Origin of the sequence: Microcoleus sp. B4-D4 (genome assembly GCF_036705185.1) — a bacterium.
Classification (GTDB): domain Bacteria; phylum Cyanobacteriota; class Cyanobacteriia; order Cyanobacteriales; family Microcoleaceae; genus Microcoleus.
Window position 1 is genome coordinate 1 of sequence record NZ_JAUBTX010000004.1, and the last position, 57,671, is coordinate 57,671.

General features: G+C 46.6%; 39 protein-coding genes and 1 pseudogene (1 of these 40 running past the window's edge). 12 read left to right on the plus strand and 28 right to left on the minus strand.

Translation table 11 applies throughout. The features are described from left to right. The first annotated feature begins 85 nt into the window (after positions 1-85). On the plus strand, positions 86-604 hold the full coding sequence (gene pgsA / locus QUB13_RS04650) for a CDP-diacylglycerol--glycerol-3-phosphate 3-phosphatidyltransferase (protein WP_333379672.1): 519 nt from the start codon (positions 86-88) through the stop codon (positions 602-604). Positions 605-702: 98 nt separating this feature from the next. Here pgsA and QUB13_RS04655 read toward each other — a convergent pair whose 3' ends face one another. From QUB13_RS04655 to QUB13_RS04670, 4 genes are all read right to left on the minus strand, one after another. Next, on the minus strand, positions 703-2,448 hold the full coding sequence (locus QUB13_RS04655; RefSeq protein ID WP_333379385.1) for a diflavin flavoprotein: 1,746 nt from the start codon (positions 2,446-2,448) through the stop codon (positions 703-705). Next, positions 2,441-3,070: a hypothetical protein gene (locus tag QUB13_RS04660; protein WP_333379387.1), complete on the minus strand. Its 630-nt coding sequence runs from the start codon at positions 3,068-3,070 to the stop codon at positions 2,441-2,443. The genes QUB13_RS04655 and QUB13_RS04660 overlap by 8 nt, the downstream gene beginning before the upstream one ends. 358 nt (positions 3,071-3,428) lie before the next feature. After that, entirely contained in the window at positions 3,429-5,156 is a 1,728-nt protein-coding gene (locus tag QUB13_RS04665) for a diflavin flavoprotein (protein ID WP_333379389.1), read from the minus strand. Between the two features lie 430 nt (positions 5,157-5,586). Next, positions 5,587-7,674: a GAF domain-containing sensor histidine kinase gene (locus QUB13_RS04670; RefSeq protein ID WP_333379391.1), complete on the minus strand. Its 2,088-nt coding sequence runs from the start codon at positions 7,672-7,674 to the stop codon at positions 5,587-5,589. Between the two features lie 736 nt (positions 7,675-8,410). On the opposite strand from QUB13_RS04670, the gene QUB13_RS04675 reads away from it, so the two are divergent. Beyond that, the gene (locus QUB13_RS04675) at positions 8,411-9,307 is read left to right on the plus strand and encodes a pantothenate kinase (RefSeq protein ID WP_333379393.1); all 897 of its coding nucleotides are present in this window, start codon (positions 8,411-8,413) and stop codon (positions 9,305-9,307) included. 232 nt (positions 9,308-9,539) lie between these two features. On the opposite strand, the gene QUB13_RS04680 is transcribed toward QUB13_RS04675, so the two are convergent. The 4 genes and pseudogenes from QUB13_RS04680 to QUB13_RS04700 form a co-directional block, all read right to left on the minus strand. Beyond that, positions 9,540-10,346, minus strand: coding sequence for an alpha/beta fold hydrolase (locus QUB13_RS04680; protein WP_333379395.1), 807 nt, complete (start codon positions 10,344-10,346; stop codon positions 9,540-9,542). Positions 10,347-10,749: 403 nt separating this feature from the next. Beyond that, on the minus strand, positions 10,750-11,205 hold the full coding sequence (locus QUB13_RS04685) for an NUDIX domain-containing protein (RefSeq protein WP_194010783.1): 456 nt from the start codon (positions 11,203-11,205) through the stop codon (positions 10,750-10,752). Positions 11,206-11,282: 77 nt separating this feature from the next. Next, positions 11,283-11,753 (minus strand): annotated as a pseudogene (gene bcp / locus QUB13_RS30385) (thioredoxin-dependent thiol peroxidase). Between the two features lie 12 nt (positions 11,754-11,765). After that, complete coding sequence (locus QUB13_RS04700; RefSeq protein ID WP_255515822.1) at positions 11,766-11,891, minus strand: hypothetical protein; 126 nt, start codon at positions 11,889-11,891, stop codon at positions 11,766-11,768. A gap of 622 nt (positions 11,892-12,513) precedes the next feature. Between QUB13_RS04700 and QUB13_RS04705 the strand changes: the two genes are divergently transcribed. Continuing rightward, a complete protein-coding gene (locus QUB13_RS04705; RefSeq protein ID WP_194010773.1) occupies positions 12,514-12,708 on the plus strand; it encodes a hypothetical protein in 195 nt (64 codons plus the stop codon). Between the two features lie 100 nt (positions 12,709-12,808). Here the strand turns inward: QUB13_RS04705 and argH are convergent, their stop codons facing one another. The 7 genes from argH to QUB13_RS04740 form a co-directional block, all read right to left on the minus strand. Then, on the minus strand, positions 12,809-14,194 hold the full coding sequence (gene argH, locus QUB13_RS04710; RefSeq protein ID WP_333379403.1) for an argininosuccinate lyase: 1,386 nt from the start codon (positions 14,192-14,194) through the stop codon (positions 12,809-12,811). A 518-nt stretch (positions 14,195-14,712) separates the two neighbouring features. Continuing rightward, a complete protein-coding gene (locus QUB13_RS04715; protein WP_194066727.1) occupies positions 14,713-14,949 on the minus strand; it encodes a hypothetical protein in 237 nt (78 codons plus the stop codon). After that, on the minus strand, positions 14,939-16,426 hold the full coding sequence (locus QUB13_RS04720) for a PP2C family protein-serine/threonine phosphatase (RefSeq protein WP_333379405.1): 1,488 nt from the start codon (positions 16,424-16,426) through the stop codon (positions 14,939-14,941). The genes QUB13_RS04715 and QUB13_RS04720 overlap by 11 nt, the downstream gene beginning before the upstream one ends. 274 nt (positions 16,427-16,700) lie before the next feature. Next, entirely contained in the window at positions 16,701-18,422 is a 1,722-nt protein-coding gene (gene ftsY, locus QUB13_RS04725) for a signal recognition particle-docking protein FtsY (protein ID WP_333379407.1), read from the minus strand. Between the two features lie 116 nt (positions 18,423-18,538). Next, complete coding sequence (gene nusB, locus QUB13_RS04730) at positions 18,539-19,171, minus strand: transcription antitermination factor NusB (protein WP_194010778.1); 633 nt, start codon at positions 19,169-19,171, stop codon at positions 18,539-18,541. 282 nt (positions 19,172-19,453) lie between these two features. Continuing rightward, the gene (locus tag QUB13_RS04735) at positions 19,454-20,179 is read right to left on the minus strand and encodes a DUF502 domain-containing protein (RefSeq protein WP_333379409.1); all 726 of its coding nucleotides are present in this window, start codon (positions 20,177-20,179) and stop codon (positions 19,454-19,456) included. A 265-nt stretch (positions 20,180-20,444) separates the two neighbouring features. Beyond that, positions 20,445-20,618 carry a hypothetical protein gene (locus QUB13_RS04740; RefSeq protein ID WP_333379411.1) on the minus strand — a complete coding sequence of 58 codons (174 nt, stop codon included), beginning with the start codon at positions 20,616-20,618 and terminating at the stop codon, positions 20,445-20,447. A 287-nt stretch (positions 20,619-20,905) separates the two neighbouring features. Between QUB13_RS04740 and QUB13_RS04745 the strand changes: the two genes are divergently transcribed. Then, positions 20,906-23,662 (plus strand): Vgb family protein, encoded by a 2,757-nt coding sequence (locus QUB13_RS04745; RefSeq protein ID WP_333379413.1) that lies wholly within the window; start codon positions 20,906-20,908, stop codon positions 23,660-23,662. Positions 23,663-24,322: 660 nt separating this feature from the next. Continuing rightward, positions 24,323-27,127 (plus strand): PAS domain S-box protein, encoded by a 2,805-nt coding sequence (locus tag QUB13_RS04750; protein WP_333379415.1) that lies wholly within the window; start codon positions 24,323-24,325, stop codon positions 27,125-27,127. Positions 27,128-27,552: 425 nt separating this feature from the next. Here the strand turns inward: QUB13_RS04750 and dcm are convergent, their stop codons facing one another. Both dcm and pyrE read right to left on the minus strand, forming a co-directional pair. Then, complete coding sequence (gene dcm / locus QUB13_RS04755) at positions 27,553-28,839, minus strand: DNA (cytosine-5-)-methyltransferase (RefSeq protein ID WP_333379417.1); 1,287 nt, start codon at positions 28,837-28,839, stop codon at positions 27,553-27,555. Between the two features lie 148 nt (positions 28,840-28,987). After that, a complete protein-coding gene (gene pyrE, locus QUB13_RS04760) occupies positions 28,988-29,563 on the minus strand; it encodes an orotate phosphoribosyltransferase (RefSeq protein ID WP_333379419.1) in 576 nt (191 codons plus the stop codon). Between the two features lie 86 nt (positions 29,564-29,649). Between pyrE and QUB13_RS04765 the strand changes: the two genes are divergently transcribed. Continuing rightward, complete coding sequence (locus QUB13_RS04765; protein ID WP_333379421.1) at positions 29,650-30,177, plus strand: hypothetical protein; 528 nt, start codon at positions 29,650-29,652, stop codon at positions 30,175-30,177. A gap of 53 nt (positions 30,178-30,230) precedes the next feature. Here QUB13_RS04765 and QUB13_RS04770 read toward each other — a convergent pair whose 3' ends face one another. Further along, the gene (locus QUB13_RS04770; RefSeq protein ID WP_333379424.1) at positions 30,231-30,980 is read right to left on the minus strand and encodes a pentapeptide repeat-containing protein; all 750 of its coding nucleotides are present in this window, start codon (positions 30,978-30,980) and stop codon (positions 30,231-30,233) included. A 20-nt stretch (positions 30,981-31,000) separates the two neighbouring features. Next, positions 31,001-31,645, minus strand: a complete 645-nt coding sequence (locus QUB13_RS04775; RefSeq protein WP_194010953.1) for a hypothetical protein — start codon at positions 31,643-31,645, stop codon at positions 31,001-31,003. A gap of 324 nt (positions 31,646-31,969) precedes the next feature. Here QUB13_RS04775 and QUB13_RS04780 point away from each other — a divergent pair, with 324 nt between their 5' ends. Then, positions 31,970-32,353: a WGxxGxxG family protein gene (locus QUB13_RS04780; RefSeq protein WP_333379427.1), complete on the plus strand. Its 384-nt coding sequence runs from the start codon at positions 31,970-31,972 to the stop codon at positions 32,351-32,353. A 564-nt stretch (positions 32,354-32,917) separates the two neighbouring features. Here QUB13_RS04780 and QUB13_RS04785 read toward each other — a convergent pair. The 3 genes from QUB13_RS04785 to QUB13_RS04795 all read right to left on the minus strand — a co-directional run bounded on the left by QUB13_RS04785 (position 32,918) and on the right by QUB13_RS04795 (position 40,244). Then, positions 32,918-37,846, minus strand: a complete 4,929-nt coding sequence (locus QUB13_RS04785; protein ID WP_333379429.1) for a PAS domain S-box protein — start codon at positions 37,844-37,846, stop codon at positions 32,918-32,920. A 641-nt stretch (positions 37,847-38,487) separates the two neighbouring features. Next, positions 38,488-39,093 carry a DUF4276 family protein gene (locus QUB13_RS04790; protein ID WP_333379432.1) on the minus strand — a complete coding sequence of 202 codons (606 nt, stop codon included), beginning with the start codon at positions 39,091-39,093 and terminating at the stop codon, positions 38,488-38,490. After that, positions 39,090-40,244 carry an AAA family ATPase gene (locus QUB13_RS04795; protein ID WP_333379434.1) on the minus strand — a complete coding sequence of 385 codons (1,155 nt, stop codon included), beginning with the start codon at positions 40,242-40,244 and terminating at the stop codon, positions 39,090-39,092. The genes QUB13_RS04790 and QUB13_RS04795 overlap by 4 nt, the downstream gene beginning before the upstream one ends. Before the next feature lie 201 nt (positions 40,245-40,445). Between QUB13_RS04795 and QUB13_RS04800 the strand changes: the two genes are divergently transcribed. Then, the gene (locus QUB13_RS04800; RefSeq protein WP_333379437.1) at positions 40,446-41,201 is read left to right on the plus strand and encodes a DUF561 domain-containing protein; all 756 of its coding nucleotides are present in this window, start codon (positions 40,446-40,448) and stop codon (positions 41,199-41,201) included. Positions 41,202-41,332: 131 nt separating this feature from the next. On the opposite strand, the gene QUB13_RS04805 is transcribed toward QUB13_RS04800, so the two are convergent. Beyond that, positions 41,333-41,995 carry a hypothetical protein gene (locus QUB13_RS04805; RefSeq protein WP_333379439.1) on the minus strand — a complete coding sequence of 221 codons (663 nt, stop codon included), beginning with the start codon at positions 41,993-41,995 and terminating at the stop codon, positions 41,333-41,335. A gap of 84 nt (positions 41,996-42,079) precedes the next feature. On the opposite strand from QUB13_RS04805, the gene QUB13_RS04810 reads away from it, so the two are divergent. The 3 genes from QUB13_RS04810 (at position 42,080) to dprA (ending at position 44,903) form a co-directional block, all read left to right on the plus strand. After that, a complete protein-coding gene (locus QUB13_RS04810) occupies positions 42,080-42,730 on the plus strand; it encodes a DUF2301 domain-containing membrane protein (protein ID WP_333379442.1) in 651 nt (216 codons plus the stop codon). A gap of 229 nt (positions 42,731-42,959) precedes the next feature. Beyond that, a complete protein-coding gene (locus QUB13_RS04815; protein ID WP_333379444.1) occupies positions 42,960-43,628 on the plus strand; it encodes a YdcF family protein in 669 nt (222 codons plus the stop codon). Between the two features lie 123 nt (positions 43,629-43,751). Beyond that, a complete protein-coding gene (gene dprA / locus QUB13_RS04820) occupies positions 43,752-44,903 on the plus strand; it encodes a DNA-processing protein DprA (RefSeq protein ID WP_333379446.1) in 1,152 nt (383 codons plus the stop codon). A 398-nt stretch (positions 44,904-45,301) separates the two neighbouring features. Here dprA and QUB13_RS04825 read toward each other — a convergent pair whose 3' ends face one another. From QUB13_RS04825 to QUB13_RS04845, 5 genes are all read right to left on the minus strand, one after another. After that, positions 45,302-52,906, minus strand: coding sequence for a DUF4347 domain-containing protein (locus QUB13_RS04825; protein ID WP_333379449.1), 7,605 nt, complete (start codon positions 52,904-52,906; stop codon positions 45,302-45,304). Between the two features lie 679 nt (positions 52,907-53,585). Continuing rightward, the gene (locus tag QUB13_RS04830; protein WP_106148975.1) at positions 53,586-53,783 is read right to left on the minus strand and encodes a hypothetical protein; all 198 of its coding nucleotides are present in this window, start codon (positions 53,781-53,783) and stop codon (positions 53,586-53,588) included. A gap of 53 nt (positions 53,784-53,836) precedes the next feature. Then, a complete protein-coding gene (locus QUB13_RS04835) occupies positions 53,837-54,709 on the minus strand; it encodes a 3'(2'),5'-bisphosphate nucleotidase CysQ family protein (protein ID WP_333379452.1) in 873 nt (290 codons plus the stop codon). A 269-nt stretch (positions 54,710-54,978) separates the two neighbouring features. After that, positions 54,979-56,109 (minus strand): cupin-like domain-containing protein, encoded by a 1,131-nt coding sequence (locus tag QUB13_RS04840; RefSeq protein ID WP_333088806.1) that lies wholly within the window; start codon positions 56,107-56,109, stop codon positions 54,979-54,981. Between the two features lie 224 nt (positions 56,110-56,333). Next, a complete protein-coding gene (locus tag QUB13_RS04845; protein WP_333379455.1) occupies positions 56,334-57,197 on the minus strand; it encodes a sugar kinase in 864 nt (287 codons plus the stop codon). A gap of 50 nt (positions 57,198-57,247) precedes the next feature. Between QUB13_RS04845 and rsmI the strand changes: the two genes are divergently transcribed. Then, a protein-coding gene (rsmI, locus tag QUB13_RS04850; RefSeq protein WP_333379457.1) for a 16S rRNA (cytidine(1402)-2'-O)-methyltransferase crosses the window boundary here: on the plus strand, positions 57,248-57,671 show its 5' end (the start). The gene runs 440 nt beyond the window's last position; only the first 424 of its 864 coding nucleotides appear in the window; the start codon lies at positions 57,248-57,250; its stop codon lies off the right edge, out of view.

The window sequence follows — 57,671 nt, forward strand, 5'->3', positions numbered from 1 at the left end:
CCAATTCCCAATTCCCAATTCCCAATTCCCAATTCCCAATTCCCAATTCCCAATTCCCAATTCCCAATTCCCCATGACTTCTATGATGAATTTACCTAATTTGATTACTTTTTCCCGCTTGCTGGGAGTGCCTTTTCTGCTCTACGGTTTGTACGATCCAAGCGCCCAAAGTCGCTGGATTTGCACCGCAATTTTTGTGGTAGCTGCGGCTACTGATTGGCTGGACGGCTATTTGGCTAGGAAGCTGAATCAAATTACCGATTTGGGAAAGTTTCTCGATCCTTTGGTGGATAAATTGTTGGTGTTAGCGCCGCTTTTAGTGTTGATTGAGTTGGGTAAAGTGCCGGCTTGGGCAGTGTTTTTAATTTTGGGGCGGGAGTTGACAATTGCGGGGTGGCGTGTTAATAAAACTACGATTTCTGGAGCTAATATTTGGGGCAAGTTGAAGACGGTGAGTCAGATTGTGGCGATCGCACTTTTAATCGCTCCTCTATCCGAGGCGTGGAACGTTCCGGCCTTAGTTGCGTTTTGGATTTCTGTAGCTTTAACTTTGATTTCTGGCGCTATTTATCTGTGGCCGGAAAAGACTGCTGAGGACAAGTAAATCGGTTTTTGGTAACAGCAGATTGACGCGGATTAACCCAGGTAAAAACTTCGATCTATTTGTAGGGACACGGCGCTGTGCCGTGTCCTAGCCGTAGCTTAATAATGAGTCCCAGATTTCCGGTAGTGTACCGCTGTCACCCCGTCATTTTTCAGCAAATGACCGTTTTCAACCGCTGCATAAACTACCCAGTGATCGCCGCATTCCATCCGACTTATTACTTCGCATTCGAGATAAGCTAAAGCTTCAGTCAAAACCGGACAGCCGTTGCTAGCTTCCACGGTTTCGACTCCGGCAAATCTGTCTTCTCCCGGAGCAAAGTTTTTCATGAAATACTTCCGCAACTGTCGCCCTTCTGCTAAGATATTGAGCACAAATTTATCCCCGGCGTACATCAAAGCTTCAATCGATCGATCTTTAGCCACCGAAATCGTCACGCCAGGGGGATTAAACGTGGCTTGCGATACCCACGAAGCCAGCATCGCACTCGTAAGATCTCCGCGCTTCGCCGAGACTACGCACAGCGAACCTACTAATCTTCCCACTGCTTGTTCCGTGCGATCGCTCCCACCGGTCAACTGTGGTTTCGGTGCCCGCAATTTTTGCGATCGCACCAAAGCTTGAGCAAAATCTGTTCCCGCCTCTTTGCACTCGTAAATCGTCGCCGCCGTCGGCTTAAATTTGGCTCTAATCGGCTCAAATCCAATGCGGTAGCCAGCATCTTTCAGCTTGTTTTCTACTAAGTCGATCGCCTCTCCACTCCAGCCAAAGGAACCGAAAACCCCCGCTAATTTGCTTTTAGCCGCTGTAGAGAGCACAATTCCCAAAGCAGTTTGAATTTGCGTCGGCGCGTGTCCTGCTAGCGTCGGAGTTCCGATGATAAATCCCGCGCATTTCTCGATCGCCTCTTTAATTTCTCCCGGTTCGGCAAATTCGCAGTTGATCGTTTCTACAGCAACGCCTGCTTTCGTAATGCCTTTCGCGATCGCCTGCGCCAAAGTAGCAGTATTTCCGTAAGCCGAAGCATAAAGTAGAGCAACTGTCAAGTCTTTTGAATTTTGTTGCTGGCTCCATTCCCGATACAAATTGCTCAGTTCGTGGAGGCCGTAACGGACGATTGGGCCGTGGCCTGGAGCATAAAATGCTGTTGGTAAATCGGCTAATTTATCCATTGCCGTCAGCACTTGTTTAGCCTGAGATGCGTGCAGAGAATCGTAATAATAGCGTCGGTCTTCGCTATATACGCTCCACCCTTCATCGAATACTTGGTCGCCGCAAACGTGAGCCCCAAAAAATTTGTCCGTGAACACAATTCGAGTTTGCGGATCGTAGGTGCAAAGTTCGTCAGGCCAGCGGGGAGTCGGAGTCGCGATGAATTTTAATTTGTGACCTTTTCCTAAATCGAGAGTTTCTTCTCCCCGCACAATCATAATGTTTAATTCTTGTTCGGGAAAAGCGCCTCGCAAACCAATCGCCGCTGGATTCGTACAAACAAAAGCTAGTTGCGGAGCCAATTCTAACAAAGCTGTAATTGTGACAGCTCTGTTAGCGTTGAAATGCCCCAAAATCACATAATCTAGCTTTGTCAAGTCCACCCGTTGCTGCAAAGAATCCAGATAATTTTGGGTGAAAGATTCCCCCGGCGGGTCAAACAAAGCTGTTTTGTCGGCTTGAATGATATAGCTGTTTGCTGTCGTCCCCTTTTGCAGGGAATATTCTACTTCAAATTTTAGTCTATCCCAAGTGCGCGATCGTACTGTTACCGTATCTGCCGCAATTGGGACAAACTGCACGTCGCGCGGTTTGGCATCAGATGCGGTTCGGGAAACTAGAGCGTTAGTCATTTATTGCACCTATGAGAAACTGAACAACAGAACTTCTTTTAATTTCGTGCCAAAATTTGGCATCTACAATATCAAATTTTGCACCTTGAACCTGTAAATTGGTATCCAGATCAATTAGAAATTTCTGGGTTTTCAAATCGTCCCCAATTTGGATAAAGCTCACACCAATTTCTTCATCTTTATCTATTTTATTAGCCGCACTTACAAGAATTTCGGCGATAGCAGCACCATTTTCTGGTTTTTCATCTAGCACTACAACAATTATTGCTCCTTGTTTACCAGCAGCCTTTGTTTTGAGCTGAAAATAATCGCTAAAAGCTGTGGTTAGAGGTTCTGCCAAATTAATTGCAGTCGGTTTTGCTGCATCCGGTTCCGTATTTTGTCGCTGCAAAATTTCAGCCAACCGAGCAACATTTGATTTTTTATACTTCCACATAGGAGTAGAAGCTTCATAGACGGTAATGCCGTCGCTGTCAAATTCTTGACATTTTTTTGCCAAGTCGATCAGAGATGCCTGTGCTTCTACCCATTCTTCGTAAAAAGGATGTTGGGGGTCTCGGCTGCCATCGCTTCTGGCAATAATAATTGTGTAGTTTCTGTCTTCTAAAAGATTGGCGGGCATTAGCAATTCCCCTAGTTAAAATGGAGTCTAAATGACAACGGTTTGCCCGGTTTGCTGCTTGGGGCGCACCCAACACCGAGAACCTGGTAAGGTGCGCCACAAGCACAAAGTTGAGAGTTTTGGCTTAGCCAGTTGCGTCCTAGACTTTAATTGTAGGGTGTGTCAGTAGATAGTCGATGATGAAGTCGAATAAAACATCGGCTGACGCACCTTACTAATAAGTTTGGCCTGTGTTGACTCAGACAGTCGATCGATATATCGTTTAATTTCCCCCTTGCTCCTGACAACAGTTAACAGTCAACAGTCAACAGTCAACAGTCAACAGTCAACAGTTAACAGTCAACTGTTAACTCACTTCCTAATAGTGATTGCCGACTTTGCGGTGGTGAACTGCCGGCAGTGCCTCGGGGTTGGATACGCGACCGCTATCGACCGTAGCATATACGATATGATGATCCGAAAGTTCCATCCGGCTGACTACTTCGCATTCCATGTAAGCCAAAGCATCTGTCAAAATTGGAGAACCGTTGCTGGCTGGTTGAGTTTTAACTCCGGCAAATCGATCGGCACCAGGAGCAAAACGCTTCAAAAAGTGCCTCATCAAGGTTTGATAGTTGCCTTCTTCGAGCACGTTGAGCACAAATTTATCGCCCGCGTGCATCATCGATTCGATCGCCCGATCCTTCGCAACTGCTATAGTTAAACCCAGCGGTTTAAAACTCGCTTGCGTCACCCAAGAAGCTAACATCGCACTGCTAACCGCGCCTTTTTGAGCGGTAATAATGTACAGTCCGCCGCTGATCCGTCCCAAAGCTTTATCCAAGTCGCTATCGAGGGATTTCATCTGTTTGACAGCCTTGTCCCGCGTCAGCCATTGTCCCAAGTCGGTGCCGGCTTCGTCGCAAAGTTGATAAATCGCTTCCGTCGGCGCTTCTTTAATCAAAATGTTGGGAAATGCTTCTTTCAAACCCAATTCTTTGAACTTGTTTCGCAGCGGGTAAATAGATGCGTCATCGCCGCCGCCGGATTCGCACAAACCGAAGGATTGTTTGTTGTTAGCTGCAACTAAAATTGTGTTGATAGCTGCTTCGGCATTTTCTGCAGCAGCGCCATTACTAGGCGGCGAACAAATTACGATTCCCGCAGCAGTACCTACAAGTTCGCGGACTTCTTGCAAGTCGGCGATTTTCAAGTCCATCATTTCTACGGCGACACCGGTTTTGGTGATTCCGTGGGCGATCGCCTGGCTGAGTCGATCGCTAAATCCGTAGTCAGAAGTGTAAAATACCGCTACCGTGGTTTCTGCCTTAGCTTGGGCTTGGCTCCACTTTTTGTAACGTCCAGTAAGTTCAACTACATTGTACCTGAGCAGCGGCCCGTGACCGGTCGCCACCGTACCGATTTCTCCCAATTCTGCCATCCGCTTCATGGCGCTGAGTACCGATCGAGCATTGGGAGCCATCAAACACTCATAATAAAAGTGATAATCTTCCTCAACCGCTGCCAAATCGTCATCGTAGGTACTGTCGGAACAATAGTGCATCCCGAAAGCATCGCAGGTAAAGATCACTTGAGTTTTGCTGTCGTAGCTGAAAATAGTATCAGGCCAGTGCAGGTTCGGCGCAGATACAAATTCGATAACGTGGCCGTTTCCTAAATCTAATTTATCGCCATTTTTGACTACAAGCCGCTCAAAAGGCTGGTGTACGAGATTTTCTAAAAATTGAATTGCTACTTTCGCCCCCACGACAATTGCTTGGGGTGCCAAAGCCAACACATCTTTAACTAAACCGCTGTGGTCGGGTTCGGTGTGACTGATAATTAGATAATCAATTTGTTTCGGGTCAATTTCCCCCGCCAGAGTCTCCATATATTGCTGGCGAAACTTCTCGTGGGAGGTATCGACGAGGGCGGTTTTTTCGCCGCGAATGATGAATGAGTTGTAAGTTGTACCGTTTTGGAGTCCGAATTCAATGTCAAAGCGGTCTCTATCCCAGTCAAGGCATCGAATTGCCGTTGTATCAGGGGCAATTTCGACTTTTTCCACTGTCAATCTGCGTTGGACTCGTTCAGTCAGGGCTACCATACTGTGCCTCCTTGTCTGTTATCCATTACCTTATTGTTTCCATTCTGACACGTTTCTTTTGTAAATCTTCATAAAATTTCTTATGAAGGTGTTAAGTAACTTGAAAGTTATTAATGTATGGATGGGGCGATCGTCTACGGGATAGCTTCGTTTCGCGGGAATTTTGTAAAAAATCTACAAATTAGGTATTGACAAAATGATAATTTTGCCGATCGACCTTTCAAATAAACTGAACCCACCCGCTACTTGAGAAACGGGGTTTCTTCATATATTTCTCATTTCTCAACGAAAAACTCGTAGAAACCTGGTTTTTCGCCCTCCTGCGGGCGCTCTGAAACTCCCTGAAGTGTTGTTACGTACAAACAGTCAGATAATACCAATTTGATGCTAGGAGTTCTCGGAGGACAAAATATGACCGATTTTATGCCCTCTAATTGGTCAACGGCAATTCAACAATCAACTCAGTTCCTCCGCCAACCTCACTGACGCACCGAATCCGGCCGCCGTGGGCTTGCACAATTACTTGATAGCACACAGAAAGTCCCAAACCAGTACCTTTCCCGACAGGTTTAGTAGTAAAAAATGGGTCAAAAATCTTATCCTGAATTTCCGCAGGAATACCATTTCCGGTATCGCGGACAGAAATTGCTACCCAGTCCGGCTCGCTTTGCCAACTGCGGATTGTTAATTCCCCCGGTTTGTCTGCAGAGTCGATCGCATCTAAAGCATTGTCAATCAAATTATAAAATACTTGATTTATTTGGCCTGCATGACAGTTAACTCGTGGCAAACTTCCGTATTCTTTGTCAATTTTAATATTTGTTTTTAGCTTATTTTGCAGCATCAATAAACTGCTGTCCAAACCTTCATGCAAATCCACCGCTTTAAATTCCGCCTCGTCTAATCGAGAAAAACTTCGTAGCGTTGTCACGATAGAGCGAATCCTACCGCTGCCTTCTCGCATGGAATTGAGCAGTTTGCCAAAGTCTTCTCGAACATAATCTAGTTCTAGTTCTTCATTAATTTTGACAAGTGCTTCCGCGGCTTCCGGGCAGGCTTTTCCGCAGAATTCAATAGCTTCGTTTAAGATTTTAAAATATTCTTTAGCATGAAACAAATTTGCGTGGATAAAATTGTTGGCGTTGTTGATTTCGTGAGCAATTCCCGCTACCATTTGCCCCAAACCCGACATTTTTTCGGTTTGAATTAATTGCTGCTGTGCCGATCGCAATTCTTGCAGCGCTGCTTGCAGTTGCTGGGTTTGAGCTTGAGATTTGACTGCTGCTTCTCGGACTTGGCTGTAAAGTCCTGCTTGCTGAATCGCGATCGCCATTTGGTCGGCTAGCTGCGACAGCAACTCCATTTCTTGTCGCTGCCAGTTGCGAGTATCCCGGCACTCGTGAGCGATCAGCAAACCCCACAGCCTACCGGGTTTTAAATTAGAAATTTCGGCTGGAGACTGTGAAGTTTCTTCGCTTCTAGATGTAATAATCGGTACGATCAGATTAGCTTTTACCTGCAAGCGGTCTAAAAAATCAACGTGACAAGGCTCTAAACCCGAATTAAAAATATCATTAATTGCTTTGACTCGCCCTTGCTGGTAAAGAGTGGCGTAATCTCCTCTGAAACACTTATCTGCCCCCATATCTCCTAAAATTGAAGGCCAAGGAACTGTCATGTCTTCAACGACAACTTTGCCCTGCCAGTTATCTTCAAACTGGTAGATAATTACTCGATCGCACTGCAACAGTTGGCGCACTTCTCTCACCGCTGTTTGCAGGATAGTTCCCAGATCCAAGGTACTGCGAATTTGGTTGCCGATCAGCCGCAGCAGCGATTCTTGTTCGGCTTGGCGGCGCGTTTTTCTGTAGAGTTTGGCTTGATTGAGCGCGATCGCCAATTGGGAAGCTACCCCTTCTACAAGTTGCCTTTCCCAATCTGTCCATTCCCGTTCGCGATCGCACTGATGCAAGCCAATTATGCCATTGACTTCACCTTGATAGCGAGTAGCTACTGCCAGCATTGACTTAATTTCCAAAGCTTCGGCAATTTTTTTGGTTTCTGGGTTCAACCCCGGAAAATCAAGAAACTTCGTCACTGCTAGCGACTCCTGCTGAGATATAACTTCTTCCAAGTGCGGGTTGTCAGCAATCGGTACTTTCATGCCCAGTTGGATCGGATAATCCCCCGCGTTGTACTCTCCCCGCGTGACTAAAATATTTCCTGTACTTGATTCTTTGACTAAAATACTCGCGCGGCTCGACTGCAGCACCTGCCCCAGCAATCGGCAGGCAGATGTCAAAATTTCTTCTATGTCAAGTGTGCTGCGAATTTCGTTATTAATTTGGTTGAGCAGGTTTGATAGCTGAACTTGCTGCTGCATCTGCACAATTAGGGCTTTTTGTTCGTCTATTTGCGGCTGCAAAAGACCTTCTTCCTGCCTCCAATTTTCAGCTTCCGGCAATTGCGAAGTGAAGATCGTGCAATGGTTTTCTTGTTGTTGTATTTTTAGAGACATATTTACTCTGCCGTTGTACTGTATTTCGATAGATCCTGGTTCTTTACAGATTTGCTTACCCTGCCAAGAGCGCGATCGCCACTACTAGGAATGTTGGAAGATATTAAAACATTATAAAGGATGCACCCCGACCCTTGCAATTATTTGCTTTACAAATATTTATAAATATAAATTAAGCGTTCTGTCCACATTCTGCACCCTCAACTGTCACAATCGGTTTTTACTTACTTTTATTGAATAATTAAGCTCTAGATTATACTTTATTATCGTATATATAGCCTTTCAATCTCTCATAAGAGGTACTATCCAGGATAGGGCATAAACCTCTGTGGGTATAGGGTATACCTCACTTTTTTGAAAACCGCTATAGACGGAAAAAAGTTTTTTTAGAGGCATAATTTATCACTTTAAAAATCGATTGCTCTGAGTAATTGTACTCTGTGACAGTGGAAGGTGCAGAATGTGGGTTATGTAGCCGAAAATACAAATTAAGCGCGCGCCATTGAAATTCCTTAGCTATCGGTCGATTTGAGATTTTCCATTTTTCGCTTTGAGATTTACTTCACAGATCGGTTAGCAGGAACAAAATTCTAAAACTTTGGAAGCATCCACAACAATTGTCGGGGGCGCGATACCTGTTTTTTGCAGGTAAATTAGACTTACTTGCTAGATTAATCGAATCAAATTAATCTAAAATCTATCTTTAGTTCAATGTTGGCGATCGCGCTCGATAAACATGAAAAACTCAATTGTCGATAATTTTCGCCCGCTAGTTGGTACAAGCAACCTGACACCTCAATTCACAGGTAAAGACGAGGTTAAAATAGCTTTGGCGATCGGCAATTCGCGACTCCACTGGGGATTATTTGCTGGGAAAACCCTAGAAAAAACATGGAATACAGAGCATCTGAAAGCTGATGCTGTTTCCAGGCTCTGTGAGACAGAAAAAGCCGAATATTTGGTAAAAACAGTCATGAGTTCGATCGGGCAAATATCAGATATAAATCTCCCTTTTATTCATGATACTCCCGCCGTTTCTAATTCTCACGCACTTTCTTTCATCGCGCCACCTCTGGTTTTGGCATCAGTAGTTCCCCAGCAAACAGCAATCTGGCAGAGTTATCCTAATGTCCGAATTATTACTTTAGACCAGTTGCCGATCGGGGGACTCTATCCTACTCTAGGAATTGACAGAGCTTTGGCTTTACTGGGTGCTGGCAACCAATTGGGTTGGCCAATTTTAGTTATAGACGCTGGTACAGCTCTAACATTTACTGGGGCAGATGTCAATAGGTATTTAGTTGGGGGCGCTATCTTGCCCGGTTTGGGTTTGCAATTGTCGTCGCTAGGGAAACAAACCGCTGCATTGCCCTCAGTTAGCTTACCAGAAAATCTGCCACACCGCTGGGCAAAAAATACTGCTGGGGCCATTCACAGCGGAGTGGTGTATGCGACGCTGGCAGGAGTTAGGGATTTTATTGAAGATTGGCAGAGGTTGTTTCCCAATAGCAAAATTGCACTCACCGGGGGCGATCGAACTTTGTTATTGCAATACCTCACCGCGGCCTTTCCCGAGACGGCTTCCTGCATAATTGACGCGCCAGAAGCCATTTTTTGGGGAATTAGTTATTAGTCAGTTGGCAGTTGGCAGTTGGCAGTTGGCAGTTGGCAGTTGGCAGTTGGCAGTAGTTATTAGTTATTGGTTGTTAGTTGTTAGTTGTTAGTTATTGGTTGTTAGTTGTTAGTTATTAGTTGTTAGTTATTAGTTGTTAGTTATTGGTTGTTAGTTGTTAGTCAACAGTCCACAATTCCCACTGACTACTGACTACTGACTACTGACTACTGACTACTGACTACTGACTAATTCACTTAGCAAATTCGCGAATATACTTAGCAACAATATCCGGGGCTTCCTGTGGTAAATTGCTTTCTCCCCCAGTGATAGATTGCAGTTCGGCATTAGGAACTAGAGCGGCATAACATTGACACAGAGATAAAGCTGTGACGCTATCTTCAGAACCGTGCAACAACAAAACAGGCACTTTCAAAAATGGTAAATTATCATCAACTAACTCCGCTGTAGTTTCAGCCCGCCGCCGCCCCAACAGCAACTGCACTGCAACTGGGGACTGCACCAATTGCTGTCTGAAGTTTAGCAATCTGTCAATCTTTTTTTTGCGGCCCAACAACTTAGCAATGGGATAGATCGATCGCAACAACCAGTAAGCTAAGGGAGGTTTACCGATCAGCCAGCGAGCATTCTGCCACCGCGCCCGCCGGTGGCCAACCTTTACCCCTTCAGGGGCCAACAACACTAAACCCTGAACTCGATCGGGATATTTGATCGCATAGCTGGCCGCCACCCAGCCGCCCAAAGAATGACCGACTAAATAAACCTGTTGCAGGTTCAAAGTGTCGAGGTATTGCGCGAGACATTCTACTTCTAGGTCGATCGAATAATGAACGTTCGGCCGTTCGGAATCGCCAAACCCCAGCAAATCCGGTGCGAAACATTGGTAGTAGGGGCTCAAATGTTCGATCGTCCCCAGCCACTGACTGCTGTCCTGCCAAGAACCGTGTAATAATACTAAATTAGGGCCTTGACCGACTTCGTGCCAGAAGATTTGCCCTAAAGAAAGTTTGACCCGAGAATTGCGTAGCTGTAAGTACATCCGGTTAAAAATTTAGCTATAAAAAGATTATTAATTTAATGTTCAGAGATTTTGAATTCAAGTAGGAATGCACCTTGATGGCAAAAATCGGGTTTTTTTCCCAAATATTGGCTCTTAGTCTTTAAGAGCGGTGAAAAACCAGGTTTCACGGGCCCGCCATGCGTAAGTCCTACATTAAAAATTAATTCCACACTCATCACAGGCAAATGTTGACTCCGACCAAAAACGGATACTTGTTTTCTGACACTCGTCGCGGGGCGATCCTCTTCTGCAAGCTTCGCTCACGCAATTTTAGACTTTTTTTCAAGAACCCAGATCGATCGCGACGAGTTAATTCTTTAATTCCTCAATCGACGCTCCGGCGAAGTAATTCCCGACTTTACTCAAATTTGGACGGCCTAGTTTAAGCCAAAGTTGTCAGGCCTTGAAAATAGTCCTGCAAGTGCTTGTCGTTATCGTGGCTCAGCAGGTTCTCCGGCAGCGATCCCGGCGAAAAAGCCTCAACCTCACTGATTTCCAGCGTATCCTGAATTTGCATCTTTCCTTCCACTTCTGCAGCTACCACGATACAAATTGAGTGCAGGCGCGGGTCTCTATCGGCAGCCGAATAAACGCCCACCAAGCGCAGGATTTTGACTAAATCGAGTCCTGTTTCCTCCGCCAATTCCCGCCGCACTGTTGTCGGAACATCCTCTCCCCAGTCAACCATACCTCCCGGCAGTCCCCAGCGACCGTTGTCGCGGCGGCGAATTAACACAATTCGCCCGTCAGGTAATATGGGAATCACCGCAGTACCAGTGACGGGATGGCGAAAAATCAGCCCCAGCACAGTTTGTCCAATTTGCCACAATCGACGCATAAACTCAAAAGCTTGTTTAGGAGAAAGTAATTCGAGGCCTCCTAGCTCGCAGCTCTGGAGTCTTAATTTTGCATTTGTCATTCAGGCGAGATTTCTAGCAAGTCTGCTAAAATCTCCGCTGCGTGAGATTCTGGTTTGATTTTGCAATAAACCTTTTCAATCCTACCATCTGGGTCGATCGCGAAGGTCGATCGAATAATTCCCATAAATTCTTTGCCCATAAACTTTTTCAGTCCGTAACAGCCGTGGTAGCGACTTCGGCCTTTGAGTCGCACAGCAACGGAAAAGGCAGTTGATATTTAGCTGCAAACTTGGCGTGAGACGCGGCCCCGTCGGTGCTGATACCTAGCACTGCAATATTGCGCGCCCGGTATTCAGAGTAAATGTCGCGAAAGCCGCAAGCTTCTTTCGTGCAGCCGGGGGTATTATCCCGAGGGTAAAAATAGAGTACAGCTCGCCGCCCTCGCAAATCTGCGAGGTTCACCAAATTGCCGGCAGCGTCGGGCAGGCTGAAGACAGGAGCTCGCGTCACCGGGATTAAGTGTCATTAGTCATATTTGTCAATTGTTGAGATAAATACTCTGGGAGACTAAAAACATTGCGTCCGATCGCACCCAGATTCCCAGCGATTTGAATCCCGGTGTTCTTTTTTCTGGGTCTTGTACCGGGTGTGCTATGATCGTCATCGGTCTAAAATTGAGTAAAACTAGACAACGTAAAAACTTAACTGGATTAGTTGAGTGCGTAGTCACACCTAACGGTGTTGCGGTTTAGCTAGGCAGACAGGAATCCCCACAGTATACCGATCGAAGGTTAGTGTGGGATAAAAGGTGCGTGAGACTCCTGATTCCACCTGTTCACAATCTCATAAGCATAGCTTTGAGCCGTGGAGGGGTGGACAACGAGACGAACCAATTCCTTTTTAAAATATCAGTGGGGCGGGACGTGTTCCTCACTTTAAAATGCCGTAGAGGGAAACGATTGGAGTACCTTGAAGGAAGTTCTCGATATCCTTAACAGGACTCAGAAGCCTAAACCATATCGCTTGCGATTGTTGTGGGAGCGTCACGAAAGCTAAATTTGAACAAAACCTAGCTACAGAAACAGAACCGATCGAGTACGGTATAGTATACCGGAATTTACGCTTCGGGAGAAGACACGTCTGCTTTAGCGGGAGAAATCCTGTCAGAAGCAAGTGACTTCGCCCAAGCAAGAATCTCAGTCACGCCTGAGTGCACAGAGTATCAATCTTAAGAATTCCCGGGCTTTCGGGCGCGGGGAGTGTCAATGTTTATTAGTGAGGTCATAATGGCTAAGCGCCGCAATCTCAAGAAAGAGAAGGCACAACGAAATCAAGCATACGCTCGCAAATTTCGCAAGCGGAGAAATCAAGATATGTTCTCCAACAAGAGAAGGCGATTTGACGGCGGCAACGGCGGCGGGATGGGCGCCATGAGCGGCGGCGGCGGACGGGACAAGGATATGGCTGCTGCTGAAGAGTAATAGAGTCAGGCTATCTGCCCAATTTAGAACCAGAGTGGAAAACACGATCGTTCTTTCGGAGAGATAGCCAGCCCGAATTTGTCCGAGAATTTAACGATGTTTAGGCGAGCCGATCGCGCGCAGCGATAAGTGATTTTCTCACTTGTTCAAACCCGGTACCTCCATAACTATTGCGAGCCGCCACCACTTGCTGAGGCGCGATCGCGCTGTAAATGTCTGTATCAAACGCTGGGTGCAAGTCCTTCCACTCCTCAAGTGTCAAATCTTTGAGGAGTTTGCCCCCCGAAAGGCAACTTTTGACGACTTTCCCGACGAGGTTGTAAGCTTCCCGGAAGGGAACGCCTTTAGCGGCCAAGTAGTCTGCGACGTCTGTAGCGTTAGAAAAGTCTTCGGTAACAGCCACGGCGAGGCGCGATTTGTTAAACGCGATTCCTTCCCTGAGCAAAATCGTCATTGCTTCCAAGCAAGCCTGTACCGTTTTCACGGTATCAAACAAAGCTTCTTTATCTTCTTGCAAATCTTTGTTGTAGGCCAAAGGAAGTCCCTTCACTACTACTAACAAGGCTTGCAAGTTACCAAACACCCGTCCCGCTTTGCCCCGCACCAACTCCGGCACGTCGGGATTTTTTTTCTGGGGCATGATGCTAGAACCTGTAGCGCAGCTATCTTTGAGCGTAATAAATCCAAATTCGTGAGAAGACCACAAAATCATTTCTTCTGACAGGCGGCTCAAGTGTACCAAAATCAAGCTGCAGGCTGCGAGAAATTCGATCGCAAAATCTCGATCGCTCACTCCATCTAAGCTGTTAGCATAAACCTTGTCAAAATGCAAGAGTTCTGCCGTATAATGTCGGTCGATTGGGAAAGTCGTCCCCGCCAGCGCACCGCAACCCAAAGGCGAAACATTCACCCGCTTGGAGACATCGCCGAGACGTTCCCAATCGCGATCGGACATTTCAAAATAAGCTAACAAGTAATGAGCCAAACTGATTGGCTGAGCGCGCTGCAAGTGCGTGTAACCGGGGATTAAAGTTTCGACGTTAAGCTCGGCAATATCGAGTAAAACCCCTTGAAATTCCCGCAATTGCTGGCGAATTTCGGCGATGCGATCGCGCAAATACAAACGAGTATCAGTACCTGCTTGATCGTTGCGCGATCGAGCCGTGTGCAGCTTTTTGCCCGCATCCCCCACAATATCCGTCAGTCGCTTTTCTACCGCAAAGTGAACGTCTTCTGCATCAACTCCCGGAACAAAAAGACCTTCGCGGTATTCGCGGCGGATTTGTTCCAAACCATTGACTAACTGTTCGCCTTCTGCTGCAGAAATAATCCCCGTTTTGGCGAGCATTTTAGCATGAGCGACAGAACCAGTCAAATCGTACTCAATCAGTTCAATGTCGAAGCCAATACTAGCATTGAATCGGGCGATCGCTGGGTGCAGCGCTGATTCAAATCTTTGACTCCAAGTTTTTTGTTGTGCTGTCATTACTGAAGGTAAAACTAGATTATATGTCTGTTGCAGAAGTCTTTAAAAAACCGGTTCTGGGCATCGAAATGCAAGTCTGCCGATTTGCAGCATCAAACTAAAATCCTGCTTCCCTAATTCGGCAAAAAAAGACTTTAATCCCGACTGCAAACTTTTTATACCTGTATTGACACTAAAAAACTGAATTCCTGACTACAAAATTATTAAAATTATACTGCATCACAAAAAAATGAAATCCCGCCTGCTAACTTTTCAAATCTTTTCCGGTTGCATCGGAATAATAAAATCGAGTCAACAGTCAACAGTCATGGCCAAACAGGGCATTGGCCAAACAGGGCATTGGCCAAACAGGGCATTGGCCAAACAGGGCATTGGTCGGAGCGAAGCGGAGGGATTGGGCATTGCAACAGTCAACAGTCAACAGTCAACAGTCAACAATCAACAGTCAACAGTCACCTGACAATACAACCGGAATTGATATCAAATCTTTTCCTAATGCCCCAAGTCCCACAAAAGCTCTAAGGAAAAATGCCCTTAACGAACCAGCCAACAAATATACCTATAAAAAAAGCTCCTATTTGACCAGTCGAAACAAAATGATTCCAAGCTTTCTGGAAATTAGTAAAAATCTCGTAGCTTTGGCCCAAAATAACCGTATTCAAATGAGATTTTACAACTAACAAATCAACCGCATCATGCCAATGAATCGAGCCGGTCAATCCAGCAATAATTTCCGGCATTAAATTAACTATCATGTTGATTTTCTCCTGTTAAAGGTGTTACCCTAAGTACAACCAGTGTCATGTCATCTGCGTTGCGATTGCCAATACCGATAAACTGCTGAACTTGATCGAACAAATAATCCAAAATTTCCTCAGACTGCTGATAATTTTGACAAGCCCACTGAAAAGCCGCAGTCAAATTATCCTCATCAAACCGATCGCCTCTTTGATTAGCAGCATCGGTAAAACCGTCAGTGTAATAAATAATAGTATCTCCCGGCTGCAATTGCACCTGAGCTTCTTGGTAGTGCGAATCTGGATCGAGACCAATTAACATACCCTCCAAAGTATCGAGTCCCAGAATCGTATTAGTTGCAGCTTGCCACAGCAAAGGTGGGTGGTGAGCAGCATTGCTGTAAGACAAAACGCGAGTTTTCGGGTCATACTCCGAATAAAACAGAGTAACAAAACGGTGGGAATTTTCCAAATCCGCGTGCATTACTCGGTTTAAATGTTGCAAAATTCTCGCAGGCGAGTGGCGGTTCAAAACCTCGGCCCGCAGCATACCCCGAGTCATCGTCATCAACAGTCCCGCCGGCACTCCCTTGCCCATCACGTCGCCGATGACGATGCTCCAGCGGCCCTTGTCGATTTTGGACTTAAGATTTTGAATCAGGGATGGGGGGTTTTCCCCCTCATTTTCCTTGCCGATCGGGTCATAGTCAGCGGGAATAAAATCATAATAATCTCCACCGACTCTGCTAGCGGTTTGGCAGCGGGCGGCCACCTCAAGACCGGGAATTTTCGGACAACTGCGGGGTTGCAGCCGCAATTGAATTTCCGCCCCGATTTCTAATTCTCTATCTAAGCGTTCTTTTTCAGCTAACTTAACAGTAAGTTCATCTTTGTAGACTGCCACGGCGGTTTGATCCGCCACCAACCGAACTAATTTCTGTCTGCTGGAAGTCCACAGATATTGAGGGTCACTACTAAAAACATAAAGCCGTCCGCGTTCTAAATTTTTGACTAAAATTGGCGTTCCAAACAAATGAACATCCGGGCCCAAATAACGACTTACTTGCAGGTCGAGACTAGAAGTTTGCCCTGAGATTGAGGAAGCAGATTCACCAGCCGGGGCAGCAACTGCTGTAGCTTGTCTGGTGGCCATTTCCAGCGCTTTTTGCAAATCTTGGCAATACCTTCCTTCCTGACAGTGCAACTGCTGAAACCTGACTTGACCGTTGGGTTTGAACAGCACTAAAGCTCCCCCGTCGGCATCGGTAACGCGAGTCGCCACTAAAGGTACTAACTCCAAAAATTGATTGAGATTGTTAAAACTGCGGAGGGCAAATCCTAGGGAGCCCAACATATCTTGAACGTTGTGCTGGTATCGGTGCAAGCGGCCCACCAGTTCTTTGAGGGCAAATACTGGCGTCGCGTCGGTAGAATTGCGACCCGTCGGGCGGTCAGCAGGTTGAGGTGAGGGACGAGGCAAAGGCACAGCAGTCATTTTAAATTTGTGATTTTTGATCTTAAAAGGAACTTGATTGATTGAAGACTTAGAGAAGAGTCCAGTTGCACCGAAGCGTGATTGTTGAGTGTTGAGTGTTTGAACAATACCGATCCAACTGGAAACGATATTGCACGCCAGCGAGCAGAAAACCGGTTTTTTTTCTTTAGTAGTTTGGTGGGATGCTAGTTTGAGCTTAAGAATTTGAGACTTTGAAGTTCTGTCCGGGCCTCCAAAAATCGGGCCCGCGGCAGATACCTCATCAATCTAAAATCTAAAATCTAAAATCCAGTAGGGCTTCGACAAATTCGTAACTAGAAAACGGGCGCAAATCTTCGATGCTTTCTCCTACTCCGATAAAGCGGATGGGGAGACCGAGCTGCTGCACTACTGCGAGGGCAACACCACCTTTAGCAGAACCATCGAGTTTTGTCAATACTACTCCGCTTAATTTGGCAGATTCTGCGAATACTTCTGCCTGTCGCAAACCATTTTGACCTAATGTGGCATCCAAGACCAGTAGAGATTCTACGGTAGCGCCGGGGGCTTTTTTATCTACTATGCGACGGATTTTACTGAGTTCGTCCATGAGATTTTTTTTGTTTTGCAGGCGGCCTGCGGTGTCTACGATCAGCAGTTCTGTGTTTCTGGCGTTAGCGGCGGCGATCGCATCAAACACGACTGCTGCGGGATCGGTATTTTTGCCTGGGTTGGCAATAATTTCGACACCGCTGCGGGCCCCCCAAACTTTGACTTGTTCTACGGCGGCGGCGCGGAAGGTGTCGGCGGCGGCTATTAGGGTGTTGTAGCCGGATTTTTGGGCTATGTGGGCGAGTTTGCCGATCGTCGTAGTTTTGCCCGCACCGTTGACTCCGACAATTAACCAGATGTTAAAGGTGTCTTTTTCTGGAGCAAAAGTCAGGCTGTAGGCGGGATTGCCGGCGGCGGTTTCGGCTGTCGGAGCGTCGAGAATGTCGCGCAGGATGGTTTTGAGGAAGGCTAGAGCTTGTTCTGGCGGTAAAACTTCTTGTTTGAGTCTTTCTTGCAGGCGACTGATAATGATGTCGGTGGCTGCGACTCCGACATCGGCTTGTAGGAGCAAAGTCTCAATTTCGGCTACTGCGTCTTGGTTGAGCGGGCCTTGACCGACGATCGCCTTTAGTCGATTAATTAAGCTGCGGCGGGTTCTTTCTAAGCCTTTCCGCAGTTTTTGCAGCCAACTGATTTCTTCGACGGATACTTGATCTGGCCGGCGGCCCTGACTGGCGAGGATTTCTGATGACCATAAAAAGCCTTCGTCAAAGTCGAAACCGGGAATTTCTTCGATAATTGCGGCTCTTTCGGCGGAGGCTGCAATTACTTCTGGTTCTTCAATGGCGGTTTCTTTGAGGCGTTCGATGCGATCCATGCGCTCGGCTTGAGCTCTGGCCCAAAACGGCAGAGATTCGTCGGCTTGCGCCTCAGATGCGATCGACTCGGTTTCTTCTACAACTGAGGTTGCAGGTAGGGCAATTTCTATATTTTCTGCTGTAACTTCTAATTGTGGAGCAACGGGTGCAAGGTCGATCGCCCCAGCGATTTGTGGATCTGTGTCGGCAAATCCTGCATTTTGTGCTGCATCGGTTGCTTCAACAATCGCTTCTGGTGCAACTTCTGGAACTTCTGCAACAGTTTCTGCTGGTTCAACTTCGGCAACTTCTGCAACTTCTGCAACTTCGGCAACTTCGGCAACTTCTGCAACTTCTGCAACTTCTGCAACTTCTGTCTCGGCTACTTCTGTTTCAGGTTTTTGCTGTTTTTGAATATTTTTGTAAGCAGCTTTCGCCCAATTGAGATAATCTTCGGCGGCAGCGGGTGAACTTTGGTCTGTTGCTGCATCTGTTGGAGGCCCGGCGGGTGCCGAAGTTGCCGACTCATCTTGGGTTGGCTGGGGGGGAGTTTCTTTTTCAGAAGATCCGCTTTCGCTGTACTGGCGACGAAACCAATTAAAAACCATAGGAAATTGGGAATATAGTTATTAGCCATTAGTCATCAGTCCTTAGTGTAGAGCGGATTGCGGATTGCCAATCACTAATGACCAATGACTGATGACGAATGACTGCAGGCTGTTGACTATTGAGTGACAACTTCTGCGTTAATTTTATCGACTACTCGGCGGAGGACTCCGTTGATGAAGCGATGTCCTTCGTCGCCGCTGTAACGTTTTGCTAGTTGGACTGCTTCGCTGACGCCGACTTGTTCGGCTAAGCCGAGATAGAGGATTTCGGCGATCGCAATTCTCATGATATCTCGATCGATCCTGGGCAACCGATCTATTTGCCAATCCACGAGGGATTCCGAGAGCAATTCGTCAATTTGAGAGCGGTTGGCGCTAACTTTCGTCAGGATTTGCAAAGCATAGGTGCGGACATCTTGCTGGTTAGCAAGCTGGAGCATTTCTGGAAACTCCATTGCGGAACCGAGACGGTTGATGGCGGTTTGCGTAAGTTCCACAGCTTCGCGCACCATTACTCTAGCACTTTGTATATCGCCGGCGCGGATTTCGCTAGCAAGCAGTTTGTCACTACTCCGCTGCACTTCCGAGGCTGCTGCTTCTAAGGATTCTTGAACTTCTGCTGTCAGAGTGCGGACGGCGGCGAGGACAACATCTTCCAGTTTCTTCGCTTCTAAGAGTTCTGGATTTGACGGTAGTTGGCTGATGCCGAGGAGTGCGAGTTCGCGTGCTGTTTCGCGGGATTTTTTCATATTTTTTAGATAGAAATTGGGATAGGAATTTCGGAATTTTTGAGATTGTTAGATACTGGTTGAGACTGTAAACTTGGACTTTAGCAGAAAAATCAGCAAACAACCCGCCCTCGGTGATGATTGTTTCTGGGCAGGTTTTGGGAAAATATTAGACGAGCAATTGCCACAGCTATTTTAATCTGAGATGTTGCACCGTGCTCAATATTAATTTTATGGGCGGGCTTTCTGGTTCTTGGTATGAACCGGGTTTCTGAGTGTTGGATTTCTCCGCTTCCGGCTGGTTCAGTCTTCTTCGACTGGGACACGCTGGTATCTAGATTCGGATATTAAAGGTTCGAGTGTTTTGCCTGGGGGGTTGTCGGCGGTGACTGAAACTGAGTTGCTGGGGTTGACGATGCCGCCGGAGATGATCAGTTTAAAGGCATCTTCGATCGACATTGACAAATTCACTAGATCGGTTTCCGGGACTATAGCGTACCATCCGGTGGTGGGGTTTGGCGTGGTGGGGATGAAAATGCCGATCGGAGTTTCGCCGGACAAATGAGACTTAATATCGTTACTGTCGATCGTACCCGTCACAAACGCCAAAGTCCAGATTCCCCGCCGGGGATACTCTACCAACACCACCCGGCGAAATTTGTCATTTGAGTTAAGAATAGTTCCCAGCAGTTGTTTGAGGGTTTTGTAAACCGAACCCGCTAGGGGAATTGCCTGCAACAGGCGTTCGCCAAAGTCTAGCAGCCACTTCCCGAAGATGTTGCGGGCCATTAAACCGATGAGTAAAATGCTCAGCAGGGGTACAGCCAGCCCTACTAAAAAATTCAGCAGATTGACCCAAATCGGGTTGAGTCCGTCAAAAGGGTTGATCTGCTTGGGAATTTTGGTAAGAAAATTGATGACCCAACTGGCGACGGTAATTGTCAGCCAGATGGTAGTAGCTAAGGGTATCACTACCAGCAGACCTGCGATCAGGTCGTTTTTTAAGTCTTGTTTGATGCGTTGGAGCACGGGTGGTCAACTCTCCTCGTAACTGGCTGCAAATAACGTGAACAAACCTGAGAGTAAAGCAACTGCACGGGCAAAGAGTGAAAGTCGGCATTTTTATTGTCTTCTATCCCACCTTGCCGCGCCCTTGGATATGGAAAGAGTTAGGAGGTGGTAACTGCGGTTGTGCTGTACTTATATTGTCAAGAATTCTTGCAAATTACTGCCTGTCTTTAATATACTACGTGACTTGGGAAACACTTTACTCCTTTGTATATTTTAAGACAATTTAGCTAGGACTTAACAAATTAGCTCTTAGAGTTGAGGCCGAACCCATCGGGACGTTTCCCCTAGAAGGCTGTTGGGCTGCTTGGAGAACAGTTGAATTTTGAGGATGGGGCTGGCTAAACCAAGACAGTTGGTAATTGTACTGCGATCGCGCGCCATCCCATCGAACAATCATTTTTTTGAGAAATTGACAGAAGTGCGATCGACAAATGTAGCAGATATTACGTCAAATTATTTCTAAAATTCCAGATACTTATTAAACCATTTGACTATTGAATTACCATAACAAAAAAGGTTCGTAGTGTGGAATGCGAGTCCGCTCACTTGTTACCGACTATCGATAGATCCCTAAATCCCTAAATCCCTAAATCCCTAAATCTAAAATCTGATTGTGATGCGTCCAAGACTGGTATAGTCAAATTCATATCCGATCGCGAAAATCAGCTCAAAAATAAATAGCTTATGTGGCAGACAACAGAACTGTTGGAAGAAAACCCTATTCAGGGAAATATTGCGGGTGTTTCAGCCGAAATACCCGACTTATTTGGGAGTAAGTTCGATCGCCTCAATCGGACGAACCAAATTGCAAACGGCAATACCAATGTTTTATTTGATACCAGCTATGACTTAACTCAAACACCAGATTTGGCGGCTGCGACTAATAGCGCGATCGACCTTCTCGACCCAATCACCCACTTTAGCATCCCGCCCTCAGAAAACAACAATCTTAAATTCGATAATAGCAGTATAACATCCCAGAGCGATATCTCCACTCAAATTCAGAGAGACGAACTGACAGGAATGGATTATCCTGTTGGCGGTATCGATAGCGAGCCAGAGCGCACACAATCCCAAACGTCCCCCCTATTACCAGCAGAAAAATGGACTTTCAACTTTAAAGATTATACTATCAACCACCAAGGCTTAAACACCCTCAACATCAAAGTAAATTACGACTTAAAACCGGGAATTGCCCAAGACGAATATCTCGATTTTGTGCCAATTTACAAAAGTATTGATAACTTCCTAATTAACTACCCGAACGAAACAGATGCTTGGGAAAATATCAACAAAAATCTGAGCCAAAAAGTGCTAGAGGAGAATCCGGCACTAACAGATGTTACCATTCAACTCGAAGTTTTGCCAACGAATAGATTACCCTACGATCGCTCTAGCACAGTTTTCCGAAATCGTTCCGGTCAAGTCAAAGAAAATGGTAATGTGTCCTTAACAAACTACGCAATCGATCACCAAGGAGCCAACAAACTAAATCTCGATGTTGATTACCAGTACAAACCGGGAATTGCTCCCAATAACTATCTTGATTTCCGGCCACTTTTCCAAAGCATTGATAACTTTTTAACCAAGTATCCGAACGAAACAGATTTTTGGGAAGTTTTCAATAAAAATTTAACTCAAAACATCCTCAGTGAAAATCCTGCCCTAGCAGCAGTTGATGTCAATCTTAACATCTTGCCAAACCAAAACTTGCCCTACAACCGCACCAGCAAAGTTACTCGCACTCAAGCCAGCAATCCTCAAGGAACATTCCTAGTGGGCAATACTAGGGGAGATAATGTACTGCGGTTTGACGGCAATACTGGCAACTTTCTAGGCGAATTTATTCCAGCGGGAAGCGTCGGTTTGTCCAATCCAGATACAGTTCTTTTTGGGCCAGATGGTAACGGCGATGGTAAGTCAGACATTTACATTGCTAGCGGCGACAAACCAGGAAATTCGGGAGAACCGACAGCATCTGCCGTATTGCGGTATGACGGAGTTACTGGTGAATATATTGATAGGTTTGTTGCTGACAAGCCGAATACAGCAGCCGATGAAACAGGCGGCTTGTCTCGCCCTTACGGTTTAGCTTTTGGCCCTGACGGAAATTTTTATGTCAGTAGTTTTTTTAGTGACCAAATTCTCCGATATAACGGCAAAACTGGACAGTTCATTGATGTATTTGCTGCTGGAAATCAGCAATCGGGAGGATTGAACGGGCCGAACGGTTTACTGTTTGCTCCTGACGGCTATTTGTACGTGACAACGCAGGGGAGTGTGGCACGTAACGGTGAAGCCGATTTTAGCCCTGGTTTCCCCAGTCAGGTGCTGCGTTACAACCCGGAAACCAGGCAGTCAAGTATCTTTGCTTCGCCCGAACCTTCGCCTCGGAGTCAGGGATTTGTGAGTCTTTTGGGAATGGCTATCGGGCCTGATGATGGCGACCTTTATGTGAGCGATTTTGCTAACGATATCAGGCGTTACAATTTAACCAGTGGGGAATTAATTAAGGTTTTACCTACGAATTATACTGATACTTCGCCCAGTAGCAATTATGTAGGTGGTTTGGCATTTTCGCCGATCGGCAATTTGTTTGCTGTGGGCTTTGATAACCGCGCCAGCGCTAACGGTGCGGGTGCTGTTTTGCGCTACAGTGGCAAGACTGACGAACCGCTGCCAATATCCAGCAATACTTTGTTGAGTAACAATTCTATTTTTGTTTCTCCCGACAGCAAGTTAGAGCGTCCAGTGGGAATTGCTTTCTTTCCATCGGATGCTCAATTAGGTCAAAAGTGGAATTTTTCACTAGCAAATTACCCAATCGAACATCAAGGGTTAAACAACCTGAATATTGATCTAAATTACAAGTACAAAGATGGGATTCGAGATTATCAATATCCTGATTTTGTGCCGATTTACAAGAGCATTGACAATTTTTTAGTTGATTACCCAAACGAAACAGATTTTTGGGAAATAATGAACAAAAACCTGACGGAAAAAGTGCTGGCAGAAAATCCGACAATTGCGTCTGTGACGGTTAATTTGGATGTTTTACCGACGGAAAAATTGCCTTACAAGCGCAGCAGCACTGTGACTCGGACAGCCGATGGCAAATTAGGAGAAGGCTGGGATTTCAAAATTCCTAATTATGCGATCGAACATCAGGGTTTGAATAATCTAAATATTGATGTCAAGTATCAGTATAAACCAGGAATTACCCAGGGTGAATATCCTGATTTTGTGCCGATTTACAAAGCCATTGACAATTTCTTGAGTGCTTATCCAAACGAAACGGATTTCTGGGAAATTGTGAATAAGAATTTGACGCAAAAGGTGCTGGCAGAAAATCCGGCTTTGAATTCAGTGGAAATTAATCTGGAGGTTTTGCCTACTAACCGATTGCCTTACGATCGAGCTAGTATTGTGTCGATCGCCTAACCTGTAAAAGTCGCTTTCCTATCAGGGTTGAATGAGCCTTGAAGGAGCGGTTTCTAAGAGCGATCGCGCATGATATGATTTGTGCCATAGATCTGTACGAGTTCGCGATCGCATTAAGACCACAGAAATCGGGTTTTTATGGCGATTCAAGGTCTATAGCGGTTCTCAAAAAGTGAGGTATGCCCGGTTTAGCCGGTTTGCCCTATGCCCTATCCCGGATAGTATCTCATACCAGAGCACAGAAAGGCTATAGATGCAGTATTTTCGTCCATCAAACTCGGTTTCTGGGCAAATAGTGCGTCCCAAGACTATACTTAGAAATGAAAATTTAATAACTTAAACATCTCCTGCAGTCCTATCCTATAAGTGCCGAGGTAAAAGGAGGCTCTTCCTCCGCACCTGCATTACCAGACAAAGGAGGCAGAGGCTCCGCACCTGCATTACCAGGCTCTTCCTGGTAACGAGCAAAAAAGAGTGCGTCCAGGACTATTGTGGAGAAATCGGGATCAACTAACCAACAGGGGCAGAGGTTCAACTAGAAAGCAGAGCAATTTTTTATCTTTTTTTTAGAGCGACCATCGAAATTGAGTGAATAATGGAAGTATTCAAAGAATTTTGATTCAAACTTTAAGTAAAAGATATTAAGGAATTGTTGTGAAAATGCTAAATATCCTCTTAATAGAAGACAGTGCCCTAGATGCCGAACTGATTGAGGCTTATCTAGTTGAAGGCGGTCTCAAGTTTTCTCTGCGGTGCGTAGACACCCAGGAAGACTTTGCTGCGGCACTGGACGAACAATGTTTTGATATTATTTTGGCAGATTATATGCTGCCTGGTTTTAACGGATTAGCGGCGCTCTCAATGGCGAACGCTACTTGTCCCGAAGTGCCGTTTATTTTTGTGTCTGCTACTTTGGGCGAGGAAGTCGCGATTGAAACTTTGAAAAGTGGCGCTACAGATTACGTTCTTAAACGCAGTTTGACGCGCTTGGTGCCGTCGATCGATCGCGCGATGCGGGAAGTGAAAGAGCGGCTCGATCGCAAAGCAGCTCAAGCGCAGCGGATCGAAAGCGAAGCGAGATTTCGGATGATGGCAGATACTGCGCCGGTGATGATTTGGATGTTGGACTCTGACAACCTTGGCGATTATTTTAACAAAGTTTGGTTGGATTTTACCGGTAAAACTTTGGCGGAAGAAATGGGCAGCGGTTGGATGGAAAGCTTGCACCCCGATGACTTGCCAAAATGTCGGGATATTTGCAACAGAGCCTTCGAGGCCCGCCGCGAGTACCGGCTCGAATGTCGCATGAGGCGCTATGACGGGGAATACCGCTGGGTTTTGGGTACGGGCGTACCCAGGTACAGACTCGATCGCACTTTTGCAGGTTACATCGGTTCTTGCATCGATATTAGCGATCGCAAATTAGCAGAACAAGAACGCACTGCCGCTTTGAAAAACGAACAAGCAGCTCGCAAAGAAGCAGAAGAAACAGCTCATGTCCTGCTCTCGGCCAACGCTCGAATTACTAACATTCTCGAAAGCATTACCGATGCTTTTGTCGCCTTCGATTTAAATTGGAACTACACTTATCTCAACCACAAAGCTCTCGAACTTTTAGGCAAATCACAAGCCGAACTCCTCGGTAAAAATATTCTGGATTTATTTCCCAATGCTGTAAAATTACCATTTTACAAAATGGCAGCAAAAGCATTAGCAGACCAGGTAACAGTAGAGTATGAAGAATTCGTGCCTTTATTGAATAAGTGGTTGAAAATGCGTTGTTATCCTTCCGATTCTGGTTTGTCGGCTTACATCGAAGACGTGAGCGATCGCAAGCAAGCAGAATCTGCACTCAAAGCTAGCGAAGAAAAGCTGAAAATGTTGGCAGAATCTAACTTGATAGGAATTGTCTTCGGCGATCTTGACGATGGCATCAGCGACGCTAACGACGAATTTTTGCGGATAGTGGGCTACCGGCGGGAACAGTTGGAGCGCGGGGAACTCCGCTGTAAAGACCTTACACCGCCGGAACACCTACCGCTGGACGATCGCAGCATTGCAGAGGCAAAAACAAATGGCGTTTGCACTCCCTACGAAAAAGAATACATTCGGCTCGATGGTAGCAGGATTTCTGTGTTTTTAGGATATATTTTGTTGGGGGAAAAGCGACAACAATTTGTGGCTTTTGTTCTCGATTTGACGGATCGCAAGGAGTTAGAAAAAGCACTGCACGATCGAGCCGAGGAATTGGCGCGAGCCAACCGGATGAAAGACGAGTTTCTGGGAACTTTGTCCCACGAATTGCGGACACCGCTGAATGCGATGCTGGGATGGACGCAACTGTTGCAAAACCGCAAGTTTGACGAAAAAACGACGGTTAGAGCTCTCTCAACGATCGACCGCAATACGCGATCGCTCTCAACTCTGATCGAGGATTTGTTGGACGTGTCGGAGATTATTACCGGCAAACTGTTCTTGAATTTGCGGTGGATGGATTTGATTTCGACTGTTGAGGCTGCGATCGAAGCTCTCGCCCCCGCTTGGAGGGCAAAAAATATTCAATTCGTAACGGATTTCGACGAAACAGCGGGGCGGATTTTTGGCGATTCCGGCCGCTTGCAGCAGGTGGCGTGGAATTTGCTGTCAAATGCGATTAAGTTTACTCCTGACGGCGGACAGGTAACGGTGGCGCTGCACAAAGTGGAGAGCACTGATGGACAAGCGCAATTAACTGCGAGTAAAAATGTGTCGCATCCTAGCGTCGAAATTGAGGTCAGCGACACGGGAGAAGGGATTGCGAGGGAGTTTTTGCCCCATGTTTTCGATCGGTTCAGCCAAGCTGACAGCTCTACAGCGCGACCTTACAACGGATTGGGTTTGGGTTTGGCTTTGGTGCGCCATTTTGTAGAAATGCACGGGGGAACAGTGGAAGCCGAATCGGCCGGTGCGGGACAAGGAGCGAGGTTTTTGGTGAGATTGCCAATTAAACAGTCTCATAGCGAGGGCGGAGTTTCTGTGGTAGGGCTTGGGGAGTTGGCGGTTGGAGAAACCCCGGCGCGATCGCACCCGATGGAGTCTTTTGTGAGCAGTAACCTTTCGGGAGTGCGAGTTTTGGCGATCGATCGCGACCGGGATTCCTTGGATTTTGCCCGTACAGTGCTCGAAGATTGCGGAGCCTTGGTGGAGACCGCGACCTCGGTAATGGAAGCCTTGGAGGTGATTTATTGCATGAATCCCGATGTTTTGGCGATCGAACTCGGAATGCAGGGGGAAGATGGAGAGGCTCTGCTGCAGCAAGTGCGATCGCGATCGGGGAACAAGGAAATTCCAGCGGTGGCGTTCACGGTAGCAGGTAGGGTAGAGGAACGGGTGCGGGCGCTGCGGCAGGGTTTTCAACTTCACCTGTCCAAGCCTCTCGATCCTGCGGAATTAGTGGCGGTGGTAGCAAGTTTGGCTGGGCGATGACGAATTGTCGATCGCGCCAGTCGATTTGAGATTTGAGATTTTTCTCGTTACCAGGCTCTACCTGGTAATGCAGGTGCGGAGGAATTGCTCGTTACCAGGCTCTGCCTGGTAATGCAGATCCAGAGGCTCTGCCTCTCTTTACCCCTAGGCTTCGGGGAGAATTGCTCGTTACCAGGCTCTGCCTGGTAATGCAGATCCAGAGGCTCTGCCTCTCTTTACCCCTAGGCTTCGGGAGAGGAGTTTGCTCGTTACCAGGCTCTGCCTGGTAATGCAGATCCAGAGGCTCTGCCTCTCTTTACCCCTAGGCTTCGGGGAGAGGAGTGTGAATGATATCGGAAACAAGATCAAATCATGTGCGTGCGTGCGATCGGCATAACAAAAAAATCGTAGTGCCCACACAACATAATTCGCCCATCCTTGGTGATTCAAAAAACACTAACTTTGTGTTTTATAGAAGACAAAACATTTTGCATAACCTCTTTCGCCACAGCCTTGACCACATTAATACTCACACTATTACCTAATTGATAGTAAGCCTTATCATCCTTGGGATGCAGCACAAAACCATCGGAAAAACCTTGTAACCGCGCCGCCTCGCGGGGAGTAATTCGGCGGACTCTGTGATTGTGATAAACACCTAATTTATTAGCATCGCTGGCAACAAGCGTTACAGAAATCTTTTGCGGATCGAGAAATTTATACACTTCAAAAGAAAAATTACCCGACACAGGCTTGTACAAATCATTTTTCCGCTGTAGGTACTTCTTAGCAACCAGCCAATCCAGAATTTCATCAAGATTGGGATGAGGAAAAAAAGTAGCGATTTGCTCTTTACTTAAAAGTTTACCATCTTGGTGACAGCCAAATTTTTTATTTCGCCTTTTTAATATAAAAAGATTCATCAACTCAATTTCATCTAAACTGCATTTTCCTCGCAAACCAAGTTCCCAAGAATGAATCGAATTGCCGCCGCGATAGTCAATTAACCGCATTCCGTGCAAGCGATTTAAATCATTGTTAACAATTTGTTTTAATGCCTTGACAAAATCTGGCGAACAATCATATTTTGGGTCTGGATTGTCTTCCAAAATATCTGCCACTGTGACAAGTTTACTTAACGGGGAAAATAACGATAGCTGTTGGTGGTTACAGGAATGGGAATCTTTTGGCCCTAAGTCGGAAACTAAGTCAAATTGGGGCGAAGCATTTAAAATTCCGACTAGGTAAACTCGGACGCGGTTCTGAGGTAAGCTAAAGTTAGAACTGTTGAGCAAAAAGCAATCGAAGCTGTAACCTCTAGTGGTAATTTCGTGTTTAATTGTTTCGAGGGTTCTGCCGCCGTCGTGGCTGACAAGTCCTCGCACGTTCTCGAAAATAAATGCTTGAGGTTTAGCGGTATCAATCAGCCTCATTATTTCAAAAAATAAGGTTCCTCTGGTATCGCCAAAACCTGCTTTTTTGCCAGCAGCGGAGAAAGATTGACAGGGGAATCCTGCTAGTAAAATATCGTGTTTTGGTAGTTGGTCAATTAGTCGGATATCGCCTAAAGGTGTGTCGGCAAAGTTTTTGCGGTAAACTAATTGAGCGTCGGGATTAATTTCGCTGCTTAAGAGGCATTCTGTTTTTAGATTCAAGGAATCAGCGGCTTCTTCAAACCCTAATCTCATGCCGCCTATTCCTGAGAATAAGTCAATAAAATGGATGGTTTTCATAGCATAAAAATTGCTGATTTAGATGGATATCTTGCAGCATTTTTAACAGGATTTAGACCTCTTTCATAGGATCCACATCCTCTGGATATTCGTTACCAGGTTCTACCTGGTAACGAGAAATTTTGGGGGCAAAATTAGATGCGCTAGCTTATTTCTTGCTACTAATCCATTCCTTGAGATCGGCGATCGTAAAAACGGCCTGAAAATCCAATCCCTGCTCGCGATATAATTGAGATCCACCTTGCTCTCGATCGATCAGCGACAACACGCGATCGACTTGATAACCCGCACCCCGCAACCGTTCCACCGCCTGCATAGCCGACTTGCCCGTCGTCACCACATCCTCCAAAACCGCAACATTAGTCCCAGCGGGCAACAGCGGCCCCTCAATATAGGCCATTGTCCCGTGTCCCTTCGTCTCTTTGCGGACAATTAGCGCCGGAATCGATCGACCTTCCAGAGCCGAAACCACACTTACCGCAGTTACAATCGGGTCAGCACCCAAGGTCAAACCGCCCACAGCCTGCACCTGAGCCGGCAGCATGGAGAGGAGTAAGCGCCCCGTAGCCAAAGCACCTTGGGCGTGCAAAGTCACCGGTTTGCAGTTGATATAATAAGAACTTTGCTGCCCCGAAGACAGCACAAAATCGCCCTCGCGATAGGCAAACTCGCACAACAAATCCAAAAGTCGATCGCGCAGCACCTTTAAATCCCCAGCATCCATAACTTACACCGTGTACAAAACACAAATAATCCGCCGATAATCAGTTTATATTGGAACCGTAATTAATCTAAAAGCCGAAGAAATATATGAGTCAAAAATTAAAAACTCTGAGCCGCGCCTTAATTCTCGCTGTCGCCTCTGCCACACTCGCATCCGTCAAAGGAGCTCAAGCAGAACCAGCCCGATTTCACCCGATTAGCGACGACTTCAACCGACAATTCTTTGAAGCTTCAGGAGACTTTTACCACAACGTCAGCTTGCAAGGCTACATGGGCGACTATTTAGGCATCGGTGCCCCCAGCGGCGTAGTTGCCTTTCCCGAAAAAGAAATCGAGCGCGATGCCAGCCGCATCAACGGCTTTTACCGACGAGTAATGCAGCGGCAAGTTTCCAGCGATCCGATTTTGCGCGTCCCGGATGCCGTCAATCCCTTCGATTCCTCAGTCATGGCGCTGCCTCCCGCTTGCCAGCTATCACCTCAACCGAGCGGCTGTTTCGCCACTCCCGCCGGACTCCAAGACCAATTTTTACCGAGAGAGCAGCAGCAAGATTCACAGACAGCCCCAGGCCCCGTTAGAGGACTTTATCAAGTATCACCAGTTCGAGGAAATTAATTGCCGGTGAGACCATTGGTTCGCAGTCAGGACGAAGAGTCCTCGCTGCGAACCTATGATGAAACAATGCTGCCGTCAGGCATAATTGTTTTTTTCAAATAAGCTTTGTCCAGATTAGCTCCCGCCAAGTTCGCCCCTCTGAGATTGGCCCCGGTCAAATTCGCTCCCCTCAAATCAGCTTTGCCGAGGTTAGCCCACCGCAAATCGGCACCGCTCAACAAAGCAAAACTGAGATTGGCCCTAAAAAAATAAGCTGCCGTAAAGTGAGCTTCCCCGAGGTTAGCTTTAGATAAATTAGCTGCGTAAAAATGTGCTTCAATCAATTCGGCTTGATTGAGATTAGCTTGACTGAGATTAGCATTATTGAGGTTTGCGCCGATCGCATTAACTCGAAACATCACCGCACCGATTAAATTCGCATCTCCCAAATCAGTTTGTTGGAGATTAGCAGCGCTGAGATCCGCCCCAATGAGATTGGCACCGCTCAAATCGGCTCCCATGAAGTCAGCATTTCGGAGATTTGCTCCAGTTAAATTGGCTTTAATCAAATTAGTTTCGAGCAGTTGCGCTCCCGCAAGATTTGCTAAACTGAGGTTAGATTCGGCAAAGTTTGCGGCAATTAATTTAGCATTAAATAAATCTATTTTAAAAAGGTTTGACCGCCCGAGTTGCGCGCCTCTGAGATTGGCTTGGGCGAAGTTAGCCTCGCTGAGATCGGGTTCTATATTTGGGTTGAGATTTCTCCATTCAATCCAACTAACTGCACCTTTTTTCAGGAGCGCTAAATGCTGTGGGTTTGCCATAATTGCATCTCCTTTAATGGCTATTCCTTGCGACCGGTAATTGCTGGATTTTCCCGACCAGATATGCTTTCCACCGCTGCAATTGCTGCCTGGGAACCTGCTAAAATATCTTGTTCTGAGCCACCGAGGTAAAGTCGCCCGAAACTGCCGACAGCCTGAACCTCTAAAATATTAATCGATGCGCCTTTTTCTGCTTCATTGGCCGCCAGCGCTGCATAGGCTGCCGGTTCTACTTCTAAGACATAAAGCGTTTGTCCCGCCAGCAGCAACTGTCCGCGGCGGGTGCGGTTGATTAATTGTGTTTGGTGCGCGTCAATGTTGCGAATAATTTGGCTAGAAATTACTCGCGGTTTAATAGATTCTTCTCTGCGGACTCCGATGAATTCTAGAATTGCTTTCCCTGCGGCCCGCGTTTCTCCCTGCTGGCCAGAGTGTACTTCCAGCAGGCCGTACAAGCGCTCGACTATCTGCACTCCGGGGCGCACGGAGGCGGATTTGAGGGCGACATCGGTAATTCGGTTAATTTCGATACCGGGTGAGATTTCTATCCACAGCGACGCATCCCCAGGAAGCGGCAAGAATCCAGCGGCGATTGTGCCGATGTATGCTGCGTGCTGCGGCTGCAAGTTGTCTAGAAATACGTAGCTGCGTAGCTCTATTCCCAAAAGTTTTGATCTCCGTCGATCGAGTTTCAACTGTTGTCTGTGCAAGATCTGAGTGTACCTTTTTTTGTCAACAACACATGATTAAGTTGTCGGAAGTCCCGGAGTGCCGAAACCGGCGAGGGAGGTGCGAGGCCGGGGATTTCTAGTGTCGGAGTGCCTGCGCGAGCTATGTTTAATTTCGTGTGCCTGCTAAAAATTGGATATAAATCTATAGTGATAGCTGGAATTTAGGAATGTTTACTGCTAGAGGTGGATGTAGCTGCAATAGCCGATCGATATATTGGTGACAGTTAAAGATTTTTCTAAGCAGAGAGCATTTGAATTATGAAGCGTTCTAATTTATCCAAGGCAATTGGTGCAGGTATTATAGCTGCTGGTTTAGCCATTGTGCCAACTCATCTGCCTGCTTCGGCTCAGACAGATCCAGCTCCCGGTACTAACAGCAGAACCACCACAACTACTACTATTCCGAGCACCGATGCTCAGACAGCTCCAGCTCCCGCTACTAACAGCACCACCACTACCACTACCGTTCCTCGCTCCGATGTGTACAATGCTGATGCCGATCGCGGTTTTGATTGGGGATGGTTGGGCTTGCTAGGCTTAACTGGTTTGTTCGGTTTAATTCCCCGCAAACGCGAAGAAACTGTCCGCTATACAACTACAACGGGCGATCGGGATCCAGCCGTGCGTACCGACTACCGTTAATGCTCCCGTGGACTTGCAGCAGACAATCATGTAGGAATAGGATATTTAATATCAATTCCGGTTGCACTCCTCATGATGTTGACTGTTGACTGTTGATTGTTAAGAGGGCGGGCACGGGGGCACCGCCCCTACTGACTGTTGACTGTTGACTACTGACTGTTGACTGTTGACTGTTGACTGTTGACTGTTGACCGTTGACTTTTGACTGTTGACTGTTGACTGTTGACTGTTAATCGAACAACTGAAAATTGCACCGAGATAGGTGGTGACTTATAAAAATCATTCATAAATTGCCCTCTAATTTATCACCTGACGATGCAGCGGGAAACGATATAACTTGTCGGACTAGCATCAACAATTATCAAAAAACCTCGCAAATGGAGGTTTTTTTGTTTGAGATAATGCGCGATCGAACAACCGTCGCACCCTCAAAATCATCGTCGGTAGAACCCGACTTGAGATGATTAACTTCTGCCTTTCTTCATCCCTTCTTCCTTCGCGCCCTTTGCGTCTTCGCGGTTCGTCAAACAAAGACTTTTCACACACAAAAAGACCTGGAAAAAATTAACCAGAACGATCGAGCAAATCCAACATCGTCTGCAGCAACTTGTCAGGCTCTAAAGGCTTAGAAAGATGCCGCTGGAAACCTGCAGCCAGGGCTTGCCGGTAGTCAATTTCTCCAGCATAAGCCGTGAGGGCGATCGCCGGCACAAGTCCGCCTTGCTCTGCAGGTAGAGCCCGAACCTGCTGCAGCAACATATAACCGTCAGTGTCGGGCATTCCAATATCGCTCAACAGCAGATCCGGCAAAGACACAATTAAAGCCGCCAAGGCATCGGTAGCGTTAGAAACTGCCGTCACGCTTGCGCCGCAATCCTCCAACAGAAAAACCACCAAATCTCGCGCATCAGCATCATCATCCACCGCTAACACCCGGATACCGCTCAAATTGAAGGACTTCTCCGGCGGCGCACTTGCAGCAGGAATTGTCGGAGGTTGCACGGGCATCAGGGGGATTTTGACTGTAAAAGTCGCGCCTTTTCCTTCGCCTGCACTGTCGGATATCACCGTGCCGCCGTGGAGCTCGACGAGATGGCGGACGATCGCCAATCCTAAACCCAATCCGCCAAACTTGCGCGTGTACGTGCTGTCAGCTTGCCGGAAATAGTCGAACACGTAGGGCAGAAAATCAGGTTCTATACCTTTGCCCGTATCAGTTACACTAATTTGAGCGTCAGTGTCAACCCGATCGAGAGCAATGTCGATTTTGCCTCCCGCCGGGGTGAACTTGACAGCATTTGAGAGCAAATTCCACACAACCTGCTGAAGCCTGCCCCCATCACCCAAAACCCTGCCGACATTCGGTGCAAATTGAGCGTTGATTTGAATCGATTTGACTTGGGCCGACAAACGTACAGTTTCCATAGCGCTGTCGATCGCCTCAGCTAAATCCACAGGTACAATATTCAAACTGACTTTGCCTTGCAGAATCCGCGACACGTCGAGCAAATCTTCGATTAGCTGAGTTTGTAGTTTGGCGTTGCGCTCGATCGTTTCTAGGGCGTAGCGCTGCTTTTCCGGTGTCAGCACGTTCGATTGCAACAGCTTTGCCCAGCCCATAATCGGGTTTAAGGGAGTCCGCAATTCGTGGGACAAAACAGCCAAAAATTCGTCTTTGACGCGGTTAGCCTGTTCTGCTTCCTCCCTGGCGGCCTTTTCGAGGGCTAGCAGGCGTTCTCGTTCCGCTTCTGCTTCGAGGCGATCGGTAATGTCGGTGTTGGTACCGCACCAGCGCAGCAAATTGCCTTTCTCGTCGCGCACCGGCACGGCGCGGGAGAGAAACCAGCGGTAGGAGCCGTCTTTGGCGCGAATCGGGAAAGTATCTTCCCAGGCTTCGCCTTTTTCAATGCAGCGCCTAAATTTTGCGACAACCCGATCGACGTGTTCCGGGTGGTGAACCTGCTGCCAGCCCCAGCCTTGCATTTCCTCGCTAGTAGTGCCGGTGTAGTCAAACCAGCGCTGGTTGTACCAGAAAATCCATCCTGTGGCATCTGTCATCCAAGCCAACTGAGCGATGTTGTCAGCTAGGGCGCGGAACCGATCCTCGCTCTCGTGCAAGTCCTGCAGGGTTCGCGCGTGCAGGATCGCCGTCCAGAGGCGAGCCACCATTTCCTGCACCAGCGAAACTTCATCAATCTGCCAGCAGCGCACTGCCTGTGATGTCACCGCCAAAACAGCCACCCAGCGCCCTTCCTGAAGGCAGGGAACATCGACTAAAGCGCGAATGCCAAGACCACCGTAATTATCGACCAAAGAGGCTGTATCCGGGTAATTAGCGATATCTGAGATGACAAGTGGTTGATTTGCCATACAGAGATTTGTCAATTCTGCCGTCTTAAAGTCTGAGATTTGATAGGTGCCGGCGATACTCGCTAAGCCCGGCCGGTGCCAGTCTCGATCGACCATTGCCACTCCCGCTGCAGTATCGATTTCGTACCAGATGCAGCGATCGACCTGTAGATATTCTCCCAGACTGCTCATAGCTTCCCACAACATTTCTGCGGCGTTGGAGCCTTGTGGCAAGCGGAGTTCGAGCCCGGAGAGAAACTGCTCGTTGAGTTGGGCTTTTTTGCGATCGTGAATGTCGGTATTCGTGCCGATCCACTCGACAATCCGGCCGCCTCCGTCGCGAATTGGCACGGCGCGGGACAAATGCCAGCGTTCCATTTGGTCGGAGGCCCGCCGCAGGCGGAACTCAACTTGATAAAATTCTCCGGTAATTTGACACTCTTGCCAGCCGGCAAAAGTTTCTGCCAAATCCGACGGCGGCACCAAAGACTCCCAATTGTTTTGAGTGGCTTCCTCGTAGGACATTCCCAGATATTCCGACCATTTTTGATTGGCAAAGCGAAGTTTTCCGGCGGTGTCTACATTCCAAATCAGGTGGGGCAGCGATTCAGCCAGGAAGCGGAAGCGGCGGTCGCTTTCTGCTAAGCTTTCTTCGGCTCGTTTGCGATCGTCAATATCAATGCCGATTCCGACCCATTGCAGCACTTTTCCCAGGCTGTCTTTGACGGGGACAAGTCGCGCCAAATGCCAGCGGTAGCTGCCGTCAAACCTGCGTACCCGACATTCAAATTCGTAGGATTCCCCTGCTTGAATCGCCTGAGTGCGGGTGGCGACAACTGCGGGCAAATCCTCATGATGAAATAATTCCAGCACCGGCACTGTCAGAGGCAATTCTGGAATCATGCCCGTGTAGCTTTGCCAGTGCTGGTTGCAAAAATCTAACCTGCCGTCGGCGGTGTTGATCCACATTAACTGCGGCACGGCATCGGCGAGGGTGCGGTAGCGATTTTCGCTTTGCCGCAGTGCTTCTTCTATTTGCCGGCGCTCGGTTTTGTCCTGCATGATTTTCAGGAAACCTTGCACGTCGCCTGCTGCGTCGCGCAGGGGCATCACCAGCCCGCTGCCCCAAAAGCGACTGCCGTCTTTGCGGAGGTGCCAGCACTCGTTTTCTGCTTTTCCCTCAGTTAGCGCTAGGTGCATTTCTAATTCCGGCTTTCTGGCTGCTGAGTCTTCTGGGGTGAAGATGATTCGTCCGTGCTGCCCGACGATTTCTGCTTCGGAATAGCCCAGCAATCGCTCTGAGCCTGCGTTCCAACTGGTAAAGTGTCCGCCGGTGTCGAGGGTGAAGATGGAGTAGTCTTTGGCGCTGTCGAGTATCAATTGGAGGTGGTTTTCGCGATCGCGCAGGGCTGTTTCTGCTTGTTTGCGCTTGGTAATGTCGGTTGTGAAGCCGACTACTTTGGTCACTTCGCCTTGCTGGTTGCGAATCGCGGTGCCGCGCTGCCAAACATCGATCCAGCGGCCGTCTTCGTGCCGGACTCGGTACTCGCTTTCGTAGCGTTCGAGAGTCAATATTGCTTCCGTCTCGGCCTCGATGCGGGCAAAATCGAGGGGATGGATGCGTTCTCTCCACCACTCTCGTGTTGCCGCTGCGTCCTCGGGGCGGACACCGATGAGGGAGTACAGTCCTTCGGAACGGTAAACGCTGTTGGATGACAGATCCCACTCAAACACCATGCCGTCGATCGCCCTTGTCGCTAGTTGAAAGCGGTTGTGGCTTTCTTGCAAATCGAGTTCGGCTTTTTTGCGATCGGTAACATCCAATACTACTCCGACAAACCGCACTGCGGAGCCTGCTGCGTCGTAAAAATAGCGCCCGGACACGCTCAACCAGCGGATTTCCTTGGTGTCGGCGCGGATGATGCGGTATTCCATCGAGTATAGCGCGCGGGTTTTTCGAGCTGTTTTGACTGCTTGCATGACTTGCTTTAAGTCGTCTGGATGCACGCAGTTTTTCCACATTCCGAGCGTTGTTTCGCCGCTCAATGTCGGTTCTCCGCCGAAAATCCTGAAATGGTTGGCCGACCAAATTACTCGATTTGTTACTAAATCTTGATCCCAGGTTGCCATGCCGGAGCCTTCGATGGCAACGCTCAAACGTTCTTCGCTTTGTTGGAAGGCTGTTTCTGTTTGTTTGCGATCGTTGATATCTGTCAGGGAACCCACGGCGCGCACGGGATTGCCCGACTCGTCCCAAACTGCTCGCCCTCTGACTAAAATCCATTTGTAGCGGCCGTCGGGACAGAGGATGCGGTATTCTCCGCAGTAATGGGAGGTTTTGGAGTGCAAATGTTCCTGCCACTTGCTTTGAATTCTCTCCAAGTCGTCGGGATGAATGTAGCTCACGTATTGGGCTAGATCCTTGACTTCTTCGGGCCGGCGTTCCAAAATCTGTAAACAGCGATCGCTCGCTACATGACAATTTGTTTGTAAATCGTGTTCCCAAATGCCGTCGTTGTTGCTCTGCAACGCAAGCTGCCAGCGTTCTTCGCGATCGAACAAAGCTTCTTTGGTGCGATCGGCGCGATCGACTTTTAGGGCGGCAACGGCAAAGTCTGCTAGCATCAGCCCGATCCGCAAGTCTTCGGTATCGAACTGGCCGCCATCGTGGGAGACAATCCAGATTGCTCCCAGCGGTTGATTTTCTGCTAGCAGCGGCAGGACTAAGGCTTCGGCGATCGGCAGCGGGCGCGGCAGCAAGTCCTGCAAGTATTGTTCTGGATGCAGGTAAAGCTGGGGAGTTTGGAAGTCTAGATTGGCTCCGACTTCATTGAGCGTCCGAGGTTTGTTTGGTTGTTCTGCGGCTTCCCACGCGCCCGCTAAAGCTTCCCAATAAAAAGTTTGTTCTGATGTGGCATTTTCTGCTAGCAAGCAGACTCCGGCACTATCTGCGCGGCACAACTCTCGCGCGATCGCCGCGAGTGTTTGGAGCATGGTGCGGGGGGAGGTTGCCAGTTTTCGGGCAAGGGTTTGCAGCGCCCGATTTTCTGCGTGCAAATCGGGCGATCGAGGGGTGCGGCGCGACAGAAGCTTTGCGATCGAAATGTCGGTTAAATTAGTTTGTGGGGTTTGCCAAGTTTCCATCTATCTAGTCGTTTTGATGTCTTTCTGTTCCTGCGGGCGGTCGGATATCAGAGCGCACTTAAATTATCTGCTACATTTTATTATCTACCGACAGACATAATCTGTTATCTGTCTTTGGAATTACTTTTGAATTTTTCTGCCCGTTGATTGAGAGCGTTCCAATGTGGTAAAAAGTATTTTTTACGAGTGGAAACATCCCAAGGGCTTTATATATCTTTTTAGCGAGTAAGAGGCTCTCACGGAGAGTGAAAGCTTTCACGCTTGATGGTGGAGCATCTCTGCGGAAATTTAAAAGCGTTGTTGAGAAGTGCGATCGTCCCGCACAGCACAGTATATACATATATAGCCTTTCTGTGCTCTGGTATGAGGTACTATCCGGGATAGGGCATAGGGCATAGGGCATAGGGCATAGGGCATACCTCACTTTTTTGATAACTATAGTAAGCCAGATGTGATATCAATTCCGGTTGCACTCATACACTCATACATGATTGTTGACTGTTGACTGTTGACTGTTGACTGTTGACTCGATTTTATTATTCCGATGTAACTGGAAACGATATGAAACCCCGCCATAGCTTGATTAAAAATTTTGATTGCTCCAGGACAAGACTTGCGGGCTTGTATCGTTTTGGAACCGATCAAGGAATCAATTCGCCCCCACAAAGAGATAAAATAGTATTCAAAAAAGCCTTTAATTCAGGACAGACTACCGCAGCATCCATGAGATTTTGTCCGTCTAATATTCTTTTGGCATCCCGCGCTTTATCGTAGCTCCGACATTTCCCCTGTTCAAATATTTCTTTAATCCGATAAGAAGGTGGATTATTGTGATTGACAAGTTCGGGAAAACCGCTAGGAACCGCTCTATTACCTCCTGATATTTGCTGAATTTTTGACCAAAAAGGTAACAGCCAAGCTTCAAAGTCATGGGAAGCTGCATGGGGATAAAATTTAGGATTGTCCCCCACCCATTGTTTCATTTTAGCCTTAGCATCCGCTGCATCTTTAAAATCTTTAGTACCCGTATAAACATCTGTTAATGCAATTACAGCATCATAGGCATCTCTACCAGTCAATAAATTTTCCACAACGCGCCTGAGCTTTGCTTCTTTGTGAATGCGACCTTCACAAGATATCAGCTTTAATTTTGGCATCTGCTGTCCCAGGCGTGACTTAAGAAATTCTTGCAACTTAGCCTTAAATGCCATTTCCGTTGCTCCTTCAACCAAAATAGCAATTTTCACGGTCTGCCTCCAAAAATGTTCATTGCCCAAAGCTGATCCAAGCTATAATCTTCTAACCAGTGTTCTAAGTCTATAGAGTCAGCCCAAGTTAGAGTTGTAAGACCATCTTCAGCATCACAAACTAGCACCTCGTGAGGCTTTAAAAATCGGATAAGTCTATCAGAATGAGTTGCTACAATTAGTTGAGTTCTTTTAGAAGCTTCTCTCATGGCATTCGCTAACAGTTGTAACAACTCTGGATGTAAACTAACTTCCGGCTCATCAATCAGCGTTACAGCAGTCAAATCTCGGCTTTGCAGTAGGGTGATTAACCAGAGAAACCTGAGCGTCCCTTCGGATAGTTGGTGCATATAAAAAGGATGATCAAAATTTCTATCCTTCCAAGTCATTGCTAAAGTTCCGGCTGCTACTGGCGGAAAACTCAACCTTTCAAAATCAGGAAAAGCCGCAGCTAGTGTATCTTGGATAATTTCAAATCGATTTGGATCTGTTTCTCGCAGGTAATAGAGGCATGAAACTAAATCTTCTCCCTTGGCACCGGGCAAAGTTGCAGGCCGCATAGATTGAGGTAAACGGATCGGACTTTGAGGGGAAAGATTCAACTCGCCCGCCTTATAAAAGCTACATGAAGCTAAGTGCTGCCTCAATGTTTCTGGTTCCCGATACATCTTAGGAACCTGAGCGAGTGAGCTTTCCAAACGATTGTACTGCCAGTTTGGACGTAGTAGCTTTTCATCGTCTGGACTGAAATATCTGACATCTAAACCGCGAGATTCAATATACTTAAAAGGTTGAGAAGCATGGCGATTGCGCTGTTGGATTAGAGTTTCTGAACCAATTTCATAGAATTGACCTTTGGTTGCAAGTTTCAGAGAATAGTTAAGCGGTTCCTGATTCTCTATAGGCATTGATAAGGAGATTGACACGCTATCAGCCCGGTCTAATGTTACCATCTGAGTTAAACCGCCCAACTCTGAAATTTTGGACTGTAACTGACCGTTGGCTGATGCTGCTAAAAGTGAGAATATTTCTAAAAAAGAACTTTTGCCAACACCGTTAGCACCAATCATCACAGTCAGGGGTCGCATTTCTACCTCTGCCGAAAACAAACGGCGAAACCCCTCGATCTTTAAGCTATCAAATGCGTTCATAACTTTTGCCCTTGAGCTTAGAGAATTGTAATATGCACAATATTATTCCAGAATCGCGCTTTTTTCCCTATGAGTTGGGACTTGACCTACATTTGCATTCTTTTTGAAGGGTGTAATTAAAAATTCAGAATAAAAAATTAAAAATTGTTCTAATCCGTGTCAAAATGAGTCTAAGAAATTTTTTGAGTTGGAAAACTAACGATGAGTGTAAATTCTAAATTGCAGCGCGCATTTGATCAAGGCCGCGCCTTGAAAATTATCAGCGGTTTAAATAATTTTGATGCAGCCAACGTTGCGGCTGTTGTCAAAGCAGCGGATCTCGGCGGTGCAACATTTGTCGATATTGCTTGCGATCGCGATTTGGTATTGATGGCAAAACAGTTGACAAATTTGCCAATTTGTGTATCGGCGGTGGAACCGCAAAAGTTTGTGGCTGCGGTAGAAGCTGGCGCTGATTTGATTGAAATTGGCAACTTTGATGCTTTCTACGCACTAGGCCGCCGCTTTGAAGCTGAGGAAGTTTTGGAGTTGACTCGCGAAACTCGATCGCTATTTCCGAACATCACGCTTTCTGTCACAGTTCCCCACATTTTGGCACTCGACAAACAAGTGCAGTTAGCAACAGAATTAGTCAAAGCTGGCGCTAATATTATTCAAACCGAAGGCGGCACTAGCGCCCAACCAATTCACGCCGGAACTTTAGGATTAATTGAAAAAGCAGCGCCTACTTTGGCCGCAGCCTTTGAAATTTCCCGCGCCGTACAAGTTCCCGTACTCTGCGCTTCGGGCATCTCCAGCGTCACCGCACCGCTTGCTATTGGCGCGGGCGCTGCGGGTATTGGTGTCGGTTCTGCTGTCAGCCAACTTAATAGCGAAGTGGCGATGATTGCTGCAGTTCGCAGTTTGGTGGAAGCTTTGGCAAAAGTAGAGCGATCGCACTTTGCTGCTTCAATTTAATTAAGAAGTTCGGCAACGAGTAATGTGCGGGATTTAATAGATAGAATTCCCGATTAACCATGACTCCTGCCGTCATCAGTCATCAATAAGAGGGAAGAAGGAAGAAGATTTTTTTCCCATCTTCCCCGACTTTAATAGTTGATCCACCACACAGCATAATCTTGCAATAACTGATGGTTTGGGGAGATAACATCGACTGCTTTTAACTCTGCTAAAAGCAAGATAAATCTTTTGCGATCGCCGACGCGCTGCACTCTGGCAAAAATGCCGTCTTCAGTAACCACAAAATCCTCAACTCGGTCAATTATGAATTTATCAGTATAAGAAGGTTGAGTTTTTTTAAGCCTTGCATATTCTTTTTTGCTACCCAAACCAATTGTATACTCTTCTTCCCATTCAAACTCTTCTATACCCGTAACCTGGCAGGGACATTGGATATGTTGCTTGATGTATTCTAGATATTTAATTGAATTGTCGCGGGTGGAATTAATATTTTTAGTTCCTAAGATTTTTTTAATTTGGGTTTCAAATTTTTTGTCGTTAAATGGGTTGTTTTCAGCAAACTGGGCGAACACTTCTGGATTGAACCCCCCTGTCAATTCCGGTATCTCGGCAAGCAAGCGCTGCAAGTCGTTGAACGGTTTCGGTCTTCTGCCTGCTACAATGGTTTCATCAAGCTGGACTGGAGGAAGTTCTGATTCTGAAAGCAGAGGTTTGGTTTGATTTGGGCGATCGTCAAATTTAGACTTGTTAACTTTAGATTTGTTAAGTTGAGGTTTGTTAAATTTAGGCATCGCTCGGTTCCGCTGTACTGGTTAATTAATAAAGTATATCTTGGCAGAAGTACATTCGTGTCTGATAGATAGGAGGAAGCTGTGATGCAATTACTGAAATCGCCCGATGAATCGGAAGTCTATCAAGGGCAATTCGGCGAGTTTACGATTACTCAAAGCGATCGCACCGGAGTGCTGATCTACCGCGCCGGGTTGGGAGTGGCGGCGCTGTGTTTGGCGGTGGGCGCTACTCTGGTGTTACAAAGCGGCGACAACCCAACAGCAATCCAAGCTTTAACGCCTGTTTTTGCGTGTTTCTGGATAGCTTTAGGCGTTAGTTTAGCAACTATTCACATTTACATGATTCCGCTGCACCGCACGTTACAGGCGTTTTGGGCGATCGGCGGCGCAGCAGCAGTATTTGTCGCCCTACAAAGCAGCGAACCTTTAGCTTTAGCAGTGTACCAAAATCCAGCGACTTTGTGGGGAATTGGCTTTACTTTTGCGGCATTAAATGGCATTTATTTTAAAGAAGCTTTTTGCTTCAACCGCCTAGAAACTAAGTTTTTAACTCCGGGAGTTCCGCTGTTGATTTTAGGACATATTTTTGGTTTTCTGTCACCGGAGAACGAACAGTTGTTGCTGGGATTTTGGGCAATATTGTTCATCATTTTTGCAGTCCGCAAGTTCTTTCAACCTATACCGCAGGACATCGGAGATAAGAGCGTTTTTGAGTACCTCAAACAAAAACAGTAGAGAAGGTTAGGCAGCGGATTTAGTAGCGGATTTAATGGATTTAATTTTGCACTCGCAAGTTAAGTTTTTTGGCGTAATTTCTATTAAGATTGGTTGGCGATCGCACTCGGACTCAAGAAACCGGGTTTTGTACATCTGTGGGGTGCAACTAAGTAGTTTAAGAAAAACCCGGTTTCTAGCCATTGGTGCGTAAATCCTCAAGAATTCTCTCGATCGGAATTTTGCCAGAATGCGAAAACCTCAAATCAAAATTAGTCTGATCCGCCGCCGAGAAATGTGGGCAATTACCTGGGAAGGTTGGGTAATTGCGATCGTGGGATTAATCATTGCAATGGTCTTAATTATCACAAATATTTATCCATTTTTTGCGGTAAATTCGCCGCTGAAATCAGATATATTGGTTGTCGAAGGGTGGTTGCCGGATTATGCGATCGAAAGTGCGATCGCCGAATTCAAAAAAGGCAAATACCGCCAATTAATTACTACTGGAATTCCAGTAAATAAAGGCTACTATCTCGCTGAATATAAAAATTATGCCGAACTGACAGCAGCGACTTGTATAGCCCTAGGATTTGATAAGGACAAACTGGTAGCCGTACCCGCACCGAATGTCATGAAACACCGCACAGGCGCTTCTGCGATCGCCCTTCGAGATTGGCTGGCTGCATCGCCCCTAAAAGTAGACACAATTAATCTCTATTCCTTTGGCCCTCACGCCCGCAGAAGTTGGATGGTTTTTAAAGAAGTGCTGCATCCTGAAATTAAAGTCGGGATAATAGCTGCAGAACCGCAAGATTATAACCCGCAGGAATGGTGGAAATCGAGCGAAGGTTTTCGGACAGTAATTGGGGAAATCATAGCTTATATTTACGCCCGTTTTGTCGATTGGAAAGCTTAGCCATTCTTTTTAACTCTTCCCCTTCTTCCCTTCGCGTTCTTTGCGCCTTTGCGGTTCGTTAAAAAAAATCTATATCCCACCCAAAATGATAAAAACATTTTCAGATCTATTGAGGGCAAGTCGTTGCTAGAAGAACGCGCTTACTGGTTAGCATGGTCGCAGATTAGCGGTATCGGGCCAATTTTGTTGCAAAGATTGCACCAACAATTTCCTAGTTTGGCAGCAGCTTGGACGGCTAAGCCCGTAGATTTAATGCGAGTCGAAGGGTTTGGGAAACAGACAATAGAAACGGTTTTGCAAGAACGATCCAAACTCAATCCCCAAGAATTTATTGAACAACATCTTATTAAAAATCCCTGTTTTTGGACGCCCGCCGATCCAGATTATCCCAGCTTGTTATTAGAGATTCCCAATCCGCCGCCGGTGCTGTACTATCGCGGTTTAGTTGACCTTAAGGAAAATTGCGGAATTACGCCGACGGTAGCAATTGTTGGCACTCGCAGTCCTTCGGAATACGGGCGGCGTTGGACTCGCAAATTGAGTGTGGCTTTGGCTACAAACGGTTTTACTGTGGTTTCGGGATTTGCTGCGGGAATTGATACGGAGGCTCATACAAGCTGTTTGGAGGCTGGAGGCCGGACTTTGGCTGTTTTTGGTACTGGGGTTGATATTGTTTATCCTAGGCCGAATGAGCGGTTGTGCGATCGCCTGTTGCAGCAGGGATTGGCAATTAGTGAATATCCGGCGGGAACTCAACCGAATAAAACTAATTTTCCGCGCCGAAATCGGATAATTGCTGGCTTGAGTCGGGCTACAATTGTGATAGAAGCTCCGCACAAATCGGGTGCTTTAATTACTGCTTATCAAGCTAATGATTTTTGCCGGGATGTGTATGTTTTGACGGCAAGATTGGATGATGAGCGGTCTTTTGGTTGTTTGGAGTTGCTGAGTAAAGGTGCTCATCCAATTCTCCCGAATAGCGATCGGCTGTTAAGCGAAGACAGGTTGTTGGAAATGCTCGGAGCTATGCCAAAATTGGATAATGCCAAGCAGTTGTCGCTGTTTCCGCCAAATCCGACGGTTGAGAAGCGCACGCCGCCGTTGGAGCCGGAATTGGCTAAGGTGTTAAGTGCGATCGGCTCCGGGACAATTTCTTTTGACACAATTGTGGAAGCAGCGGGATTAGAAGCGGGAACAGTTTCTGGTATACTTTTGCAGTTGGAATTGTTGGGATTAGTTTCGCAGTTGCCGGGAATGCGTTATCAGCGCTGCTGATGTGAAAATGTTAGATACTCGGCGGTTGAAACCGCGTCTTGTCAGACAAAATCCGCCGACGCGGATTCAAGATGATTCGGCGGTTGAAACCGCGTTTACGCAAACAAAATCCGCCGACGCGGATTGAAGATGATTCGGCGGTTGAAACCGCGTCTACACAAACAAAATCCGCCGGCGCGGATTCAAGATGATTCGGCGGTTGAAACCGCCGAGATGCCGGGGGATAAGGGATTCCTTAATTTCTTAGTCGGCGCAGGCCGACATCGTTTGTGTAGACGCGGTTTCAACCGCCGAGTGAATATGGCTTAGTCGGCGCAGGCCGACATCGTTTGTGTAGACGCGGTTTCAACCGCCGAGAAGCCAGGGGATAAGGGATTCCTCCCCCGGCGCATTCAATCTTAAATCAATCCGAAATTGGCAGCGCTAATACTGCTAGCAGAAACTCCACTGAGAGAAGCTAAAATTTCCCCAGTTTGTGCGAACCGAATTAAAGTTGCACCGCTATCTTCGGCAATTGCCAACTGCGAGAAACTCAACCCGCTACCCAATACTAACAAGTCTTGACCGAGTTCAAAGTCATCAATTGTATCAATACCGGAATTGGTAGAGAGTAAGAACTTATCATTGCCTACATCCCCTACTAAGGTATCATCTCCCAAATCGCCACTGAGGAAATCGTTACCCTGACCTCCTAGCAGAATATCATTGCCTTGACCGCCGTAGAGAGTATCTTCACCTTTTTCACCCAGCAGGATATCTTCACCTCGATTGCCAGAAAGGAAGTCATTACCAGCGCCGCCTGTCAAGGTATCAAAACCCTTGCCGCCGTAAAGGGTATCGTCGCCAATTCCGCCATCGGTCAAATCGTTGCCTTGATTGCCATTCATCCAATCGTTGCCGTCAATACTAAACAGCAAATCATTTCCCTTTTTGCCGCGCAAAATGTCATCAGCAGCGCTACCGAAGAGGGTATCGTCACCATCAGTGCTTTCGGTAGTATTTTCCCCATCTTTAACGAATTCAATACCGCTTTCTGGGAATGGTTCATCGGGTGTAGATGGTGTACTAGAGTCATCAGTATCTAAAGTATTGCGGACTGTTGGATTGTTAGCTGTCGCGGACTGAATTTTGGTATTGAGAGATGTGCCAGTATTTTCGGAAATCGCCGACTGAATTGTCTTATTTCCGGCTGCGACTTGCTGTAAATCTTGGGCTACTTCTCCTTGTGCGACTTTTTGGATGCGGGCGATTTCTGTGGCGGCATCGGAGGGCGAGGAATTGCTGGAGGCGAGCTCACCAATTCGCTGATTCCCCTCTGCAATAATTTGGGAAACATCCGAGGCAATACTAGATAGTTGCGGTGCTTGCAGTTGACTCGTCGCCGACTGAATAATTGCCTGCAATTGTGTGGAATTGCTTAAGTCTAGAGTCCCAGGTTTAATTTGATTGGCAACGGCGGAAATTACGGTAGAGGCAATTTCATTTTTAGGGGTAGTTGCAGCACCGCTAATTAAATCTGTTATCAAAACAATGGTATTTTGCACCTGAGCGTGTGCTGCATAAACCGCCAAACCGTTCGGATCGTTTTGAGTAATTGCCTGTAGCGGATCGTAGCTAGTCAAGTCAATTGTTGACGACAGTCCTAGTGCAGATTTAACCTGATTTTGCCCCTGATTTTGGTCAGTACCTTGCTCGACTAACTCGGTCAATAGGGTAGTTAACGGAGTGACTACAGTAGCATCTGGTGTCGCAAATAGGGGTGTTTGCTGCGGCAAATAAGTAGAGGTATTGATGCCATCTATGAGTACAATTTTGCCTTCATCCGGTTCGAGGTCGCCGCTATTATTTGTGTCGAACTTGTCAAGAGAAACATCCAAGTCAAAGCTGCCATCCGCGTTAGTAATTGAGAACGGTTCGTTTTCATCTTGGATTCCATTAAAGTTGGCATCGAAGAAGACTGTCGCCCCGGCCATGTAACCGTTAATTGCTTTGCCCCTAGTGCTAGAACTCGGCCCCAAACTAAACTTAGCTAGCTCAAATGTGGCAAAATTATTATCGTAGACTGTTTTGTAATCAAATCCGCAAGGATAAGGTATGGTGATTGCAGGGGTAGTGCCGCCACCCAACCACCGCGGAAGTTTTTTGGCTCCCACGATAGTTTTCTCACAGAATTTTACTGAAATTGACTTAACTTGAGCACCCAAGAAAGCATTAACTTGTCCTGTTACATCAAACAGTGCCGATGGTTGGCTGATGCGGGAAGTAATTTCCGATGTTCGGATTTTTCCATCACCACCTTGTTTGGGCTGGAATTCTCCAATATCTATCAAATCAATGCCAACTTTTCCTTGAATTCCACCTTTGACATAGCCCTCGGCAATGCCAACATCTATCCCAGCACCCACGGCAATACTAGCGTCAAGTGTGAGTTCGTCAACATCTGGCCCTGTACCGTCAGCATTTTGGCGATCGCTCACATAAAACCCATCCAAAACTTTACTAGCAGAACCAGAAGCAAAATTAGAGTTTTTCCATTCACTTAATCCGTAGGTATCGTAGCCAAATCCTAGATGAGCTGAGGCGCTAAACTTGCCTTCAAGTAAACCCTTGATCGGTCCCCAAATCGGAAAATCTTTCCGAATATTAAAGTCAAATCCCAGTTTTGGCATCTGATAGGTGAATACCGGAACATCCGGTTTACCTATCAGCAATTGAATCGCGGTTTGTGGCTTGGTCAAGAGTGGGATATCAAAGCCATTAATATCTTGTAAAGCATTTAAGAATTCCTTGACCTTGCCACTTGTTTTGGAGTTGATTTGTTGGTTAGCGGTTTGCTGTACAGCAGTTTTTGGAACTGGGGAAGCATTCTGAAGATTTGCACTGTTATTGGAAACATCTATATTCCCCAGAGTGTAGGAACCTAAGTCGATTTTATCGGGAGAGTTTGCTATTTGGTTAGCCAAATTAACAACTTTATCAACCTTGGCAACCGCATCTAAAAAGCGAGTATCGATATCGCGACCCGAGATTTTGGCGGCCAGTTCTAGTACGCTGACTTTGCCATCCCCATTTTTATCAAATGGCCCCGCTATACCTAATTTAGACAGTAACTTGGTGTCGGCATTCAGAAAGTTGATAACTGGTCGAAATGGTTTAATGACATCGGAAATTTTACCGACAATTGGTTTGGCAAAATTATTAACAAATGTCCCCAAATCTAGTTGCATATTGTTAAATGCAACTGCGGGATTTTGTGGCCCGGTTAATTGACCGTTAGCGTAATTTAGGATCGGCCAATTAACCGCTAAGTCGAAGTTATAGGAGGGGAATGCAGCATTGCCATTGATGCTGGTTTTTCCTGTGAGACCGAGATTAGCATTGCTCTTTAAGTTGGCATTAAATAAGTCTTTGAACTGATAGTTGCCTTGCAGCTCTGGCAAAGTGAGGCGAGGGCCATCATTCGGGCCGCCCAGATTGTCTAAGTCATTGAGCTTGACTTCGAGGTTGGCATCGACTTTAGTAGGGTTTTTGGTATCGTTTGCCAGGTCTACTTGGAAAAAACCTAAGTTGCCTTTTGCCTTGAATTGGTCATTTAGACCCAAGTCAATGTTGGCGGTTAAGTTGGTTTTGTCAGTATCTATGTAGCAGCCGAAATCTTTACTAACACCAACTCCTAGGGACAAGTTGTAGTTGTATTTTGATTTGGCTTTTCCATCTACATCTAAGCTTAATGCCGGTACTCCCAAGTTTTTAGAAAGATTGATATCTGGAAACTGATATTGCCTGCCAAGAGTAATTAGCAAGGTACTTTCATCAGCACTAGAATTCCCAGTTAGAGCAACATTGTAGTTCGATCCCAGAGCAGCGCGGATGCTATTTTCTAACTGACTCAGACTTTGATTAGCCCCATTTTTGATCGTATCGACCAGCTTAGTCTTGATGTTGCTAATAAAATCTGGGGAAATGTTCTTGAGCGGGCCGACAATGGGTAGGTTAACTTTTTGTAATTGGTCGTCAAGAATTTTTTCAAGTTTATCCAATCCAGCTTCTACGCCGCACCAATTCTTCTGTGTCTCGATGGTACCAGCAGGTTTGTCATTGCCTCCAATGCGTAGCAGTGCAGGCGTTGGCGTTGGTGTAAGTGATGGTGTCGGTGTAGGAGTACCTGTCGGTGTCGGAGTCGGAGTGACAGATGTCGTCGGAGTTGGAGTCGGAGTGACAGATGTCGTCGGAGTCGGAGTCGGAGTGACTGATGTCGTCGGCGTCGGAGTCGGAGTGACAGATGTCGTCGGCGTCGGAGTCGGAGTGACAGATGTCGTCGGAGTTGGAGTCGGAGTGACAGATGTCGTCGGCGTCGGAGTCGGAGTGACTGATGTCGTCGGAGTTGGAGTCGGAGTGACAGATGTCGTCGGCGTCGGAGTCGGAGTGACTGATGTCGTCGGAGTCGGAGTCGGAGTGACTGATGTCGTCGGTGTCGGAGTCGGAGTCGGAGTGACTGATGTCGTCGGAGTCGGAGTCGGAGTCGGAGTGACCGATGTTGTCGGAGTTGGCGTCGGAGTCGGAGTGACCGATGTTGTCGGAGTTGGCGTCGGAGTGACAGATGTCGTCGGTGTCGGAGTCGGCGTCGGAGTTGGAGTTGGCGGCGGCGGTGGCGCTACATCGTTATCAGCGATCGCCACTGTCACCCCTGGAACCACCACCACATTATACTTAGCATCAGTGCTGCTAAGACTGTGAGTAATTTTCCCGCTGTGTGCACCTTCGACAACCGCATCGTCAACAGCTATCACCGTAACGGGTTGAGCGACATTCCAATTATTGGGAGTGAAAGTGATAGGGGCGATCGGCTGAATCTGATTATCTGTTGTGAGAGTGAGAGTTACAGGGGCGATCGGCTGCGATTTCAGTGCTAAAGTGTACGTACCGTTTGCACCGCCTTCGGTAGCAGTTGTTTCGGCAACACTAACAGAAATACCAGCCGTATCATTGTCCTGATTGGTAATACCAACATCCGCTACCTCTCGGTTGCTGTAATTCGCATCTGTACTAACAGCAGCAGCCGTCACAATTTTGTAGTCAATATCGCCGTCAGCAACATTGTCATTAACTCCAGTTACTGTTACCGGTTGCGGCACATTCCAGCTAGCCGGAGTGAATGTTAAACTATTAGTCGAAACTGTTCCCTCAGCAACATTGTCACTGTTCAAACCGATAGTAACATCAGCAGTCGGCTGAGTATTCAGAACCACAGTAAAGTCAGCCTTACTGCCATCTTCGCCCGTAGTCAAGCCCGCCGTCGGATTCACCGTAATTCCCGGAGTTTCATTGTCACTGTTAGTGACGGCGACATCATCAGGATCGAGGTTATTGTAATTAGCATCGGTACTGACAGCAGCAGCCGTGACTATTTTGTAAGGTTGAGGGCCATCAGCTACTAAATCGTCAACACCACTCACCGTGATTGTTTGCGGTTGATTGTAGTTAGCGGAAGTGAAAGTTAAGCTATTAGTTGAAACTGTTCCTTCGGCAACATTGGAACTGCTCAAAGCTATCGCAACATCAGCAGTTGGTACAGCGTTTAATTTGACAGTAAACTCTGCCTTGCCGCCTGTTTCTGTTGTTGATATTGCCTTTGGGCTAACCGTAAAGCCGGCAGTATCATCATTAGTAATAGTTGTGGTAGCGGTAGCCGTCGGAATAGTCGGCGCGCCGCCAGGTGAAACTGGATTTGATAAAGTAATGACAACAGTTTCATCCGGTTCTATATTGGCCTCTCCTAGCACATCCAAAGTAATAGTTTTAGATGTTTCGCCCGCAGCAAAACTGATTTTACCAGTAGCAGCAGTTGCTCCAGAAGTACCGCCGATATTGTTGTAATCAGTGCCGTTTGTCGCAGTGCCGGTAATGGCATAATCTACCGTACTCCAAAGTTCCGTGCTGCCATTGCGAGTAATCGTAAATGTGGCGGGAGTTTTGCCAGAATTGCCTTCGGCAACGGTGGGATTGTTGGCAGCAATAGTATAAGAACTATTCCTGTCCAAGATTGATAATTTTACTTGACTCGTGCCGCCGGCAACACCGCCAGTAATCTGTCCCAAATTGAGAATTAACTGTTCGTTACTGTCAACGATATTGTCAGCCTTGATAGTTACTGCCACAGTTTGAGTCAGTGCAGCACCAGTCGCCCCGGCGGGGAAAGTAACAGTAGTAGGTGAAATTGTGTAATCGGCACCTTGAGTAGCAGTGCTGCTGGGATCGATGACAATTGGTACAATTACATCGGTGAGGGGAGTGCCACCGGCCAGACTCAGGGTGACATTAACTACTGTGTCGGTAGCCTCTTCATTAACACCGATGGTATTGGTGTATTGGGAAGTATTAAAGCTTACCGTATTAGGTGTATTTAGCAGCACTGAAACAGTGTTGTCTGAGAAGTTAGTTGCAGCAATATCCGGCCTGCCATCTCCATTAATATCCTTCACCACAACGGAAGAAGGAGCAGAATTAGCAGAACCTACCGGAAAGTCTATAGCAGTTTTAAAGTCACCATTACCTTTTCCTATTAGAACAGAAACGGCTTTAGCTGTACCGTTCGTCACAGCTAAGTCTGACTTGCCATCGCCGTCGATATCTCCGGCTGCTAGGAAAGTTGTACCCACTGCTAAAGTGGGAGCAGCAGTAAAAGTTCCGGGGTTTTTTTGTAACAGAATGGAGACATCTTTAGAAGTAAGATTAGCTACGGCCAAGTCATCTGTATTGTCCGCGTCAAATTTACCTGTGACGATCGAATAGGGCCCAGTTCCTACTGGAATAGTTGGACCATTTGTAAAGACTCCACTATCGTTTCCGAACAGAATTGAAACTGTGTTATCGGTGCGGTTCGCTGAAGCTAAGTCGTCTTGTTTCCCATCGCCATCAAAGTCACCCACAGCGATAGAAGTGGGCTGTCTTCCCACCAAAGAATTGACTGGTGCGCTAAAAGTCCCGTCGAGATTTTGCAACAGAATTGAGACAACACCGTTAGTAGGGGGGCTGCCGGTAGCATTATTGGTTGCCACAGCTAAGTCTAGTCTGTCGTCATTGTTAAAATACCCCGTAGCAATGTAATTAGGCCCATTGGTTGGGTTCAAAGATGATACATTAATGGGAGCACCCAAGCCACTGCTACTCCCAAAAAATATTGAGCCATAACTGCCCTTATCTACAACCAAGTCGTCATAGATATCTGTATTAAATTTAGCGACAGCGAGACCTTCTCTCCCCTGTGGCAACAGAGTAGCGGTGCCAAAGCTACCCGTGCCATTTCCTAACAGAATTGATGTGCCAGAACCGTTGCCACTGTTGGCAGCGGCACTGTTGGCCACAGCTAAGTCCTTTATTCCGTCACCATTAAAATCACCGACACCGAGGAAGACAGGATTTGAACCTACGGGAAAATTGGTAGCCGCACCAAAACTATTCAAAACGTACTCGTAACCTGCCAATACTTCCGCTGCAAATATTAGCGGTGTTTTGATTTCTCCGCTGCTGATTTCTAGTTCCCAGTCGCCACCCTTTGCAGCGCTTCCGGTGAGGTTTTGGGAAGCTGCAACACTAGCGCCCGTTAACTCACTCAAGCGTTTGACAAATGCTTTACCTGTCTCGCCTGCCGCTACGGAGCACCCGTAGAGTAGGATATTAGCTCGATTTTTGCCGATCGACTCAGTGGGTGGCGCAAACCACTTCTGTAGAGAATCCCGATCGCCCTCAATATCATCTAAACTCAAGCTACCGTCGCCCAATTGCAGGCTACCGGGAGCACCGTGAGAAACTATGTGAATGCTGTCAATATTGGTTCGATCGCGTAAAACTTCAGTAATTTGGTCGATCGCATCCTCATTCCCATCTAACACCACTACTTCCGTGCCCGGTGTTACCCCGGCTACCAAACTTTGATAATTTGGTACTTGAGTGTCGATAAAGGCGATCGCACTTTCTGAAACTCGATTATTTAAATTTGGCATAATACACCTGATTGGGGGTAAAAAAAGACAACAATTCCCCGGTTTCGCGACTTGCATCCGAAACTATTTTTGAAGCTTATAGCAACCATAACAGTTGTTTCAGAGAAAATATATAAACTTTTCTCCATAAAAACACTTAGTTATTAAAGTTTTGATAAAGATACAAAAATTAATTAAGTAATATTGCGTAACCGCCAGCACGAAGTTGATAATTCAACACAAAATCAATGAATTGCCAGTGTAATTATACGTAGGTATTAATATCGTATTTTTAATAGATATGTGCGATCGGGGCGGGTTTATGAGATTATGGGTCTTAGGCAATTATTTTTCGTAAAACCCGCCCCTACAGGTTATTCGTTAGAATATTTAAGGGCGATCGTAAATGAAATGCACAAGGGCGATCGGGTGCTTTATTTCTGAGCTAAAATTGCATCATAATCGCCATGATTCCCTATCCAAAACCATACAATACCTTCAGGTTTCTCAACTCCCAGAGCTCCGTAACTATCGCCTACTCGCACCGATTGCAATTGCTTTCGCCTGCCAACTTTTTTTTAAATGCAGTGAAGGATGATACGGATCGACTTTTAGTAATTGTAATTTTTATCAGCTAAGGCTTGTATTTCTTTAGGTAGCTGCTGATAGCAGTGCCAAAAACGCGGTAAAGTCAGATGCTTCATAACACTTTAGCCAATCCAGCTTCATACTCTGCATCAACTTCATCAAGTAGCGCATCCAACCGCCCATCCTCCAAATCCTCTTCAATTTGCCGATCCCAGACTTGTTGGCGATACTCTATCAGCCAAGTAGTTAACTCCGATAGTTCCTTAACCGACAAATTCATAATTGCTGTTTCAAGTTCTTTAACGCTCATACATTTTGCCACATTATGATATTATTAATATAGCAAATTATTTGCACTTAAATTCAACTCCCATCAATCCCTGCCAAAATCCTCTCAGCATCCCCGCACAAAGCATCGTGACAGCAACCGTTACTCGCCAACAATCCCCCCCACTGACTCACATCTCCCCGGTTGTACTGCAAAGCAGAACCATCAAAACGAGTAAATCGACCGCCCGCCTCAGTCAAAATTAATTCCGGCGCCGCCAAATCCCAATCCTTCGGTGCAGACTTCCCCGAAAGCGCAATATAAACATCAGCTTTTTGTTCCACAATTGTCGCAATTTTGCAGCCGATACTGCCCACAGCAAGTTGATTTTGACAAGGTAGTTTTTGTAACAATTGATTAAAGCGATCGCCCCGGTGACTGCGGCTGGTTACTATAGATAAATCTGCCACTACATTGCGCGCAGAAACCTGCAATTTCACCGCAGAACCCCCGCGACTTTCCCCAAAAGTACCAGCATCCCGAATTGCATAATAAATCTTTTGTTGTTCCGGCCAAGCCACAACTGCCAAAACTGGTCTTCCTTCAAACGCTAAAGCAATGTGAACGGCAAATTCCCCCGTCTTGTCAATAAAATCGCGCGTTCCATCCAAAGGGTCAATAATCCAAACCCAAGATTGAGGTAAAGGAACTTTGCCGTAACTATCTAAATAAGACTTGTAAGTTTCTTCGCTAAGATAGCCAAATTCTGCATTCCCTAAAACAGACTGCAATTCATCTAAAATGTAAGAATTAACAGCGATATCGGCCGCCGTAACTGGGCCGTCTTTTTTCTCTTGAATGTCCAGGTTTGGAGTCTGGGAATCGGGGCGATAGTAGGATTGCAAAATATCTGTCGCACCCCAAGCCGCCGCCCGCGCAATTTCGCTTAATTCTTCAAGATTTTTCATTTTTTAAACCGTAGATGAACGCTGATTTCACTTTCAGGTAGAGTTTATTGGCGACAACTTAACGTCAAACCGACTGTATCTCTTGTTTTTATCGAAGTTTAGATCCCCCCTAACCCCCCTTAATAAGGGGGGGACAAGAGCATTTTCAAAGTCCCCCTTCTTAAGGGGGATTTAGGGGAATCTAGACTTCGATAAAAAGCGACATTTATTATGGTTTTAGTCTTATTTTGTCACCAATGATCTCGGCCTCATTCTTCGTTTTGGCAAACTTACCAATTAATATGAGGATATTTCCATTCATAATAATTGGGAAACACAAAATTAGTAAACGACACCGAAATACTCACCTCTAGCGATTTTACATGATGCCACCAACCCACAGGAATAAATATAACTTCTCCCGGTTCTAAAATTACCTCAATGATTTTCGCATCTCTGTAAAGCGGATATTTGTCATAGTCGGGATTTTCGCCATCAACCTTGCTAAAAACTCCGACATGATTGTAAAGCAGAGGTGTTTGCTGCGGAGAAATCAATTTAATCAGCTTGCGTCCCGATACCTGTGCTAAAACTAAGTTAACTGGGTCGTGATGCAGCGGCGTAATTGTACCCTTCGGGCCGAACCAAAAGAAAACTCTGCCTTTTGTATCACCGGGATTGAGGTATTCTGGGAAAATCTCAAAGTCGTTAAATAGCGATTTAAATTCTTCTCTTTCCAGAGTTTGATTGTTAGCAACCATGTAGCAGTCGTTGCTGGGCCCACCGTTGACGACCATATCTACATACTCGCGGAAGAAAACGATTTTTTTGTGGTTGTGTACCTTAATTTCGTAATCCGGGTCTGAGTTGCGGTTGGCTTGAATTTCTACCTCTGCATCTCCATATTTTTGCTGCAAATACTCCGGTGTCCACAACTGTAATGCTTTCCAGTTGTGCATGATGTTGGTAATAATTACGGGAGTATTTTTAGCGTAGTAATTTTCTAAAAAATACTCTCTGGAAAGGCTGCTTTTGCGTTCGATTGTGCCAAACTTGGAAGAGAGTGCGGCTAATTGATTGTTGATGTTGAGTTGCGATTCCAGTTTCTGCAATAGCTGTACGTAATGGCTACCTGCTTGGAAGTAAGGATGAGATGATATTTCGGTAACTTCTGCGGTTGCTGTTTCGGCATCTATGCCTGTATTTACTAGGGCTTGAATGATTTCTGCGTCTGCTTTATTTAATAATTTGTTGGCCGCTACCCACTGTTTCAAGTTGTCTGGGACTTCTGGTTTGCTTGGCGCTGCTGCGAGTAGGTTTGGTAAGTTTTGCGTCAGCCATTCTAGATTAACCTGTTGTTGTTCGGTTAGGGTAATCCGCAAGGGGGGAAGTGTGATGCTTAGGGGTTGAGTTTCAGCCATGATTTGAGTGTTTTGTTTTGGGGTAGTTTTGTTTTGCTTGCAGGTGTTTTACTAATATAGCAATCTTGTTTGATTTGTGGATTTTTTGGGCGAACCGCGAAGACGCAAAGGGCGCGAAGGAAGAAAGGAGAGGGTTGATATGATTATTTTAGCTTAACAAGTGTTGTCTGTTTCTGTTTTCTGGGTGCGATCGCTTTTTTCCGGATAGTTGGGTTATTTTAAAGTTAAGGTTGAATGTTTTTTATCCATTGACGGGTTCCGAAAGTTTTGCAGGAATTGGAAGCTATTTTGGCGGCTGCCGTGAGGGCATTTGTAAAGTTGTCTTGTAAAATATAGTGACAGAAAGCGCCGTGAAAAATGTCGCCTGCGCCTAACGTGTCTGCGGCTTGGATTTGAGGCACTTCTAAACTGCCGAAACTGCCTTTGCTGAGGTATTTAATCGGTTTTTCGCCGCGCGTGATGGCAATGTGGGGAATTCCGGCTGCTGAGAGGTAAGCAAAGACTTGTTCTGAATTGTTGCAGTCGGGCGGATGAAAGTTATCGGAACATACGGCCCATTCAATGAAGGGCAATATTTCTTCTAATCCGGGTTTCCAACTGCCGCCATCGAGGACGATGGGAATGTTTTTTGATTTGGCAAGTTGAGCAATTTCTTTGCTGGCTGGAATTTGGTGTCCGTCAAACAGTATGATATTAACTGATGTTAAAATGTCCTGGTTAATTGTTTGACTGTCAACTTGCGATTTCGTAGCATTGATGGAAATTACCGATCGATCGCCCGTTGCTTCAGTTACAATAATCGAAGAGACTGGTGGAGTGTGCGAGATCCCTGGTTGCAAATCAATTATCCTGACATTATACTCGGCTAAGTCTGCACGGATCAATTGGGCGATCGCGCCAGTGCCCAAAACCCCCGCCAACACCGACGCATTCCCCAAACAGCTAAAAGTCACCGCAGCATTTGTCGCCGGCCCGCCCGCAGCAATGGTACAATCAGCAGCAACAACTTTCTGATTTTCACCCGGAGGCTTCTCGGCTAAATAAACTAAATCTAAAGTCGCCAATCCCAAAAATAATCCAGTTTTCATATCCGCATTAATCCGCGTACATCTGCGGTTAAAAACAAAAAAATCTCCTAATGCAGCCAAATCCTAACACAGGAACACTTTACATTGTCGGAACCCCAATCGGCAACCTCGAAGACATGACATATCGCGCTATCCGAATTTTACAAACAGTAGATTTCATCGCAGCCGAAGACACCCGCCACACAGGCAAACTTTTACACCACTTTCAAATCAAAACACCCCAAATCAGCTATCACGAACACAACCAACAGCAGCGACTCCCCGAATTAATCGACAAACTGCTATTAGGGAACAGTATCGCCCTCGTCACCGACGCTGGAATGCCGGGAATTTCCGACCCCGGATACGAATTAGTCAAAGCCTGCGCCGATGCTAACATTAACATTATTCCGATTCCCGGCCCCAGCGCCTGCATAGTCGGGATAAGTGCATCGGGATTACCTACAGACAGATTTGTATTTGAAGGATTTTTGC

What these genes read in the sequence shown, in the direction of transcription:
- QUB13_RS04825 (WP_333379449.1), bottom strand. Translation starts at nt 52,906, where the DNA reads ATGCCAAATTTAAATAATCGAGTTTCAGAAAGTGCGATCGCCTTTATC.
- QUB13_RS04720 (WP_333379405.1), bottom strand. Translation starts at nt 16,426, where the DNA reads ATGACTGCTGTGCCTTTGCCTCGTCCCTCACCTCAACCTGCTGACCGC.
- argH (WP_333379403.1), bottom strand. Translation starts at nt 14,194, where the DNA reads ATGACAGCACAACAAAAAACTTGGAGTCAAAGATTTGAATCAGCGCTG.
- QUB13_RS04670 (WP_333379391.1), bottom strand. Translation starts at nt 7,674, where the DNA reads ATGTCTCTAAAAATACAACAACAAGAAAACCATTGCACGATCTTCACT.
- QUB13_RS04835 (WP_333379452.1), bottom strand. Translation starts at nt 54,709, where the DNA reads ATGAAAAATCTTGAAGAATTAAGCGAAATTGCGCGGGCGGCGGCTTGG.
- pgsA (WP_333379672.1), top strand. Translation starts at nt 86, where the DNA reads ATGAATTTACCTAATTTGATTACTTTTTCCCGCTTGCTGGGAGTGCCT.
- ftsY (WP_333379407.1), bottom strand. Translation starts at nt 18,422, where the DNA reads ATGGTTTTTAATTGGTTTCGTCGCCAGTACAGCGAAAGCGGATCTTCT.
- QUB13_RS04680 (WP_333379395.1), bottom strand. Translation starts at nt 10,346, where the DNA reads ATGTACTTACAGCTACGCAATTCTCGGGTCAAACTTTCTTTAGGGCAA.
- pyrE (WP_333379419.1), bottom strand. Translation starts at nt 29,563, where the DNA reads ATGGATGCTGGGGATTTAAAGGTGCTGCGCGATCGACTTTTGGATTTG.
- QUB13_RS04685 (WP_194010783.1), bottom strand. Translation starts at nt 11,205, where the DNA reads ATGCGTCGATTGTGGCAAATTGGACAAACTGTGCTGGGGCTGATTTTT.
- dcm (WP_333379417.1), bottom strand. Translation starts at nt 28,839, where the DNA reads ATGAAAACCATCCATTTTATTGACTTATTCTCAGGAATAGGCGGCATG.
- QUB13_RS04810 (WP_333379442.1), top strand. Translation starts at nt 42,080, where the DNA reads ATGCAATTACTGAAATCGCCCGATGAATCGGAAGTCTATCAAGGGCAA.
- QUB13_RS04845 (WP_333379455.1), bottom strand. Translation starts at nt 57,197, where the DNA reads ATGAAAACTGGATTATTTTTGGGATTGGCGACTTTAGATTTAGTTTAT.
- QUB13_RS04800 (WP_333379437.1), top strand. Translation starts at nt 40,446, where the DNA reads ATGAGTGTAAATTCTAAATTGCAGCGCGCATTTGATCAAGGCCGCGCC.
- QUB13_RS04700 (WP_255515822.1), bottom strand. Translation starts at nt 11,891, where the DNA reads ATGACGATCATAGCACACCCGGTACAAGACCCAGAAAAAAGAACACCG.
- QUB13_RS04740 (WP_333379411.1), bottom strand. Translation starts at nt 20,618, where the DNA reads ATGATTGTTCGATGGGATGGCGCGCGATCGCAGTACAATTACCAACTG.
- QUB13_RS04780 (WP_333379427.1), top strand. Translation starts at nt 31,970, where the DNA reads ATGAAGCGTTCTAATTTATCCAAGGCAATTGGTGCAGGTATTATAGCT.
- QUB13_RS04750 (WP_333379415.1), top strand. Translation starts at nt 24,323, where the DNA reads ATGCTAAATATCCTCTTAATAGAAGACAGTGCCCTAGATGCCGAACTG.
- QUB13_RS04745 (WP_333379413.1), top strand. Translation starts at nt 20,906, where the DNA reads ATGTGGCAGACAACAGAACTGTTGGAAGAAAACCCTATTCAGGGAAAT.
- QUB13_RS04655 (WP_333379385.1), bottom strand. Translation starts at nt 2,448, where the DNA reads ATGACTAACGCTCTAGTTTCCCGAACCGCATCTGATGCCAAACCGCGC.
- QUB13_RS04770 (WP_333379424.1), bottom strand. Translation starts at nt 30,980, where the DNA reads ATGGCAAACCCACAGCATTTAGCGCTCCTGAAAAAAGGTGCAGTTAGT.
- QUB13_RS04785 (WP_333379429.1), bottom strand. Translation starts at nt 37,846, where the DNA reads ATGGAAACTTGGCAAACCCCACAAACTAATTTAACCGACATTTCGATC.
- QUB13_RS04815 (WP_333379444.1), top strand. Translation starts at nt 42,960, where the DNA reads ATGCGAAAACCTCAAATCAAAATTAGTCTGATCCGCCGCCGAGAAATG.
- QUB13_RS04805 (WP_333379439.1), bottom strand. Translation starts at nt 41,995, where the DNA reads ATGCCTAAATTTAACAAACCTCAACTTAACAAATCTAAAGTTAACAAG.
- QUB13_RS04660 (WP_333379387.1), bottom strand. Translation starts at nt 3,070, where the DNA reads ATGCCCGCCAATCTTTTAGAAGACAGAAACTACACAATTATTATTGCC.
- QUB13_RS04795 (WP_333379434.1), bottom strand. Translation starts at nt 40,244, where the DNA reads ATGAACGCATTTGATAGCTTAAAGATCGAGGGGTTTCGCCGTTTGTTT.
- QUB13_RS04675 (WP_333379393.1), top strand. Translation starts at nt 8,411, where the DNA reads ATGAAAAACTCAATTGTCGATAATTTTCGCCCGCTAGTTGGTACAAGC.
- QUB13_RS04765 (WP_333379421.1), top strand. Translation starts at nt 29,650, where the DNA reads ATGAGTCAAAAATTAAAAACTCTGAGCCGCGCCTTAATTCTCGCTGTC.
- QUB13_RS04840 (WP_333088806.1), bottom strand. Translation starts at nt 56,109, where the DNA reads ATGGCTGAAACTCAACCCCTAAGCATCACACTTCCCCCCTTGCGGATT.
- nusB (WP_194010778.1), bottom strand. Translation starts at nt 19,171, where the DNA reads ATGAAAAAATCCCGCGAAACAGCACGCGAACTCGCACTCCTCGGCATC.
- QUB13_RS04705 (WP_194010773.1), top strand. Translation starts at nt 12,514, where the DNA reads ATGGCTAAGCGCCGCAATCTCAAGAAAGAGAAGGCACAACGAAATCAA.
- QUB13_RS04715 (WP_194066727.1), bottom strand. Translation starts at nt 14,949, where the DNA reads ATGATAGTTAATTTAATGCCGGAAATTATTGCTGGATTGACCGGCTCG.
- QUB13_RS04830 (WP_106148975.1), bottom strand. Translation starts at nt 53,783, where the DNA reads ATGAGCGTTAAAGAACTTGAAACAGCAATTATGAATTTGTCGGTTAAG.
- QUB13_RS04665 (WP_333379389.1), bottom strand. Translation starts at nt 5,156, where the DNA reads ATGGTAGCCCTGACTGAACGAGTCCAACGCAGATTGACAGTGGAAAAA.